Source organism: Lacihabitans sp. CCS-44, assembly GCF_024343735.1.
Taxonomy (GTDB): Bacteria; Bacteroidota; Bacteroidia; order Cytophagales; family Spirosomataceae; genus Leadbetterella.
This window is the reverse complement of the sequence record NZ_RJUE01000006.1, coordinates 57,672-101,389: the sequence shown is the minus strand read 5'-3', so window position 1 is coordinate 101,389 and position 43,718 is coordinate 57,672. Positions and strand designations below refer to the sequence as shown.

The 43,718-nt window shown below is 37.5% G+C and carries 43 protein-coding genes and 1 riboswitch (1 of these 44 only partly in view); of the genes, 21 read left to right on the top strand and 22 right to left on the bottom strand.

Features of this window, described 5'->3' with window-relative positions:
- Positions 1–44 precede the first annotated feature (44 nt).
- Both EGI26_RS05185 and EGI26_RS05180 read left to right on the top strand, forming a co-directional pair.
- Positions 45–1,247: a hypothetical protein gene (locus tag EGI26_RS05185; RefSeq protein ID WP_255076818.1), complete on the top strand. Its 1,203-nt coding sequence runs from the start codon at positions 45–47 to the stop codon at positions 1,245–1,247.
- 5 nt (positions 1,248–1,252) lie between these two features.
- Entirely contained in the window at positions 1,253–2,455 is a 1,203-nt protein-coding gene (locus EGI26_RS05180; RefSeq protein ID WP_255076817.1) for a hypothetical protein, read from the top strand.
- Between the two features lie 2 nt (positions 2,456–2,457).
- Here EGI26_RS05180 and EGI26_RS05175 read toward each other — a convergent pair whose 3' ends face one another.
- Entirely contained in the window at positions 2,458–3,624 is a 1,167-nt protein-coding gene (locus tag EGI26_RS05175) for a hypothetical protein (protein ID WP_255076816.1), read from the bottom strand.
- Between the two features lie 158 nt (positions 3,625–3,782).
- Positions 3,783–3,901: riboswitch (SAM riboswitch) on the top strand.
- A gap of 109 nt (positions 3,902–4,010) precedes the next feature.
- Here EGI26_RS05175 and EGI26_RS05170 point away from each other — a divergent pair.
- Positions 4,011–5,303 (top strand): O-acetylhomoserine aminocarboxypropyltransferase/cysteine synthase family protein, encoded by a 1,293-nt coding sequence (locus EGI26_RS05170; RefSeq protein WP_255076815.1) that lies wholly within the window; start codon positions 4,011–4,013, stop codon positions 5,301–5,303.
- 66 nt (positions 5,304–5,369) lie between these two features.
- On the top strand, positions 5,370–6,389 hold the full coding sequence (gene metX / locus EGI26_RS05165; RefSeq protein ID WP_255076814.1) for a homoserine O-acetyltransferase: 1,020 nt from the start codon (positions 5,370–5,372) through the stop codon (positions 6,387–6,389).
- 132 nt (positions 6,390–6,521) lie between these two features.
- Here metX and EGI26_RS05160 read toward each other — a convergent pair whose 3' ends face one another.
- The 5 genes from EGI26_RS05160 to EGI26_RS05140 all read right to left on the bottom strand — a co-directional run bounded on the left by EGI26_RS05160 (position 6,522) and on the right by EGI26_RS05140 (position 10,682).
- Positions 6,522–7,403, bottom strand: a complete 882-nt coding sequence (locus EGI26_RS05160; RefSeq protein WP_255076813.1) for a cupin-like domain-containing protein — start codon at positions 7,401–7,403, stop codon at positions 6,522–6,524.
- A 68-nt stretch (positions 7,404–7,471) separates the two neighbouring features.
- Positions 7,472–8,074 (bottom strand): class I SAM-dependent methyltransferase, encoded by a 603-nt coding sequence (locus EGI26_RS05155; protein WP_255076812.1) that lies wholly within the window; start codon positions 8,072–8,074, stop codon positions 7,472–7,474.
- Between the two features lie 70 nt (positions 8,075–8,144).
- Entirely contained in the window at positions 8,145–8,432 is a 288-nt protein-coding gene (locus tag EGI26_RS05150; RefSeq protein ID WP_255076811.1) for a rhodanese-like domain-containing protein, read from the bottom strand.
- Between the two features lie 78 nt (positions 8,433–8,510).
- Positions 8,511–10,148, bottom strand: a complete 1,638-nt coding sequence (locus EGI26_RS05145) for an ABC-F family ATP-binding cassette domain-containing protein (protein ID WP_255076810.1) — start codon at positions 10,146–10,148, stop codon at positions 8,511–8,513.
- Between the two features lie 267 nt (positions 10,149–10,415).
- Positions 10,416–10,682: a TIGR03643 family protein gene (locus tag EGI26_RS05140; RefSeq protein ID WP_255076809.1), complete on the bottom strand. Its 267-nt coding sequence runs from the start codon at positions 10,680–10,682 to the stop codon at positions 10,416–10,418.
- Between the two features lie 108 nt (positions 10,683–10,790).
- Between EGI26_RS05140 and EGI26_RS05135 the strand changes: the two genes are divergently transcribed.
- Positions 10,791–11,003, top strand: coding sequence for a hypothetical protein (locus tag EGI26_RS05135; RefSeq protein ID WP_255076808.1), 213 nt, complete (start codon positions 10,791–10,793; stop codon positions 11,001–11,003).
- Complete coding sequence (locus tag EGI26_RS05130; protein WP_255076807.1) at positions 10,993–11,286, top strand: type II toxin-antitoxin system RelE/ParE family toxin; 294 nt, start codon at positions 10,993–10,995, stop codon at positions 11,284–11,286. The genes EGI26_RS05135 and EGI26_RS05130 overlap by 11 nt, the downstream gene beginning before the upstream one ends.
- A 1-nt stretch (position 11,287) precedes the next feature.
- Here EGI26_RS05130 and EGI26_RS05125 read toward each other — a convergent pair whose 3' ends face one another.
- The 3 genes from EGI26_RS05125 to EGI26_RS05115 form a co-directional block, all read right to left on the bottom strand.
- The gene (locus tag EGI26_RS05125; protein WP_255076806.1) at positions 11,288–11,641 is read right to left on the bottom strand and encodes a hypothetical protein; all 354 of its coding nucleotides are present in this window, start codon (positions 11,639–11,641) and stop codon (positions 11,288–11,290) included.
- On the bottom strand, positions 11,631–12,137 hold the full coding sequence (locus EGI26_RS05120) for an MOSC domain-containing protein (protein ID WP_255076805.1): 507 nt from the start codon (positions 12,135–12,137) through the stop codon (positions 11,631–11,633). The genes EGI26_RS05125 and EGI26_RS05120 overlap by 11 nt, the downstream gene beginning before the upstream one ends.
- A 187-nt stretch (positions 12,138–12,324) precedes the next feature.
- Positions 12,325–12,693 carry a group III truncated hemoglobin gene (locus EGI26_RS05115; RefSeq protein ID WP_255076804.1) on the bottom strand — a complete coding sequence of 123 codons (369 nt, stop codon included), beginning with the start codon at positions 12,691–12,693 and terminating at the stop codon, positions 12,325–12,327.
- Between the two features lie 70 nt (positions 12,694–12,763).
- Between EGI26_RS05115 and EGI26_RS05110 the strand changes: the two genes are divergently transcribed.
- A complete protein-coding gene (locus EGI26_RS05110) occupies positions 12,764–14,041 on the top strand; it encodes a GWxTD domain-containing protein (RefSeq protein ID WP_255076803.1) in 1,278 nt (425 codons plus the stop codon).
- The gene (gene rlmB, locus EGI26_RS05105) at positions 14,014–14,823 is read left to right on the top strand and encodes a 23S rRNA (guanosine(2251)-2'-O)-methyltransferase RlmB (RefSeq protein ID WP_255049057.1); all 810 of its coding nucleotides are present in this window, start codon (positions 14,014–14,016) and stop codon (positions 14,821–14,823) included. The genes EGI26_RS05110 and rlmB overlap by 28 nt, the downstream gene beginning before the upstream one ends.
- 84 nt (positions 14,824–14,907) lie before the next feature.
- On the opposite strand, the gene rfbC is transcribed toward rlmB, so the two are convergent.
- Positions 14,908–15,447, bottom strand: coding sequence for a dTDP-4-dehydrorhamnose 3,5-epimerase (rfbC, locus tag EGI26_RS05100; protein ID WP_255076802.1), 540 nt, complete (start codon positions 15,445–15,447; stop codon positions 14,908–14,910).
- Between the two features lie 242 nt (positions 15,448–15,689).
- On the opposite strand from rfbC, the gene pyrF reads away from it, so the two are divergent.
- Both pyrF and EGI26_RS05090 read left to right on the top strand, forming a co-directional pair.
- The gene (pyrF, locus tag EGI26_RS05095) at positions 15,690–16,514 is read left to right on the top strand and encodes an orotidine-5'-phosphate decarboxylase (protein ID WP_255076801.1); all 825 of its coding nucleotides are present in this window, start codon (positions 15,690–15,692) and stop codon (positions 16,512–16,514) included.
- Positions 16,511–17,791, top strand: a complete 1,281-nt coding sequence (locus EGI26_RS05090; RefSeq protein WP_255076800.1) for a DUF2851 family protein — start codon at positions 16,511–16,513, stop codon at positions 17,789–17,791. The genes pyrF and EGI26_RS05090 overlap by 4 nt, the downstream gene beginning before the upstream one ends.
- Here the strand turns inward: EGI26_RS05090 and EGI26_RS05085 are convergent.
- Positions 17,788–19,230 carry a CCA tRNA nucleotidyltransferase gene (locus EGI26_RS05085; RefSeq protein WP_255076799.1) on the bottom strand — a complete coding sequence of 481 codons (1,443 nt, stop codon included), beginning with the start codon at positions 19,228–19,230 and terminating at the stop codon, positions 17,788–17,790. The two genes, EGI26_RS05090 and EGI26_RS05085, sit on opposite strands and share 4 nt — an antisense overlap.
- A 173-nt stretch (positions 19,231–19,403) precedes the next feature.
- Positions 19,404–19,934, bottom strand: coding sequence for a VanZ family protein (locus tag EGI26_RS05080; RefSeq protein WP_255076798.1), 531 nt, complete (start codon positions 19,932–19,934; stop codon positions 19,404–19,406).
- A gap of 250 nt (positions 19,935–20,184) precedes the next feature.
- Here EGI26_RS05080 and EGI26_RS05075 point away from each other — a divergent pair, with 250 nt between their 5' ends.
- Positions 20,185–20,310, top strand: a complete 126-nt coding sequence (locus tag EGI26_RS05075; RefSeq protein WP_255076797.1) for a hypothetical protein — start codon at positions 20,185–20,187, stop codon at positions 20,308–20,310.
- Between the two features lie 152 nt (positions 20,311–20,462).
- Here EGI26_RS05075 and EGI26_RS05070 read toward each other — a convergent pair whose 3' ends face one another.
- Positions 20,463–20,810, bottom strand: a complete 348-nt coding sequence (locus EGI26_RS05070) for a hypothetical protein (protein WP_255076796.1) — start codon at positions 20,808–20,810, stop codon at positions 20,463–20,465.
- Complete coding sequence (locus EGI26_RS05065) at positions 20,797–21,981, bottom strand: hypothetical protein (RefSeq protein WP_255076795.1); 1,185 nt, start codon at positions 21,979–21,981, stop codon at positions 20,797–20,799. The genes EGI26_RS05070 and EGI26_RS05065 overlap by 14 nt, the downstream gene beginning before the upstream one ends.
- Before the next feature lie 426 nt (positions 21,982–22,407).
- Here EGI26_RS05065 and coaBC point away from each other — a divergent pair, with 426 nt between their 5' ends.
- The 9 genes from coaBC (at position 22,408) to EGI26_RS05020 (ending at position 35,338) form a co-directional block, all read left to right on the top strand.
- Positions 22,408–23,619 carry a bifunctional phosphopantothenoylcysteine decarboxylase/phosphopantothenate--cysteine ligase CoaBC gene (gene coaBC, locus EGI26_RS05060; protein ID WP_255076794.1) on the top strand — a complete coding sequence of 404 codons (1,212 nt, stop codon included), beginning with the start codon at positions 22,408–22,410 and terminating at the stop codon, positions 23,617–23,619.
- The gene (locus EGI26_RS05055) at positions 23,616–24,524 is read left to right on the top strand and encodes a DUF4835 family protein (RefSeq protein WP_255076793.1); all 909 of its coding nucleotides are present in this window, start codon (positions 23,616–23,618) and stop codon (positions 24,522–24,524) included. Before coaBC ends, EGI26_RS05055 begins: the two co-directional genes overlap by 4 nt.
- 371 nt (positions 24,525–24,895) lie before the next feature.
- Positions 24,896–25,648, top strand: a complete 753-nt coding sequence (locus EGI26_RS05050; protein WP_255076792.1) for an SDR family NAD(P)-dependent oxidoreductase — start codon at positions 24,896–24,898, stop codon at positions 25,646–25,648.
- A gap of 19 nt (positions 25,649–25,667) precedes the next feature.
- On the top strand, positions 25,668–28,487 hold the full coding sequence (locus EGI26_RS05045; protein ID WP_255076791.1) for an FAD-binding and (Fe-S)-binding domain-containing protein: 2,820 nt from the start codon (positions 25,668–25,670) through the stop codon (positions 28,485–28,487).
- Positions 28,488–28,986: 499 nt separating this feature from the next.
- A complete protein-coding gene (gene pheT, locus EGI26_RS05040) occupies positions 28,987–31,407 on the top strand; it encodes a phenylalanine--tRNA ligase subunit beta (RefSeq protein WP_255076790.1) in 2,421 nt (806 codons plus the stop codon).
- Between the two features lie 2 nt (positions 31,408–31,409).
- Entirely contained in the window at positions 31,410–31,799 is a 390-nt protein-coding gene (locus EGI26_RS05035) for a hypothetical protein (protein ID WP_255076789.1), read from the top strand.
- Between the two features lie 15 nt (positions 31,800–31,814).
- Positions 31,815–32,102, top strand: coding sequence for a cell division protein ZapA (locus EGI26_RS05030; RefSeq protein WP_255048321.1), 288 nt, complete (start codon positions 31,815–31,817; stop codon positions 32,100–32,102).
- Positions 32,103–32,185: 83 nt separating this feature from the next.
- Positions 32,186–33,751, top strand: coding sequence for a ribonuclease Y (gene rny, locus EGI26_RS05025; RefSeq protein ID WP_255076788.1), 1,566 nt, complete (start codon positions 32,186–32,188; stop codon positions 33,749–33,751).
- A 303-nt stretch (positions 33,752–34,054) separates the two neighbouring features.
- Complete coding sequence (locus EGI26_RS05020; RefSeq protein ID WP_255076787.1) at positions 34,055–35,338, top strand: citrate synthase; 1,284 nt, start codon at positions 34,055–34,057, stop codon at positions 35,336–35,338.
- A gap of 32 nt (positions 35,339–35,370) precedes the next feature.
- Here EGI26_RS05020 and EGI26_RS05015 read toward each other — a convergent pair whose 3' ends face one another.
- The 5 genes from EGI26_RS05015 to EGI26_RS04995 all read right to left on the bottom strand — a co-directional run bounded on the left by EGI26_RS05015 (position 35,371) and on the right by EGI26_RS04995 (position 38,572).
- Entirely contained in the window at positions 35,371–35,706 is a 336-nt protein-coding gene (locus tag EGI26_RS05015; protein ID WP_255076786.1) for a LytTR family DNA-binding domain-containing protein, read from the bottom strand.
- Positions 35,707–35,769: 63 nt separating this feature from the next.
- The gene (locus EGI26_RS05010) at positions 35,770–36,306 is read right to left on the bottom strand and encodes a hypothetical protein (RefSeq protein WP_255076785.1); all 537 of its coding nucleotides are present in this window, start codon (positions 36,304–36,306) and stop codon (positions 35,770–35,772) included.
- Positions 36,303–36,746 (bottom strand): DUF3299 domain-containing protein, encoded by a 444-nt coding sequence (locus EGI26_RS05005; protein ID WP_255076784.1) that lies wholly within the window; start codon positions 36,744–36,746, stop codon positions 36,303–36,305. Before EGI26_RS05005 ends, EGI26_RS05010 begins: the two co-directional genes overlap by 4 nt.
- A gap of 1 nt (position 36,747) precedes the next feature.
- On the bottom strand, positions 36,748–37,944 hold the full coding sequence (locus tag EGI26_RS05000; RefSeq protein WP_255076783.1) for an ABC transporter permease: 1,197 nt from the start codon (positions 37,942–37,944) through the stop codon (positions 36,748–36,750).
- 1 nt (position 37,945) lies between these two features.
- Positions 37,946–38,572, bottom strand: coding sequence for an ABC transporter ATP-binding protein (locus EGI26_RS04995; protein WP_255076782.1), 627 nt, complete (start codon positions 38,570–38,572; stop codon positions 37,946–37,948).
- Positions 38,573–38,721: 149 nt separating this feature from the next.
- Between EGI26_RS04995 and EGI26_RS04990 the strand changes: the two genes are divergently transcribed.
- The gene (locus EGI26_RS04990) at positions 38,722–39,357 is read left to right on the top strand and encodes a peroxiredoxin (RefSeq protein WP_255076781.1); all 636 of its coding nucleotides are present in this window, start codon (positions 38,722–38,724) and stop codon (positions 39,355–39,357) included.
- A 54-nt stretch (positions 39,358–39,411) separates the two neighbouring features.
- Here the strand turns inward: EGI26_RS04990 and EGI26_RS04985 are convergent, their stop codons facing one another.
- The 3 genes from EGI26_RS04985 to EGI26_RS04975 all read right to left on the bottom strand — a co-directional run.
- On the bottom strand, positions 39,412–40,701 hold the full coding sequence (locus EGI26_RS04985; RefSeq protein WP_255076780.1) for a type IX secretion system plug protein domain-containing protein: 1,290 nt from the start codon (positions 40,699–40,701) through the stop codon (positions 39,412–39,414).
- A complete protein-coding gene (locus EGI26_RS04980) occupies positions 40,698–42,599 on the bottom strand; it encodes an ABC-F family ATP-binding cassette domain-containing protein (protein WP_255076779.1) in 1,902 nt (633 codons plus the stop codon). Before EGI26_RS04980 ends, EGI26_RS04985 begins: the two co-directional genes overlap by 4 nt.
- A gap of 326 nt (positions 42,600–42,925) precedes the next feature.
- On the bottom strand, positions 42,926–43,718 hold the 3' portion of the coding sequence (locus EGI26_RS04975; RefSeq protein ID WP_255076778.1) for a hypothetical protein. The gene runs 140 nt beyond the window's last position; the window shows 793 of its 933 coding nt (coding positions 141–933); its start codon lies beyond the right edge, outside the window — the gene reads right to left on this strand; its stop codon occupies positions 42,926–42,928.

The following is a 43,718-nucleotide window of genomic DNA, read 5'->3' as shown; positions in this document are numbered from 1 at the left end:
AAACAAATTATTGAAAAGGCCACCATAATCCAAGACTAAATCCTATGAAAAACCTCATTATTGTCTGCACATTATTTATAACAAACCAAGTTTTCGCCCAACTAGATTTTAGAAAGGAATATTATCCAGTCATTAATCGGGCCGAAATGGCCATCACCAAGGATGATTATCAAACTGCTTTTACAGAATATCAAACTGCATTTTCGGCAGTAAAAACACCATTGGCTAGAGATATTTTTAATGCCGTGGCCTGCAAATTTCTTCTGAATGACTTTGAAGGAGCTAAACCTTTGCTTTTGAAATTGGCGAGGAAGGGAATTTCTACCATCACATTGGAGAAAAAGGAAGTGTTTTTGATGGATAATATAAGAAGTCAATGGAATAGTTTTAAGTTTCTTTATGAGCAAATTCAAAGCATGCAGCAAGAGAAAATTATTGTTGGACTGTCCGATAAATTAACTTTGTATAATAGTGTATATGATACTTTAAACGTAAATTCCGTGACTTTTTTCCTGGGTGAAGATGGGAAAGGCCAGCAAATATTGTCAAAGGATTTGAATTCTTCGAGAACAAACAAAGCTTTGACTAAAAAAGAATTAGATGCAAATTATCTATTAATGGCTGGGGTAAGCAATGAATTATTTATTAAAGCTCAGAAAACCTTAGTGGAATATGTAATTTCTGAGGGGTTTGTTGCTGAAGAAGGTATGTTTGTAGAGGACTCCGATTTTTTGAGGAATTCATTCGCTTGGAATATTGAAAAGTATAGATTTCGAATGGATTTTCGTTATGGAGGGGGTTATTCAACGGAAGTAAAACCTTTTTCGGCTATTTCGGATGAAAAGAAAAAAGAATTTGACTATAAAATTCTAGAGTCAGTAAGTCAAGGTAAAATACATCGTGACCTTGCTTTAAAGTATCTTTTTGGATATCGAGCCAATAATAAATTGCTTTTTACTAAAATCAATATCGAGAATATTGAAAACTGCTCACTCGACTTAAAAGAAAAAACGTACTCCTTGTTTTATTACAAAAAGACTGGGCAAACTTTGGACGACGAAAGTCAACGCACACTAGAGGAATTACAGTATGGAGATAGTAATCTGATATTTGAGAAAGCAAAATATAAAATACTGAAAAACAGTTACTTTTCAATGAGTTCGGATGCTCAAATGGAAGAAACAACTGTGCCCAATTGTGATATTGCCAAACAAATTATTGAAAAGGCCACCATAATCCAAGACTAAATCCTATGAAAAACCTCATTATTGTCTGCACATTATTTATAACAAACCAAGTTTTCGCCCAACTAGATTTTAGAAAGGAATATTATCCAGTCATTAATCGGGCCGAAATGGCCATCACCAAGGATGATTATCAAACTGCTTTTACAGAATATCAAACTGCATTTTCGGCAGTAAAAACACCATTGGCTAGAGATATTTTTAATGCCGTGGCCTGTAAATTTCTTGTGAATGACTTTGAAGGTGCTAAGCCTTTGCTTTTGAAATTGGCGAGGAAGGGAATTACTGTAAGCTCTTTAGAGGAAAAAGAGGTTTTTATGCTTGACAACATTAAAAGCCAGTGGAGTAATTACAAATTCTCCTATGAGCAAATTCAAAGTATGCAGCAGGAACAAGTTTCGGCAGCTTTGTTGGGAAAAATGCAATTTTTTGATGATGCTTATGATTCTCTCAAAGCCAATACATTGGCTTTTTATGTTGATCAAAGAGGTAAACAAGGAATTCTAATTACGAGAGATTTACGAAATAATAAACTCGAAAATGAATTAACACAAGAAGAAACCACGTTGAAGGATACGATTAGTGGTATTGTTAGTAATGAGTTATTTACTAAAGCCCAAAGAGCTTTGGTAGATTTCGTTATCGAAAATGGTTTTGTGAGTGAGGAAACTATGTTTGTAGAGAGCTCAGGTTTTTTGAGAAACTACTATGCTCGTTACATTGATAAATACAAGTTTCGAATGAACTTTCCATCGGACAGAGATTATTTTAATGATTACAAGCCTTTTTCGGCTATTTCGGATGAAAAGAAAAAAGAATTTGATTATAAAATTCTGGAGTCAGTAAGTCAAGGTAAAATACATCGTGACTTGGCTTTGAAACTTCTTTTTGGCTATAAATCAGACAATAAATTACTATTTACTAAAATCAATATTGAGAATATTGAAAACTGCTCGCTCGACTTAAAAGAAAAAACGTACTCCTTGTTTTATTACAAAAGGACAGGGCAGAATTTGGATGCTGAAAGTCAACGGACAGTTGAAGAATTACAGTATGGGGATAGTAATCTGATATTTGAAAAAGCAAAATATAAAATATTGAAAAACAGTTACTTTTCAATGAGTTCGGATGCCCAAATGGAAGAAACCACCGTTCCAAGTTGTGATATTGCCAAACAAATTATCGAAAAAGCCAATATTATTAAGGAATAAATTTACACTTCTACCCCAGCCGCAAACGGGCTTCGGGTTTGCCATTCAGACTCAATGTTGTTGTACATTTTCCTCAAAAACAGCTGAAAACTCCAACTGTAAATGTGCTTTTTGAAATAAACGTAATTATAATTTGGTGTTGGTTTTGCACCCAAACTCGCCTTAGCTACGTGTGCAGTTCTGCCCAATTCCAAAGATTCTTGTTTGTCAATAATCGCTTTTTCTAAGCCAAATTGTAGAATATTGAAGTATAAATTATACTTTTTGTTAAAATCATAATTTAAGCCGATATAATGAATCTCCATCTGCTGTTTTTCATTATAAATATGTGTGGTAAACGCCAACAGTTCGTCATTTCTAAAGAAACCATAAATTTTAAGTTTCTCGCCCAAAACATTCTTGAGGTTTATAAAATAAGTGTCAGAAATATCGGTCAATTTAAATTCTTGTGTGCTATATACTTGATTATAAAGCTCAAACATTTTGTTTTGAAACATCAATAGCTCATTTGAACTTAGCTCTCTTTTCTGCAATTCCGCTCCCGATTCTTGGATTTTCAAGAAACGTTTTCTGTATTTTTTGTCCAAATCTTCCACATAATCGCCAATAGTAAGCCAATTGGAATTGATGGTCATCTCCATCGACACATCTTGTTTGATTGGAGTAAATTTCCCCTCCCTTACCAAAGGAGAATTGCACTCTTTGATAAGTATGCCCGCAAAACCTATTTCTTTTTCTAGATCTTCGATGTAACTTATGAATTCTTCAAAAACCGTTTCTTTGGTCAAGCCATCGCTGAAATAATAACCCTCCTGGTTTGGCCTGTAAATGTTGCCACAAACCAAGAAATCCAACCCACAACTAACACTTTTTATTGAATTAATGACACATTCTAATTTTTGAAAATTCTTGAGTGAGTATCCAATGTTATTGATCGGAACTTTTACTTTTTGTAAATATATATTGCCCGAAAAATTACCATTTTTAAAAACCTGTATATAATGGCCCTGAATGTTGGTGTTTTGTTCGAGAAAATGAAGGTTTTCGCTTAAAAGGTGGTGATGGATAGGTAAAAGTGAATCCCAACTTTCTTGTATTTTAGAAAGTGTTTGGTGATGTGTAAAAGTAAATGCGGTGTTTTTTGACTTTCTTTTGAATATGTCGAGCATCCAGAAATCGTTTGGTTACGGATAAATACGAAAACAGTCTTGAAAAAGTTCCAAAGGCTTATTCTCTTTAACACGCAAAAAACTTTTTTGTTATTTAAAAAACTTTCATAGTTTTGCATCATCAATTCATTCTTCACTGTTGCAGTAGCTGGGTGATTGATTTATAAAGACGAGTGGAGAGAATAGGCTCTTTGAAACTCGGGCAACCTGCGATACTATCGAAAAGGTGCCAATACCTACCTAAGCGGCTCAAAGTGGCCTTTAGGACTTATAAACCAATCAAGCGATTTTTCAAATTCCTGTTGGTTTTACGCTATCTCCGAAAATCGGAGCTGGAATTGCTTACGAGCAATGCTTTGTTTAATTTTTTTAAACTTTTTACAAACATGTCTGATTTAAGATTTGAAACGCTGCAGCTACATGCAGGACAAGAGATTGACCCTACCACTCAATCGAGAGCAGTGCCTATTTACCAAACTACGGCTTACCAATTTAAAAACTCCGAACACGGGGCCAACCTTTTTGCATTGAAGGAATTCGGTAATATTTACAGCCGAATCATGAATCCCACCAATGATGTTTTTGAAAAACGTTTGGCGGCTTTGGAAGGTGGAGTAGCGGCTTTGGCTATCAGTTCGGGGCACGCAGCACAGTTTATTGCCATCAATAATGTCACTAAGGTGGGCGATAATTTCGTTTCTAGCTCATTTTTGTACGGTGGCACTTTCAATCAATTCAAGAATTCTTTCAAAAATATTGGTGTAGAGGCTCGTTTTGCAAAAGGCAATGATTTGGCGAGTTTTGAAGCTTTAATAGATGAAAAAACCAAATTGCTTTATCTTGAAACCATTGGAAATCCAGGCTTAAATGTGCCAGATTTTGAAGGTTTTGTGGCTTTGGCTAAAAAGTATGACTTGCCGATTTTTGTGGATAATACTTTTGGAGCGGGTGGTGCTATTTGTCAGCCACTCAAGTATGGAGCACATGTCATAGTAGAATCTGCCACCAAATGGATAGGAGGCCACGGTACTACCATGGGCGGTGTAATTGTGGATGGCGGTACTTTTAACTGGGGAAATGGCAAATATCCACAGTTTACTTCACCATCACCAAGTTATGGTGGTTTGGTCATGAATGATGTTTTTGGTATCGACGGACCTTTCGGAAATATCCAGTTTATTATTCGTTGTAGGGTAGAAGGTCTGAGAGACTGGGGGCCTTCGCAGTCTCCATTCAATTCATTTTTATTGCTTCAAGGTTTGGAAACCCTTACTTTAAGAGTAGAAAGAACTTGTGAAAACGCCTTGGCTTTGGCAAAATGGCTGGATGCACACGAGGAGGTTGAATCTGTAACTTATCCTGGATTGGAAAGCCATCCTTCGCACGAATTGGCCAAAAAATATCTTAGCAGAGGATTTGGTGGCGTGTTGTCATTCAAACTAAAAGGCGGAAGAGACAGAGCAGAGAAGTTTGTGAATAGCTTGAAACTTATTTCACATTTGGCTAATGTGGGTGACTCCAAAACTTTAATCATTCATCCAGCATCTACTACGCACTCACAGTTGTCTGAGGCGGAGCAGTTGACCGCTGGAGTTGATCCGAATTTATTAAGAATTTCGTTAGGAATTGAGCACATTGAAGATATCAAAGGTGATATTGTTGCGGCTCTAAGTTGTTGAATTTAAGTAGAATCCCCAGTATTTGGGGATTCATTTTATAATATTTGTATTGAATTTTTGCTAAAAATGGTCAAAAATCATTTGTTTAAGTTTGAAGCTCCTTTTCATTTAGAAAGTGGAGAATGGTTGCCAGAAGTTGAGCTTGCCTACACCACTTATGGAGAGTTAAACGAGGATAAGTCAAATGTGGTGTGGGTTTGTCATGCGTTTACGGGCAATGCCAATCCGTCGGATTGGTGGAGCGGACTGATAGGGGAGAAGCGACTTTTTAATCCGAAAGACTATTTTGTAATTTGTGTCAACGTGCTCGGATCACATTATGGTTCTACCAATGCTTTGAGTGTCAATCCACTTTCTGGACAACAGTTCTTTCATGATTTTCCGTTTATCAGCATTCGAGATGTAGTCAATTCTTTGATATTACTACGTAAGCACCTCGAAATTAATTCAATAGCATATCTTCTCGGCGGTTCATTGGGTGGGCAACAAGCCTTGGAATGGTCGGTAATAGAGCCTGAAGTTATTCAAAAACAAATACTATTTTCTACCAATGCTCTTCATTCTCCTTGGGGAATTGCCTTCAACGAGAGCCAAAGGATGGCGATTTCTAACGACCCAACTTGGGAATCTAGCACACCTGATGCGGGTATGGAAGGGATGAAGGTCGCCCGAGCGATTGCCTTGCTTTCTTACAGAAATTATGAAACTTACAACCGTACACAATCACGAGATGCCGGTCAGGTAGATTTTTTTAGAGCCAATACTTACCAAAATTATCAAGGAGAGAAGCTTTTGAAGCGATTCAACGCCTATTCTTATTGGACACTTTCGAAAATGTTCGACTCGCACGACGTGGGTAGAAATAGAGGTGGAGTTCAAAAAGCCTTAGAAACCGTTTTGGCCAAAACTTTGGTGATTGGTATTACTTCTGATATTTTATTCCCACCTGTTGAGCAAGAGAAAATCGCTCAGTATATTCCAAGAGCTAAGTATGTGGAAATTGATTCCACGTATGGACACGATGGTTTTTTGATAGAATTTGAAGCCATGACCAATGCGATTGTGGATTGGGAGAAAGATATTTGAATATTATGGAACACGGATTTTAATGATTAGACCGCACCGGCGGCCCGGACGGATTTATTTTCTGTTCCTAATTTAAAATAAAAAAATCCGTGACTTATCTGTGTTAATCCGTGTTCAATATTTCCTAGGAGATTACAACCCCCTCTCCGCTCTCTTTTCAGCATTTCTGGTTTTCCAAGCAAACCATTTTTCTCCTAAAAATTTATTTAAGAATTCGTCGATGTGCGTCATGATACCCACTTGCCAAAAGCCTAATAATCTGTCGCTCAAATGTGGACTCAATGAACGAATAGCAAATCCCAAGCCTGCTGTATTGTACTCAATGTGGTGCCACCATCCGGCAGGCATAAAAATGGTATCTCCAGGCCCAATGGTGCAATCTATGCCTTTTACATCCTTAAGGGCTGGATATTTTATAAAATCCGGATGGTTAACATCAATAGAAGTATGCGTTGAAAAAGGATATTGATATAATTTTTGAGAATATTTCGGGTCAAAAAGGACAACTCTTTTATAGCCAGCGAGTTCTGTAAGGAAAACGCAGCTATTGTCCATGTCTCTGTGTATACGAGTTATAGCTCCTTGACCACCAAAAAATGCTAAAGGCAAAAAAGTCAATACCTTATCGGCAATATTAGGGAATTTGAAATGTTCGTGAAGCTCTTTTTTGTGCTTAAAAACATTGAAAAGAAAGAGCCTTTTGGTGGTTGGTCTCTCTTGTATGAGTTCCAAATAATTACCAAATTTCATGGTTTTGGGAGCTTTTTTGTAAGACCTATCATCTTTTCTTTGCTCCGATTCGTCATCAAAAACGCCCACATCGATGTGACCGAGTTCTTTCGAAAAATAATCGAAGGTCCAATCATAAACTTTGGCGTTTTTTCCATAAAGATGTTTGATGATTACTGGACGCTGAGGAATCATGTAGTATTTCTGAAAGTCCTCTCTGGAGATGTTTTCAACCACATCAATGTGGTTATTTAAATCTAACGAAATTGATTTTTTAGCTACCATTTTTATTAGAATTTTGGATGAATTTATAACAAAAAACCAACGCCAATGTGTTCCACAAATTGTGAATATTATTGAAATTTCTTTCTAAAAACACCTCTTATAAGTTCTGCCTCTCCATCATGAAAATGACCCTCTGATAAAAATACAGTTTTTTCTTCTAACTCTTCTATCTCACATTTTTCAAAATCTTTTATCAAGATTTCTTTCTCAAAAAGCATTTCATAAGACTTTGGCCCACCCGAAGATTTTCCCAATTGTTTTTTATTGAATCCTTCTAAGATTATTACTCCACCAGGTTTTACTAGGGCTAGTAACTTTTGGTGTATGGTTTTTCTGATATTTTCTGGGAAATGGGCAAAAATTAGTGCGATTACATCGAAACTCTCCTCAGGTGCTTGATATTCTAAAATATCACAAACATCATATTGAAAACTTACCCCATTTTTTGCGGCTAAACTCTCAGCTTTTGCTTTACCAGATTCACTAAAATCACAGGCAAAGGTCTTCCAGTGGCTTAAGGCAGCGAAAATGGCATTTCTTCCTTCTCCTTCACAGGGCAAAAGGATTTTTCCGGGCGAAAGTTTTAGGAGTTGTTCCTTTAAATATTCGTTTGGTCTTTCGCCATAAACATATTCTTTTTCAGAGTAACGTTCGTTCCAAAATTCTTTCATAGGCATAAAATAAAAACAAAATGCCCTAAAACTAGAGCATTTTGTGCTTAAAAAGCTATTTATCTAAATTTTAACACACCGTTTGAGCTTGGTAATAATTTACGTCTAACCACGAGCCACCATTGTGACAGTCAACGCCTTGTGCTTTCAAATAAGCTGTTGCTTGGCCACTTCTGTTGCCTGATGCACAACATAGAATCAGCGGCATTTTTAGTGCTTTTATTTCTGCTAATTTTGAAGGAATCTCATTTAGTGGAATATTTATTGAGCCAGCCACTTTACCACCCATAAACTCACCCGGAGTTCTTACATCAACAATCGTACCTTCGTTGTTTTTGATTAATTCTTCTAAGTTCATATCTTTATTTGTTTTAATTTCTGATACAAAGTTCAGCTTAAACAAATAATGAAAAGGTGATGTATGTTACACTCCTGATTAATTCTTCCTTTCTATTTCTCTGAGGTTCTCTAGTTTTTTGTTTTTCAAGAAGCCATTTATGTCTTCAAAATGCTCTCTGACACGCTTATTGCCAAATTCAAACACTTTTTCAGCCAAACTGTCCAAGAAATCTCTGTCGTGCGAAATCAGAATAATTGTGCCTTCAAAGGCTTTCAAAGCGTCTTTTAGAATATCTTTTGTGCGTAAATCTAAATGGTTGGTTGGCTCATCTAATATCAAAAGGTTGACAGGTTGGAGCAAAAGTTTAATCATAGCCAATCTGGTTTTTTCGCCTCCAGAAAGCATTTTTACTTTTTTGTTCAAATCGTCTCCTCTAAACAAAAACGCTCCCAAAAGGTCTTTGATCTTGGTACGGATATCTCCCACAGCAATTTGTTCAACCGTATCGAAAATCGACAATTCTTCATCCAAAAGCGAAGCTTGATTTTGTGCAAAATATCCAATGAAGCCATTGTGACCTACTTTAAGGTCTCCTTCAAAGTCTATTTCGCCCATGATGGCTTTCACCATGGTAGATTTTCCTTCTCCGTTTTTTCCTACAAAAGCCACTTTTTGGCCTCTTTCGATGGTGATATTGGCCTCTTTAAAAACCAAATGGTCACCATAACTTTTGCTTACTTGATCGGCAATAACTGGGTAGTTGCCAGACCGAGGTGCGGCAGGAAACTTTATACTGATGGCCGAGTTGTCCACTTCGTCCACTTCCACAATCTCCACTTTTTCCAACATTTTCACCCGCGACTGCACTTGAAGTGTCTTCGAATACGTACCTTTAAATCTATCGATGAACTCTTGCGTTTCAGCAATCATTTTAGCTTGGTCGTTAAACTGCTTCTGTTGCTGTTCCATGCGTTCCTTGCGGAGTTGCAGGTAGTGTGTATAATTTACTTTGTAGTCGTAAATACGGCCCATAGTAACTTCGATGGTGCGGTTGGTGATGTTGTCCACAAAAGCTCTATCATGCGAAATCACGATTACGGCTTTGGAACTATTGATCAGGAAATCCTCTAACCACTGCACCGATTCGATGTCCAAATGGTTGGTAGGCTCATCTAAAAGTATCAAATCCGGATTTTTAAGCAAGATTTTGGCCAATTCTATTCTCATTCTCCAGCCACCGCTAAACTCGCTTGTTGGTCGAGTGAAGTCTTCTCTTTCGAAGCCCAATCCTTTCAGGATTTTTTCTATTTCTGCATCGTAGTTTATTTCTTCTATCGAATAATATTTTTCACTGAGGTCAGATACTTGGGTGATGATGTCCATGTAAGCATCTGATTCATAATCTGTTCTGGTTTCCAGTTGATGATTTAGCTCGTCTATTTCGGCTTTCATTTTCAGAACCGTATCAAAAGCCTTGGCTGTTTCTTCAAAAACGGTGGAGTTGTCTTCTGTAAGCAAATGTTGCGGCAAATAGGCAATTACGGCATCACTTGGAGCTGAAATTTTGCCTCTGGTAGGTTTGTCTACACCTGCAATTATCTTCAAAAGTGTAGATTTTCCCGCTCCGTTTTTTCCCATAAGGGCTATTCTATCTTTTTCATTGATGTTAAATGTAATATCAGAAAAGAGAGTTGTGCCACTAAATTCTACCGCTACGCTATCTACAGAAATCATGCTTTTTGATTTGTTAAAAATAAAGCCGCAAAGGTAGCTAAAATTACGAATCTGGCGTGGATTTCAACCTCATAAAACTTTTTTGATTGATTTCGGTTTTCCAAATGAATTAGAAAGATAAACCTCCTGCAACCGAAATATGCGTCATAACGTATTGAATGTTTTCGAAGAGTTGATTTTGATTTCTGAGATTGTATATTAACCTAAACTTTGAATAGAATCGATTGTGGGGGACTTGTTCCCCCATTTTTTTGTAAAAAGCTAAAATTAGCGTTTTGAGATTTTATTGTGCGTTATGCTTCTTTGAAGTGTGCATTTGAATCTAGACATTTCGGTTTCTCGCAGTTTCAGGTGTTTAGTAGTGCGACCTTTCATACGTTTTCGCCACATTTCGAAGCTTTTACGCTTCATGTTGGTTCGCATAAATGCGATTACGTCTTTTTCTTTTAGTCCAAATTGGGTTTCTATGGCTTCGAAAGGCGTTCGGTCCTCCCATGCCATTTGAATGATTCTGTCTTGTATTTCTGGTTCCATAATTTTGAAACCTATAAAACTTCAATTTGTTTGTTGAGAAGTTTTTTTTAGGTTTACTTTCTTGAAATATTCTTAAAATTTGATATTTTTGTTGAAAATGAGATTAATATGAAAACAATAACCGTCACGATACCTGATACTGAACTTGAATCACTGATGGATTATTTGCATCAATTTCCATCTACAGATATGTTAGTGGAAAACGTTGACTTTGAGTTAGATGATGCCAAAATGAAGATTTTAGATCAAGGAAGTGCACTCGATTTGAAGTTTTGCATATCCAGAGAACAGCTCAATAAGAAACTTAAAAATGCTATTTGAAATATATTTTACTCCCACAGCTGAAAATCATATTCTTGAAGCACACAAATACTATTCTGAAAATGTTTCTGATCGCATTGCTGAAAAGTTTTATTTGGACTTGCAAAATGCTCTTGATATCATAGAGATTAATCCTTTCTTTCAAATAAGGACAAAAAATTATAGAGCTTATCCATTAAGAAAATTCCCATTTTTAATATTTTATGAAGTTTTAGAAGAAAAACGAGCGGTTAAAGTTTTGTCTGTTTTCAATACTTCTAAAAATCCTTCCAATTGGCCATAATTCACTCATTTTCATCATCTTCCACATGCAAAATGTGAAGCAGTCGATGAATGATGGGAGCAAAAAAAACGGCTGTAATACTCAAAAATGCCACTCCGCTATACAAAGCATAAAAAGAAGAAAACCATTTGGCCGCATCGTTGGTCATGTCTGACACTGGTCCCATGCCAGTAAGTATCATGGAGGCCATGTAGAAGCTGTCCAGCCACGAAATATGATCGAAATAATGATAGCCAAGCGTTCCGATTCCCATAGAAAATGAGATCAGCATAATGGCAAAAAAGCCGTATTTGCCCATTCTTTTAGCAAAATGACTCAAAGTAGCTACTTTTTGTTTTCTGTTTTCAAGCTTCATTTTCCAAGACTTTTATGTTATCGCCAATCTTTATTTTTCCTGTTTCTATAACTCGGCAAGTGATGCCGCCATGGCCACGCATGGCATTGAAACCGCCTAAACCAAGATTTTCTTCCATTCTGCTGCATGGGTAACAGAAGCCCGTCATTTCCAAAATGGCAGTGCCGACGCTGAATTTTCGTCCTTTTAGGGCATTGAGATTCATGCCTTTTACCACAATATTTCTTCGGGTAAGGTTGGGGTCAATGTTTTCTTTTCCCAAAAATGAAGCTGCGGCAGCCAAGTGTTCGTATTGAATAAGTGTAACTTGTCGTTTGTTGGTTGGGCTGTTTTTGGTAGCTCGGTCGCCTTCTAGGCCAGTTTCTGTTACATTTACTTCAGTTATTTCGATAATAGGTTTTCTTGAAGCTGGTCTGAGACCAATCCACATTACTTCACCCACTTGGCTAAAGTTTTCAAAAAGACTCAAGAACGGTTTTTCTTCGGCTGTTATCATGATGAGGTTATTTTATTTTTGGTGCGTTTAATGGGACACGGATGACACGGATATTGGAAATAACACGGATTTGCACGGATTTTAATCAAATCTGTGTAAATCTGTGCTGCTTGCATCCGTGTCATCTGCGTGCCATTTATAAGTTTAAAATTTTGTAAACAATATAATCCGATCTCCTAATTTCAACTCAACCATTATTCAACTTAGCATTTAAAATCTGACCAATTTCTAGGGCTTTTGATTTTACGAAGTCGGCGTTTTTACCGGCAAAAAGGGCATCGGTGCAGGTGATCCAGTAGGCCAACCAACGCTCAAAAAGCTCGGTGGTGAGTGGATGCGTGGCGTGACGTTCCATGTGTACCCACATCATACCGCCCGTGTAGGAGCCAGTTTGGAACAGCCAGTTTTCCCAGAAATTATACACCCGAACAATATGCTGCTCCCAATGCTCGGCTGATGGGCCAAAAACAGGTGCCAGTTTTTCGTCTTTCAGTACGTTGTCGTAAAAAGTGTCCACCAGTTTCACCACATCCTCACGGTTTTCTATATCTTTCATAAAATTTAGTATATTGCATCAACATTTGATGCCCAGCTTGCGTTAATGTCTTATAAACCTTAGTTTTTAGATGAGATTTTCCTTATATATTCTCTTTATTCTTCTTACTTCGATTGCTTGCAAAGTTCAACAAAAAAAGCCTGTTTCCAAAGAATCGGCGGTTTTAGATAGAGCCAAGGACAGGGAATCTAAGCCAGTGGTTTCGTCTATCAACGGCAAGTACAATTTTATAGATTCCACAAATGCCCGTGTGTTTATGGTGGTAGAACTCGCCAACGTGGCTGAGGATATTACTTTTGAAAAACTCAATAAGGTTTTCAGGATTCAATGGTCTATTTTGCCAGAATATGGCACCAAGGAAAAACTCAAATCAGGTAAATTGGAGTTTTCCGATGAGGTTTTTAAGAAAGTTGATAAAAACTATCAGTTGACGTTTGATATACCTAAACTCAAAAACGTGGAGTCAGCCGTGATGGTACTGGACTTTATTGATATTGAAGCTGCAACAAAATACACTTTTGATTTACCGATTGATTTTTTTGCAAAGAAAGTCGATACCCGATATTTGGTTTATGACAAAAAAGACGATGTTTTTCCGAAGTTTATACCTTATATCTATGAAGGAGCTGAGTTTGTCGTGAAGGCCATAAATCCCAGCCAAGAGAAACTATTTCTCAAAAGATATTCTAACCTCAGTTTGCCCGCTTTGTCACCGATGTCGGCCAGCAAAAGAGACCCCATGAGCGAATTTGCTTCTGAAGAAGTGATAGAAATAGTGCCCGGCGAGCCAGTTTCGCTGAAGCAAAAAGGTGTATATGTTCTTACACAAAACTCTGATAGTCATCAAGATGGTTATGGGTTTTTGGTGGTAGGCGAGCGTTTTCCGAGAGATACAGAGCCTCAAAGTCTGAAAGAATCGTTGGTGTATATGAGTACACCGAAGGAAATAGAAGAACTTAAGAACAATGAAAACGCCAAAGAGGCTTTGGATTTGTATTTTTTAAATGTGGCCAAAGGAAATCAAGCCTTGGCAAAGCAGTTGGTCAAAACTTATTACAAGCGTGTGGCTGATGCCAATAAGCTGTTTTCGACCTATAAAGAAGGCTGGAAAACCGACAAAGGCATGGTGTTCGTGATTATGGGGCCGCCATCTAGGGTGCAGCGAAACCGCCAAAGAGAGGTGTGGTTGTATGCCCAAAACTCAAACAATTCAGAAATTATTTTTACATTTTATAGAAAAACGAACGCCTTTACCGATCAAAACTTTGAGTTGGTGAGGTACCCAGAGTATAGTTCGTTTTGGTACCCTTTTGTTGAAGCATGGAGAACAGGAAACGTAGTGGAGTAAGTCGAGATGGGGAAGCCCCTCGCAAATTTTTTAAACCCGTAAACAGGCCCAATAAAGAGGATTTTGTTTTTGGAATGCAGTCAGTCCTTGAAACCCTCAAGTCTGACAAAGAAATAGATAAGTTGTTGCTTCAGAAAGAGTTAAAGCACTTTGAAGAAATAGAAATTCTGGCCAAACAGCGTGGTGTGCCTATTCAAAGGGTTCCTTTGGAAAAGCTCAACCGAGTAACGATGAAGAATCACCAAGGAGCCATAGCTTTTGTTTCTTCGGTGAATTTCGCAGTGCTTTCTAATGTAGTTACGGCGGCCTTTGAGTCTGGCGAAGTGCCTTTGATTTTGCTATTGGACAGAATAACAGACGTAAGGAACTTCGGAGCTATCTGTCGTTCGGCAGAATGTAGTGGTGTGCATGGCGTAGTTGTACCTACTAGAGGTGCTGCCCAAATCAATGGTGATGCGATGAAGACTTCTTCGGGAGCTTTAAATTTTGTACCAGTTTGCCGCGAAAACGACCTTTGGAATGCCATTAAATATCTTAAAAACTCAGGTTTTCAGGTGGTGGCTTGTACAGAAAAATCCAAGGATTATGTTTATCAGGCTGATTATACGATTCCTACGGTAATAGTTATGGGCTCAGAAGAAGACGGTATCTCTGAGAATTTATTGCAAGAAGCAGATGCCAGAGTAAAAATACCTTTGAAAGGCCGAGTGGAATCGCTGAACGTTTCGGTGGCTACAGGAATTATACTTTTTGAGGCCGTTCGTCAGAGAGAATTCGTTTAAAATACAGATATTTAAATTACCGACATGAGAATTTTTCTTATGTCGGTTTTTTTATGTTCAGCATCGAAAATTTTGTGATATTTCTTATACCAAAGCCATCAATTCTTTCAAAGTAGGAAGTTCAAAGTCTTTTTCAGAAACCAATGGGTTTTCGATACCCCAGTTGATATTTAAGTCGGGATCGTTAAAAATAATGCCCGCCTCTGAGGCTTTATCGTAGAAATTGGTGCATTTATAGGCAAAAATGGCATCTTCTACTGTGGCAAATCCATGAGCAAATCCTTCTGGAACATACACCATGTTTTGCTTTTCGGCAGAAAGTTGAAATGCTTCATATTGACCGAAAGTGGGTGAATTTGGCCTAAGGTCTACGGCCACATCAATTACACTTCCTGAAATAACTCTAACGAGTTTACCCTGAGCAAATGGTGGTTTTTGAAGATGCAATCCTCTCAGAACTCCTTTTGTAGAATACGACTGATTGTCTTGAACGAAAGTAACATCAGCCACATTTGCTCTGAAAAGTTTGTCACTGAATGTCTCAAAAAAGTATCCTCTTTCATCATGAAAAACTCGTGGCGTGATTTCAAACAAGCCTTTTATTTTACTTTCTTTAAACTCCATTTTTTAGGTTTTGTATAATTTGGATGTAAATTTAAATATTATTTGTTTAAAATATCATTTTTCATTCATTTCAAAAATATTTATCATCAACTTTTAAATCAAACTATGTTTGTAAAATATTGAACACTTGTGTCTTAAATACATAAAGCTACCCATCGCTAAATTTTTCGGGAGATTGAATTTTAGGATTTTTTGAATAAAAGAAGAAAAAGCGTTTATTTTAATAAAAAATTGAGATTTAGATGACCAAAGCGGAGCTATTCGAACAAATCAAAAAAAAGAGATCATATTTGTGTGTTGGGTTGGATACGGATATAAAAAAAATCCCCAAGCATCTTCTGGATTTAGAAGATCCGATTTTTGAATTTAACAAAGCTATAATCGATGCAACCGCAGAATATTGTGTTTCATATAAACCCAATATTGCATTCTATGAAGCTATGGGGCCAAAAGGTTGGGAAAGTTTGCGAAAAACGCTCGACTACATACCTCAAGATTGTTTCTCCATAGCGGATGCCAAGCGTGGTGATATAGGAAACACCTCAAGCCTTTATGCTCGTGCTTTTTTTGATAAAGATTCGTCAGGAATGTCTTTTGACTCTGTGACAGTAGCTCCTTACATGGGGGCAGACTCTGTACAACCTTTTCTAGAATTTAAGGACAAATGGGTAATTTTGCTTGCTTTAACCTCCAATATTGGCAGTCAAGATTTTCAATTTTCGGAGCTAAATTCTGGCCAAAAACTATTCGAAAAGGTGCTGGAAAAGTCGCAAGAGTGGGGAAATGACCAAAATATGATGTACGTAGTTGGAGCTACTCAAACCGAGAGTTTATTAGAAATCAGAAAGATTGTGCCTGATCATTTTTTACTTATTCCTGGTGTGGGAGCTCAAGGTGGAAGTCTCGAAGAAGTGAGCAAGTATGGCATGAATAGCCAATGTGGACTTTTGGTGAATTCATCCAGGGCTATAATTTACGCTTCTGATGGATTGGATTTTGCAGAAAAAGCAAGAGATGAAGCGAAGAAAGTTCAACAAGAAATGGAAAAATACCTCAGCATGATATGAAAAACGAAGACTTTATCCACTACACTTGGCAATACCAACAATTCGATAAAAATAACTTAAAAACCACCACCGGACATCCAATCACAGTGTTGAAAACTGGATTTCGGAACAGTAACTCCGGCCCCGATTTTGAGAATGCCCGTGTGAACATTGGAGGAATAGAATGGGTGGGGAAGGTAGAAATCCATATAAAATCCTCAGATTGGAACAGACACCAACATCAACATGATAAGGCCTATGACAATGTAGTGCTTCATGTGGTTTGGGAGTATGATATGGAGGTTTTTAGGGCTGATAATACGCCAATTCCAACTTTGGTTATCAAAGACTTGGTTTATGCAAATACACTTCAGAAATATGAAAATCTGATAAAAAATGCTGCAGAAATACCTTGTAAACATCACTTGACGGAAGTTTCTGATTTATCCAAAATCGGTATGTTGGAAAAAGCCTTGGCTCATCGTTTACAACAAAAATCTTCTGGATTGAAAACGCTCTTGACGGCTGTTAATGGTGATTTTGAAGAATTAACTTACAGGGTTTTTGCAAGAAATATGGGCTTCAAGCTCAATTCTGAGGCATTTTTGAGACTTGCGGAGAGTTTACCTTTAAAAATTCTTCAAAAACATAACGGTAATTTATCTCAAATAGAAGCTTTATTGTTGGGTCAAGCTGGTTTTTTGGAAAATCCACAAGATGAATATTCTGAAAAGCTGGCGATTGAGTATAACTATCTTGCTCAGAAATATAGTCTTACAGCTCAAAAAATGCAACGCTTGGAATGGCGTTTTTTGAGGACTCGGCTGGGCAATTTTCCAACTGTCAGAATATCTCAATTTGCGGCTATTCTTAATCAAAATCTGGGTTTGTTTTCCTTGTTTTTGGAAGATGCCAACAAAGAAAGTATTGAAAAAGCACTTCAGGTTTTGCCTTCTGCGTATTGGCAGAAACATTATGACATTGCCAAAGCCTCTGAAACAAAACTGAACGGAATAGGAAAAACGTCTATTGAAAACCTCTTGATTAATACTTCGGTACAGCTTTTGGCATTTTATGCGGATGTTACGGACAATCACAGCTATTTTGAGAAGGCCATCGGGATTCTCGAAAACATTAAGCCCGAAAAGAATTTCATTACTAAAATTTGGAAAGATTTAGGTTTTAAGCGTGCCTCTGCATTTGATTCTCAAGCTCTTATTGAACAATACAATTTCTTTTGTGCTGCCAAAAAATGTACACAATGTCCAATAGGAGTGGAGATACTAAAGAAAGTCTAAACCTCTTCCAGTTTTTTGAGAGCTACAAATCCGAGTTTTGTGCCCAATTCTATCAAATGACTGTAAGAAGCTTCCATCGTGTTTTCTATTTTGCAATCCAAAATGGCCTCCCTGATGTCATTTTTCAAAATGCCGACTTCTTTTGACGGTTGTAAACCAAAAATCGACATAATGATTTCTCCCGTCATTACGGGTTGGAAACTCCTCAGCTTGTCTTTTTCCTCAATTTCTATTAACAACTCCTCCACTTTATCGAAGTTTTTGAGATATTTTTTTACCCTAGTTTGATCTTTTGAGGTGATGTCGGCTCTACACAGCAACATCAGATTTTCAATATCTTCTCCAGCCTCTACCAGCAAACGTCTTACTGCAGAGTCTGTTATTCCTTCCTTGGCTAATGCTATTGGCCGTAAATGTAAACGTACCAAGTTGGCCACCTTTCTCATTTTCTCATCTAAAGGCAACTTCATTTTCCTAAAAATCCCTTTGACCCATCTAGCTCCGAGTTCTTCGTGACCATGAAAGGACCAACCGTTTTTGGGATGATATTTTTTAGTGGCTGGTTTGGCTATATCATGCAAAATAGCCGCCCAACGGTTCCATAAATCATCAGATTTGGTAGAAAGGTTGTCGAGAACCTGTAAAGTGTGGTAAAAATTATCCTTGTGACCTTTGCCGTCCATGGTTTCTACACCCATGAGGTTGACCAATTCAGGAAATATCAAAGTCAAAAGCCCAGTTTGCTGCAAAAGTTTAAATCCGTAGGATGGGGTTTTAGAAAGAATGATTTTATTTAATTCATCGGTTATTCTTTCCTGTGAAATGATTTCTATACGGTTGGCCATGGCTTTTATGGCCAAAAATGTCCCTGTTTCAATGTCAAAACCCAGTTGGGATGCAAATCGAATAGCTCGCATCATACGTAAGGGATCATCCGAGAACGTAGTTTCTGGATTGAGTGGGGTTTTGATTATTTTTCTTTCAATGTCACCTACACCATCAAAAGGGTCTACTAATTCGCCAAAATTGTCAGGACTGAGCGAAATCCCCATGGCGTTTATCGTGAAATCACGGCGGTGTTGATCTTCAGAAAGTGTTCCATCCTCCACCAAAGGTTTTCTAGAATCTGATCGGTAAGATTCTTTTCTGGCACCCACAAATTCTATATCAAATTCTCCAAAATTGAATTGAGCTGTACCGAAATTTTTGAAATAATTTACGTGCAAATCTTCCTTAATCAAAGAGGCGGTTGTTTTGGCGAGGTCAATTCCGCTACCTACACACACAAAATCAATGTCTTTATTTGGCCTTTCTAAAATCAGATCTCTCACAAATCCTCCCACCACGTAACTGTCTATACCCAAACTCTTTGAAGCTTTGGCTACCAGCCCAAAAATTGGATTATGACTTATATCCTCTTTGAAATTGTATTTTTTCATCGATACAAATTTAGGCTTTTATGGTGGTTTGGTAAAAGAAATTCTGCTTATGATACGGATATTTCATTTTAGACGGCCACTATAACTGGATCGCAGCAATTATTAACATTACTCGATTTCATAAAAATGATAAAATAGACAGAGTATAAACACCAACCTTTAATCGCAACATTTCACCTTCTAAACATCAAAAGCTTATTTATTTTGAGATAAAGGAAAAGCGAAATGAAGGCTATCGTAGCCAAAAGTGCTACGATGTTCACGATTTTTTGTGCTTTTTGGCTATTTCCACTTAGTTTTTCAAGGATTTTGAAAAGAAACAGACCAATGGTGCCGCCAAGTGTATTGTTGATAATATCCGTAATATCAAAAGCTCCTAGTGCGGTAATGTATTGGATACTTTCTAATACCAAACTGCTGAAAGAGAAAAATAAAATGCTTTTTATGGCTGACCATTTTTTATACAAAATGGCTACATAAACGCCCATAGGTACAAAAACGAGGGCATTCAATATGATTTCAACCAAATCTGCCTTGCCATTGAGCATTAAAGGCTGGTTGTATGGGATGAGATTCATGCTTCTCTGCTGCCCCATGTACGTAAACCGCACGCTGAGTTTCAGAACGATTATCCAAAACAAAACGGTCAAATAAATAAAAAATAGACTGAAGGTTAATGGATTGGACTTGCTGTTTGCTGCCATGTATTCACTGATTTTTTTTAAGTTCACAGCGAAATTAACAGAAACTTCACCAAAACCTAAAATCCTGATTTGACTTGCCTGAAATTTGTTTTGAAAGTGTGGGGATTTGTTTTGAGTGTTAGATTTATTGAGATTGACTAGATGGCAAAAAAGGCTTTAATGAATTATCTAGAGAGGCGGGGATTTCTCCACGGATTTTGTCCAAAGATCTTCAGGAATTGGAAATGAACGGCCTGGTAAGCCGTGAAGTATGCAATACCAAACCCGTACGGTGCAGTACGAACTCACCGAATACAGCCATTCTCTAAATGACGTACTCATAGCCATTGAAACATGCGGCTCGCAACACCGCCGCAAAATTATGATGGGGGAGTGAAGTTTTATTAGATATAGGAAATTAGGCCAATAAAGTCTAACGCTTTGTTTGAAGACTAAACGGTGCGGGATTCATTTTCTGTTGCAGAAACCTGCCTTATACTAATCTGATGGATATACCCCTTGGATAGAGGAGGTGCTTAGTTTTTGAGGTTAATCGGAACCAATGAGTTCTGCCAAATAGGTAACAACTACTTGAAATAGCACTTCATTGCTCAATTTCTTGCCTTTCTCAATATATCCACTTAAAACTGAAGTGTGATTATCTTTAGCTGAAGGTGTCGTTGGCTCGTCTTTGAATTTTTTAAGACTGGTTAGCAGTTCTTGCCTTTCATCTTCATTAGTTGTATTCTCAAAAATTACTTTAACAAGTTCTCTTTCAGTAGCAGTAAAGTCATTTTCCTTGTTTAATGAATAAAATTCATTGGGAGAGGAAAAGTTATAAGTGTCCCCAAAATGATGATTTCCTTTAACAGAACCGTAGAAATTAAAGTTTGACATGATATATTTTATTGCCTATGTGATGGTTACTGCCTGAAATGTTGGAATAAATATGAAAATTAAAATGGACATTAATTCCCTCATTTTGGTCTATTTCTATTTCGAAACCCAATTGGTTAATTGTCTCCTTGAAACCTATGGAATCCAAAAACTGAATTATTTTTCCTTTCGATAGAGCTGATTTTTTACTGATAGTTGGTTTTTCCAAATTCAGGGCTAAATCAGCATTGAGACTGGGATTGTTTCCGACTGAAATAGCGTTGTTAAATAAACAGTCGTTTGTTGGCGAATGTACTCCAATAAAAGTACCAACGGGTCTGTTCCAATCGTCCTTGTGCCACAAATTTGCAATTCCACAAGTTTTGGCCACCACTTGATTAAAGTTAAGAGTCTGATTAAATCCAGTGGTAAGGGACGAGTTGATTGAATGAGGGGCCGTTAGATTGTTAACTCCTATGTAAGTTCCAATGGGTTTGTTCCATTCGTTGGGATGCCACATATTTGCAATTCCACTAGTCATGACCGCACCTTGATCAAAGTTGAGGTTCTGATTAATTCCTGTAGTCAAGGTCGAGGGAATTAAATATGGATTTGTTAGATTATTCACTCCTATGTAATTTCCAATGGGTCTGATGCATTCATTGGGATGCCCCAAATGTGCTATTCCACTAGTTTTAACAACAACTTTATCATATTGAAGAGACTGATTAAATCCGGTGGTCAAGGCCGAGTTAATTAAGTAAGGATTTGTTAGATTATTCACGGCTGTAAAAGCTCGAATGGGTCTGTCCCAATCGTTGTGATGACATAAATTTGCAACTCCACCAGTTTTGACTACAACATGATCAATGTTAAGAGTCTGATTAAATCTGGTGGTCAAGGTCGAATTAATTAATTCAGGAGTTGTTAGATTATTCACTCCTAAATAAGTACCAATATGTTTGTCCAATTCGTTGTGCTGCCAAAAATCTGTTGCGGGGTTAATTCGATCCTCTAATCCATTCAACCTAACAGATTGGTTAAAAACTCTACTAAAATCAAGATGGTCAAAACTTGCTGTCACAAAACTTTGGGCTTCAGTGGCAGGGTAACTTAAATAATCATCAATTGTGCTACTAGCATCAATTTCGAAGGGATTGGCAGGGACGCGATTAAGTGTTTGTCTTTTCATATTCAATGGTCTTGAATTGTAAATTTAAAGGTATCAGTAAATTAATTTGATACTTACCGAATTTTCAAATTTTGTCTGTTTGAGTGACCTTGCGGTCAACGGGCATGCTTGAAAAACCCATTTTTGGTGTTTCTGTAATATATCCGTGCGTCTTTTTGTGTTCTAAAAAAAATATACTATTACCTCTACAAATATAGCTTTTTTTTTGTAGGATTTCAAACCATTCTAAAGTTTAGAATCTAAAATAAACTTTCTGAAAATTTAAACTTCTTTTTCTTTTAATTTCTTCAAATGTTACCAACTAGCCATTTTCACCCTCACCCCACATTTTTAAAACCCCATCACCAATAATTTCCTCTAATTCACTATTTTTGTCAAAACAAAATAATTTCAATTGAATAGCTAATGTCATTGAAAAAAATATAGATGATTCTCAAGAATAAAAACATATTAATAGGCGTGTCGGGGAGCATAGCGGCTTACAAAATCGCTTCTTTGGTGCGGCTTTTGGTAAAAGAGGAGGCCAACGTAAAAGTCATCATGACGGATGCCGCAAAGACTTTCATCACGCCGCTTACACTCGCCACTTTGTCCAAAAATCCCGTTTTATCGGCCTTCACCGCAGATGAAACTGGCCAATGGAACAACCACGTAGAGCTGGGTTTGTGGGCAGACGTGATGCTCATAGCTCCTGCCAGTGCCAATACTTTGGCCAAATGTGCCAATGGCATCTGCGACAATCTGCTCGTGGCCACCTACCTTTCGGCACGTAGTGCGGTGTATTTCGCCCCAGCCATGGACTTGGACATGTACGCTCATTTTTCCACCAAAAACAACCTCAAACTCCTGACCGACAACGGCAACCACCTCATAGAGCCCAACGAAGGCGAGTTGGCCTCAGGCCTTGAAGGCAAAGGCCGAATGGCTGAGCCAGAAGAAATCGTGGAAGTTTTGGAGGCTCATTTTGCTCAAAATCCTGCTTTGACAGGCAAAAAAGTACTGATTTCGGCAGGGCCAACGCAAGAAGACATTGACCCAGTGAGATACATCAGCAACCATTCTTCGGGCAAAATGGGTTTTGAAATAGCCAAGGCTTTTGCACTCGCTGGTGCGGACGTCACCTTGGTGGCAGGCCCAAATAGCCTGAAAACTCCTGCAAAAGTGAATAACATAGGTGTTCGCTCTGCTGCAGAAATGTTTGCAGCCATGGCCGAATATCATGCCGATGCCGACATTGTGATATTTTCTGCCGCCGTAGCCGACTACAAACCGAAGACCATTGCCGACAAAAAACTAAAGAAAAACGATGCCGAAATGTTTGTCGAACTGGAAAGAACGCAGGATATTGCGGGTTTTCTGGGAGGCAAAAAGACCCGCCAACAAATACACGTGGGCTTTGCTCTCGAAACCAACGACGAGCTCCAAAACGCCAAAGGCAAACTCGAACGCAAAAACTTTGACATGATAGTTTTGAACTCTTTACAAGATAAAGGGGCGGGCTTTCGTTATGATACCAACAAAATCACGATTTTGGACAAACTCGGCAACGAGCGTATTTTTGACTTAAAATCAAAAGAAATGGTGGCCGAAGATATCAAAAACGCGGTTTTGGAATACATAAACCATTCTACCAAATGATAAAAAAGATATTTATACTGTTGTTTTTAGGCGTTTTTTCAGAACTTTCCGCACAAGAACTGTCCTGTAAAGTAGTCGTGAATTCGTCCCAACTCAAAGCAACGACCTCAGGCGACAAGCAAATATTTACCGAAATAGAACAGGCCATTTCTGGGTTTATGAATAACCAAAGATGGACCAACGATGTTTTTTCGGAGAAAGAAAAGATAAAGTGTTCGCTCATTATCAACTTAATAAACACTAGCGGACAATATAGATATTCGGGCAATGCTCAGTTTCAGGTAATTAGGCCGGTTTATGGCACTACATACGAGACGGTTATTTTTCAATATATAGATCAAAATTTCACGGTGTCGTTTGCTCCAGAAGACCGAACCATGATTTTCAATGAGCAGAATTATTCGAATCTTCTGACCTCTACACTTGCATTTTATTCTTTAACTGCACTGACCATAGACTACGATTCTTTTTCAAAATTGGGCGGAAATCCTTATTTGGAGCGGTTATTTAATGTGGTTACACTGGCAGGAAGCTCTCAAGGAAAAGGGCCATGGTCCTACGATTCGGACGTGAGAAGCAGATATTGGGTGATGGAAAACTTGAGAAATCAGCAATTCAATGCCTATAGAGACGGTTTTTATGAATACCATCGCTTGGCCTTAGACGACTTTGCCAATAATCCAGCAAACAGCAGAAAAATTGCCTTGGAGTTTTTGAATACGCTCAAAATTATTTCAAACCTCAAAGCGAATTCTATCATTATCAATACTTTTTTTGATGCAAAATCTCTGGAGTTGATCAACATATTCTCGGAAGGCTCAAAACAAGAAAAACAAGAGGCCTTCAACATCATGTCCGCCCTAGACCCCGACAAAACCGAGGCCTATCGTAAATTGATGAAGTAAGGTTTTAGTAGTTTCCTAATTTGTGTTACTTAGAATCCAAAGAATCTCTTGTTTACTTCTATTTCAAGAAAAATAATACTTATTGTTCCTAATATTTTCTGTGCAGTCCGTTGAGAAATTTCGGAACTTCAATTTTTATTACATTGGAAAATATTTATCCGAAATTTATCAGAGGATCATTGCACAGAAAGTGTTTTTTTGTTTCTTTTTTTTCGAAAAAAAAGAATGCCCGCCTGGCAAGGCACACAAAGTATATTTTTAGTACTTAACTTTACTCCGTAACTTTAGTTAATAATTTGTAACCAATGATTGAAAGTATTCTATTGAAATATCTTCTCATCTTAGCAATGGACTAAAGTAAAATACAAAACATGAACAAAATAGCATTAATAACCGGAGCATCTTCAGGAATAGGAGCAGCCACCGCCGAAGCTTTTGCAGCTAGTGGCATCGATCTCATCTTATGTGGAAGAAGAATCGAAAAACTGAATGAACTGAGCCACAAACTAGCTTCAAAAGCAAAAACCCATCTATTGACCTTCGATGTGAGCGATTTTGAATCCGTAAAAAACGCCATAGAATCCCTACCATCAGAGTGGAAAAATATAGACATATTGGTTAATAATGCAGGCAATGCCCATGGTATGTCAGGAGTTCAAGACGGCGAGGTAGCTGACTGGCAATTGATGATAGGCACCAATGTAAGTGGCTTGTTGTATGTGTCTAAGATGGTTTTACCAGGCATGGTAGAAAGAAAAACAGGTCATGTAGTAAATTTGAGTTCGGTAGCTGGCAAACAAACTTACGAAAACGGTACAGTATATTGTGCCACCAAAAAAAGCGTTGAGGCCATCAGCGAGGGCATGCGTTTGGATTTGACCAAGCACGGCATAAAAGTGACCAATATAGCTCCCGGTGCGGTGGAAACTGAGTTTTCGGTGGTGAGATTTAAAGGAGACCTAGAACGAGCAGCCAAAGTGTATGAGGGATTTTCACCCCTAACTGCGGTGGATATTGCTGATGCCATCAACTATTGTGTTATGGCTCCCGACCATGTCACCATTGCCGACATGACCATCTACGCCAAAGCCCAAGCAGCACCAACCACAGTTTACAGAAAATAGCCCTATATCTATAATTTATATGTCCTTAAGTACTGACCTCCGTCTTATTCTTTCTCCAGAAAAAGTTAAGGATAAATACATCGATTTGGTTTCCTATGCTTCCGATGCTGGATTTTACTACCTGGTTCCCAGAGCCATAGTACAACCGAGCACCGAGACCGAGATTGTGAATTTACTTTCTTATGCCCAGAAAAGCCAAATCCCAATAGTTTTTAGAGGAGGAGGCACCAGCTTGTCAGGACAATGTATTACAGATGGTATTTTGGTAGATTTGGGTAAATTTTGGAACAAAGTAAAAGTAGAAGACCAAGCCGAAACTGTCAGGGTGCAACCGGGCATAACTGGAGCCATGGTGAACGCCCATTTAAAGAGATTCAGCAGGAAAATTGGCCCAGATCCCTCCAGTATAAATGCCGCCATGATGGGCGGAATACTTTCAAACAATGCCAGCGGAATGTGCTGTGGTGTTGCACAGAATTCATATCATACCATAAAATACATCAGGTTTATCCTTCCCAATGGAAAAGTATATTCCACAGAAAACCCTGACGACTACACAAAATTTAAACAAGAAAACGAGAATTTATACCAAGAAATAATTGACTTAAGAGAGCAAATTTTAAGAAATGAAGCCTTAAAGTCAAAAATCAGAGCAAAATACAAAACCAAAAATACGGTTGGGTATTCTTTGAACGCCTTTCTAGATTATGAAAATCCGTTGGATATTTTTGCCCATTTGTTGATTGGCGGCGAAGGCACATTGGCCTTTATAGCTGAAGCGGTAATGAACACCGTGGTAGATTTTCCGCACAAATCGACGGGTTTATTATATTTCAAAGATATTTTTAGTGCTTGCCAAGCTATTGAGCCATTAATAGCCTGTGGTGCTATGATGGTCGAGTTGATGGATAGAGCTTCTTTGAGGTCAGTGCAAGATATGGATGGCATGCCCGAAATCGTCAAAACACTTCCGAGTGAGGCGGCGGCTTTGCTGGTAGAATTTCAGGAAAATTCGGAAGAAAATTTAGACCAAACGGTGGCCAGATTCACGCAACAATTGTCAGGATTTTATCTGATAGAGGAGCCACAGTTTACAAAAGAGGTCAAACAGCAAGCGTTTTATTGGAAAGTAAGAAAAGGGCTTTTTCCGGCAGTTGGAGCAGTTAGAGCAAGCGGCACCACCGTTATTTTGGAAGATGTGGCGTTTCCAGTAGCTCATTTGGGGCAGGCCATTATTGATATTCAAGGCTTGTTTCAAAAATTTAATTACCTCAACGGAATCATATTTGGACATGCCAAAGACGGCAACATCCACTTCGTAGTTACACAAGCATTTGATTCGCCAGAAGAAACAAATAGATATGACCTATTTATCCGTGACGTGGTGGATTTGGTAGTTAATAAATACAACGGCAGCCTCAAAGCGGAGCATGGAACAGGTCGTAATATGGCACCTTTTGTCGCAACAGAATGGGGAGAGGAGGCTTATGAAATCATGAAAAGGTTGAAAAAGGCCGTTGATCCTCAAAACTTGCTCAATCCAGGCGTGATTATCAACGAAAAGGCCGATGCACATATTCATCACCTCAAGAAAATGCCGAAAGTGGAGGATGAAGTGGATAGGTGTATAGAATGTGGATTTTGTGAACCCAACTGCCCGAGTAAAAATTACACATCGTCACCCCGCAGACGTATTGTCACACGTCGAGTTTTGGAAAATCTAAAGGCAGAAAACAAAATAGAAGAATATAATCTGCTGGCCAATCAGTTTCAGTTTGATGGTCTAGAAACCTGTGCAGTAGACGGTCTTTGTGCAGTAAACTGCCCTGTGGATATCAATACGGGAGATTTGGTGAAGAAGCTAAGAGTAAGTAATCATTCGAAATTTGAAGAATGGATTGCTTTGGCTGCGGCCAAAAATTTTGGTTTTGTGGTTGATTTTCTAAGGTTTGGAATAAAACTAAGTCATGGATTGAATCGTTTTTTTGGAAAAAACACCATGATCTCCATTACTTCGACGCTACATAAAATAAATTCGTCTGTACCAGTCTGGTCTAATCAGATTGCAGAAGCACCAGAGGTTAGGCTTAAAAATCAAGATTCTTCCCTCAATGGAACTTCGGTGGTGTATTTTCCTTCTTGTATTACCCGCATGATGGGTACTTACCAGAACAAGCAGAAAAGCCTGATGGAAACTTTCTATAGCATTTGTAAAAAATCCGACATCAATTTGGTGATATTGAATGATATACAAAACGCCTGCTGTGGTCAGATTTTCTCCTCCAAGGGATTTTCGAGTGCTTTTGAATATACAGCCAACGATATTTTAGAAAAAATGTGGCGAAGTTCGAATGAAGGTCAATTGCCGATTGTAATAGATGTCAGCTCGTGTCAATATACACTTAAAAGCATTTTGCCAGTTTTGACGCATGAAAACAAAGCCAAGTTTCATAAATTGAAAATCTTGGATAGCATAGATTTCATTCATGAATATGTGATGCCCTACCAAAATGCTGTAAACCGTAAAAATGAAATTGTTCTTCATCCAGTTTGTTCTTTACAAAAACTCAAAACGCAAGATAAGTTTGTGGAAATTGCCAAAGCTTATGCCGAAAAAGTAATAGTGCCGTTAAACGCAGGCTGTTGTGGCATGGCAGGTGATAGAGGTTTTTTGGTGCCAGAACTTACAGCTTCGGCTACTTTTGAAGAAGCCAACGAAGTAAAACAATGCTCTGCCGAAGGGTATTATTCTTCTACAAAAACCTGTGAGATGGCCATGAGTGAGGCGATTGGCGTCAACTACGAATCTATCTTGTATCTGATAGACGAAGCCATTTGATAATCAAAAAGATAATATATAAAATCAGACATCTTTTAAAATGAAAAAGGCAGATACATTCTGCCTTTTTACATGATTATTCCTATAACTAACCATAAATCAATATTTTGATCCGTGATATTATCTTTATTGTATGATATTTATCCTATAATTGTCATATATCTTATTTACTCTGTTTTGCTAATGATTTTTTTTGAAAAAAAACTACGATTGATAAATTCAATCGTAGTTTCCTGCTTTTTTGTTCGTTTAATTTTATATTCGAGGAAATCACGTTGATATTCTTTTTACCAAAGCTGTGCCAAAACATGCTAAATATTCTAATACTTATCTAGCGGATACATTCGCTTTTGGTAAAATTCTATTCCCTCAGAACATCATGAATCTACACGCTTCCTGTTTATAATGGTTCGATTAAGATTCATTTCGTTTTTTAAGCTCATCTTTTCAAAACCCTTTATTTATATTTAATTATCTTTGTGAAATTTTTTTAGAACAAATGAAGATTTCGTATAACCAATTAAAGACACTCATAGATTTTGAGCACAATCCACAAAAACTAGGTGAAATCCTTACAGACACAGGTCTAGAGGTGGAGGCCATTGAAAAAGTAGATGCAGTAAAAGGAGGTTTGGAAGGTTTGGTAGTAGGGCTTGTGGTTTCTTGCGAAAAACACCCAGATGCTGATAAACTGAGCCTTACCAAAGTTGATATTGGAGGCGAAGCCCTGCTTGAGATTGTTTGTGGTGCTCCAAACGTGGCAGCTGAGCAAAAAGTGATTGTGGCCTTGGTAGGAGCTACGCTATACCCTACTTCTGGAGAGTCTTTCACCATCAAAAAATCAAAAATCAGGGGTGCGGTTTCGGAAGGAATGTTGTGTGCTGAAGATGAAATAGGTCTAGGACAATCGCACGCAGGTATTTTGGTGTTGGATACAGATTTGCCTTTAGGTACGCCCATTTCAAAGTATTTTAATCTTGAGCCAGACTATGTGATAGAAATAGGCTTGACTCCCAACAGAGCCGATGCGGCATCTCACCTTGGAGTGGCAAGAGATATAAAAGCTGTAAGCGATTCGCCAATATTGTTGCCAGATGTTTCGGGCTTTTCATTAGGAAACTCAGCCAGTAGTATTGGCTTATTCGTGGAAGACACCAACGCTTGTCCTAGATTTTGCGGATTAGAAATCAAAGATATTGAGGTTAAAGAATCTCCGGAATGGTTAAAGAGATTTTTAAGTACCATTGGAGTGAATTCTATTAACAACATTGTAGATATTACAAATTATGTTTGTCATTACTTAGGTCAGCCTATGCATATTTTTGATGCAGATGCAATCTCGGGTAAGCAAGTTACAGTTAAATGTCCTGATGCAGGTACAGACCTTGTGACATTAGACGGTACAACTAGGAAACTGAGTGGAACAGATTTGGCAATCTGCAATGTAGATGGTCCTATGGCTATCGCAGGCGTATTTGGAGGATTGAATTCAGGTGTCAAAGCTACAACAAAAAATATTTTCCTAGAAGTAGCCTATTTTAATCCTGTTTCTGTAAGAAAAACAGCCTCGAAACATGGACTGAAAACAGATGCTTCGTTTAGGTATGAAAGAGGAACAGACCCCAATATGCCTCCATTTGCCATAAAATTTGCGGCTAATTTAATTCTTGAATTGGCGGGTGGAAAGGTTTGTGACAAAATGTTCGATATTTATCCAGCACCTATTTCTAACTTTGAGATTGACCTAAAAATCAAAAACATAGATAGACTTTTAGGTAAAAAACTAGGGGAGGAGCTGATTTTGAGTATTTTAGAAAAGTTGGATATCCAGTTGATTTCCAAATCTGATGGACAAATGAAAGTTTCGGTACCGCCATACAGGGTAGATGTAACCCGCGAAGCAGACGTGGTGGAGGAGATATTGAGGATTTATGGATTTGAGAATATTGAGCTTTCGGACAACCTAAGTTCAGACTTCATAGCTGAGTTTCCAGAAAAAGACCCCGAAACGCTAAAAACTAAGCTTTCAGATGCTTTAGCAGCTAATGGGTTTAACGAAATTCAGAGCCTTTCGATTGTTAAGCCCGCCGACAACAATTGGCTTAACCAATCTGATACGGTAGTGAAGTTGCTGAATCCATTGAGCGAGGAACTTTCAGAAATGCGTCAATCGATATTGTTTTCAGGACTCAATGCTCTTGTATATAACATAAATAGAAGAAACAAGGATTTGAAATTCTTTGAGTTTGGAAGAACATACACCAAAAACACGATAGAAGGTCAAACCAAAATAAAGGAAAATAGAGTGTTAGGTGTTTGGCTATCGGGTAATATAAATTCGGAGTCGTGGATGCAAAAAAGCTCGGCAGTTAGTTACCACCATTTGTTTGAGGTAGTGAGTCTAGTTTTGGGTCTGATGAAGATTAAAAAAATAGATACCAATGAGACTTCTAACCAAGCTTTTGCTTACGGTTTAGAGTATATAGTCAGAAATAAGATATTAGTTAAATTTGGTTTGGTAAATCCAAATTTAGCAGTGAAAGCAGATTTAAAACAAGCAGCTTATTATGCGGAGTTTGACTGGGATTTGCTATGTAAACTTTACACTTCTGAGAGTAAATTTGTTGAAATACCCAAATATCCAGAGGTAAGGAGAGACCTTTCTTTGGTTTTGAGTAAAACCATAAAGTTTGATCAAATAAAAAAGGTGGCGTTTAGTGTAGAGAAAAAACTTTTGAAAAGCGTAAACGTATTTGACGTTTATCAAGGCGAAAAACTCCCCGATAATCAGAAATCGTACTCGGTAAGTTTTATATTACAAGACGAAGAAAAAACATTGAATGATCAGCAAATCGACAAAACGATGCAAAAACTAATGGGAGCTTTCGAGAATGAAGTAGGAGCAGTAATTAGAAAATAAGGATGGCTTTAGACCAAGACTTTGAAAAAGACAATGCTTTTTTACTTTCCAAATTTGAGGAAGTAAATGGCCTAATTGAGCAATTGAAAGCTCAAAATAAAAGTCAAAAAAATCAGATCCTTGGTCTAAATCATCAGAACGAAAAACTTGAGGGTGAAATCAAAGTATTAAAGAAAAATAATAGCCACCTACGAGAAGAAATCAAAGAATTGGGAGAAAAATTGGACGATGAGACCAGATTAATCCCTCAAAACTTTAAAATAAGAAATAAAATTGTTAAGATTGTATCCGATATTGAAGATAAAGAGTCAATAGACCAGCAAAGCCTTAAAGAACTGTTGGGCATATTGATAGAAGAAATAGATTTTTGCATAAATCAATTGGCTAAATAATACTTTCGTTTATAAATGGAATCGTTTGACGCACCCGTTGTTTTCGATTTAAATGGAGAACAAATTCGTTTTATGGTTCCTGAGTCCAACGAAAGGTATTTTAGGGAAGCCAAAGAAATATTAAATGACCGTTTAGCCGCACTTAGAACTGAATATTCGGCTTTCGCCAGCTCTCAAACGTTGGTCTCTGTATTAGCTGTAGAAGCATTGGTAGATGCCCTAATGGTTAACGAACGCTATCAGAAGCTAAAGGTTGAGGTAAACTCAAGGTTAGAGAGTATTCAAACTAAGTTTGATAATTGATCCGCATAATTCTATTCCTGCTTTTTTTAATATCATAAATGAAACGGAAGTTTCGATATTATTAAAATTTAAAATTTTAAAACATGCCAGTATATCTTTTTATAATTGTAGGACTCGTAGTAGGCCTAGCAATTGGTTATTTCGTTGGGCAGAACCTAATGAAGAAAAACCTCGCAAATCAAGAAGAAGAAGCCAATAAATCGGCTCAAGAAATCATTAGAAATGCAAAAAATAACGCTGAAAACATCAAAAAAGATAAGATGTTGGAAGCCAAAGAACATTTTTTAAAGTTAAAATCGGAATTTGACGAAGATGTAAATGCCAGAAAAAATACATTGAATCAGAATGAACAGAAGATTAAACAGCAACAGCAGCAGGCCACTCAACAGGTAGAACAAAACAACCGGCTACAAACAGAGTTGACCAACAAAACAGGAAAACTTGAGGAGCAAATAGAATTAGCTTCTAAGAAGAGAGATGAGGCTGAAAAACTACATCAGCAGCAAGTTTCTCAGCTGGAGAAAATCGCTAACCTTACAGCCGAGCAAGCCAAGCAGCAACTGGTAGATGCACTTAAAGAAGAGGCAGAAACAAGGGCGTCCAGTTTTATTAAGCAATCTATCGAAGAGGCAAAATTGTCTGCTACCAAAGAAGCGAAAAAAATAGTCATTGAGACTATTCAAAGAACAGCCGCTGAGCAAGCCATAGAAAACTGTGTTTCTGTTTTCAATATTGAAAGTGACGAAATTAAAGGTAAAATTATAGGTAGAGAAGGTAGAAATATCCGAGCTTTGGAGGCAGCCACAGGTGTAGAAATCATTGTGGATGATACCCCTGAAGCCATTGTAATATCTAGTTTTGACCCTGTAAGAAGAGAAGTTGCAAGGCTTTCGATGCACCGTTTGGTGCAGGACGGACGTATTCACCCTGCTCGTATTGAAGAGATTGTGAATAAGACACGCAAGGATATAGACAATGAAGTGATAGAAATAGGTGAGAGGACAGTGATAGATTTGGGCATCCATGGTCTTCATCCGGAGCTTATAAAGATGGTTGGTCGCATGAGGTTTAGGTCATCTTATGGACAGAATCTATTGCAGCACTCAAGAGAAGTTGCCAAGCTTTGTGCTACCATGGCTGCTGAAATGGGTTTGAATGTAAAATTGGCTAAAAGAGCGGGCTTATTGCATGATATTGGCAAGGTAAACCAAGAAGAATCAGATCTTCCGCACGCCATTTTAGGTATGGAAATGGCCAAAAAATACAAAGAACATCCAGAGGTAATTAACGCTATAGGTGCCCACCACGACGAAATCGAGATGACTTGTATAATAGCCCCAATAATTCAAGTATGCGACGCCATATCGGGCTCAAGACCTGGAGCCAGACGTGAGATGATGGAGTCTTATGCAAGGAGATTGAGGGACTTGGAAGATTTGGCCTTGTCGTTTAAAGGTGTAGAAAAGTGCTATGCTATTCAAGCTGGTAGAGAGCTAAGAGTAATAGTAGACGCTGAACATATTACAGACGATGAAGCAAACATGATGTCTTTTAATATATCACAAAGAATAGAGAAGGAAATGCAATATCCAGGTCAGATAAAAGTGTGCGTAATCAGAGAAATGAGAAGTGTAGCATACGCCAAGTAAATTTTAGATAAGAGAATTCGAAAAAGAACAAATATTGAACTTTACCAAGATAACCGAAGATGATTCTTCGGTTATTTTTTTGCTAAATTATTAAATATTTTAAAAAAGCACTTTTTGTAATTATACAGAAAAGTACTTCTATTAGCCTTTTAATTAAAAAAAGTGTGCTTTTTTTGTCAAAATGTGGTTCATATTTGACGAAATAAATATTCAGAAGTTTTATTTTTTATTTTTTTTGACATTTGTACTATTTTTAGTAAATTAGCACGATAATATAGGGGTTAATACTAATTTAAAAAAAATATGGCGGAGTCGGTAAAAATTATAATAGATGGGCAAGAGTTTGAGTTTCCTGTAATTGAGGGTTCTGAGAACGAAAAAGCGATTGATATCTCTAATTTAAGGGCAAAAACAGGATATATTACCATAGATGAAGGTTTTAAAAATACTGGTTCTACCACAAGTGATATCACATTTCTTGACGGTGAGGAAGGAATTCTTAGATACAGAGGTTATTCAATAGAAGACTTGGCTGATAAGGCTGATTTTCTTGAAGTGGCTTACTTGCTAATATACGGTGAGCTACCAACAACTGCTCAGTATGACGAGTTTGTGAACAAAATCACCAAACACACTATGGTTAACGAAGACATGAGGAAAATCTTTGATGGTTTCCCTGTCAACGCTCACCCAATGGGTATCATGTCGGCTCTTGCAAGTGCCATGTCAGGCTTCTATCCAGATTCTTTTGACGATAAAAAACCAGATAGTACAGAGCTTCATATTATTCGTCTTTTGGCTAAGTTTCCAACTTTGGCCACCTGGTGCTACAAGAAATCACAAGGGCATCCTATAAATTATCCAAAGAATGAATTAGACTATTGCTCTAATTTCCTTCACATGATGTTTGCTTTGCCAGTAGAAAATTATAAAGTAGATCCTAAAGTTTCTTCTGCTCTGAATAAATTATTGATTTTGCACGCCGATCATGAGCAAAACTGTTCGACTTCTACTGTAAGATTGGTAGGTTCATCGAAGGCCAATATTTATTCAAGTATTTCGGCTGGTATTTCTGCCCTTTGGGGGCCGTTGCATGGTGGTGCCAATCAAGAGGTTATAGAGATGTTGGAAGAAATAAGAAATGATGGAGGGGATGTTCAGAAATATATTGATAAAGCGAAAGACAAAAATTCTGGTTTCAGATTGTTTGGATTTGGACATAGAGTTTACAAGAACTTTGACCCAAGAGCTAAAATAATCAAAAAAGCAGCTGATGATGTGTTGTCACTGTTGGGTGTTAATGATCCAGTTTTAGAAATCGCCAAAGGATTGGAAGAGGCAGCTCTGAAAGATGAGTATTTTGTTTCTAGAAAATTATATCCAAACGTAGATTTTTATTCAGGTATAATCTACAGAGCATTGGGCATACCTACCAATATGTTTACAGTAATGTTTGCGATTGGTCGTTTACCAGGATGGATTGCTCAGTGGCTAGAACTTCGTGATCAAAAGCAAGCGATTGGAAGACCACGTCAGATATATACTGGTCCTACGAACAAGGCGTTTGTTGAAAAATCAAAAAGATAATATACCTTTATTCTTATACTATGAAAAGTCTCTCAGCAATGGGAGACTTTTTTGTTGTTTCTAATTTCCATAAAATCGTTCTTTTTTCTTCGGCTCAGGTCAGCTCTAAAGTTATTGGTAAGCTCTATTTGCCTATTAGTATGGACCGAACATGAAATAACATGCCGAAGATTAATAAGGAAGGATTTGTGAGGACGATAAAATCCAAATGGAGCAAATAGCGTTTCCATTTGCTTTAAAGTCTTCGATAAAACTATCCTTTGTCCGTTGGTCATAAAAACCTCTGAATAGTTTGCTTCAGCCTTAAAAAAAATAATATTACTGGGTGTCACGTTGGTTTTGCCAACTAAATGTACTTTTGAATCCATAAAAGCGTGGTGTTTCACTTTAGACTCAAAAAAAGGCAGAAAGGTTGGAAACTAACTAGAAATTTATTTAACAATGTTGATTCTCAGGCCCAAGTTAATGTTGGGGGCCATAAAGAATGGCTTAGGAGCAATTTCTAGATAACCTCCAGCATCTATAAAAACCGCCATATCGTTTTCTGGGATACTAAATTCCAGTCCTGAGTTTATTGCTGGTCCCAAAGAAATTACTCTAAAGGCATCTCTCTCTCCTAGTTTTGGAGCTCTATTTCTAGAGTTTATCTGTCCCCCAAATCCATAATAAGCATGCAGTTTATCATTTTTTCCAAGACTTCTATGAAATTGGTAAATACCTTGAACCATTACTCCTGCTTCATTATATATTTGGTCTTTTCCATAATTCCTTTCTCTTCCATACAAAAAACCATAACTACCAATATTCACATCAAAAACTCTATCACCATAAGAAAAATACTTTCTGATATTCAGCCCTAGAGGTTCGCCAACTTTCAGTCCTACAGCCCAATTGTTTTCATATTGAGCGAGTACACTTCCAAAACTAACTAAAGTAATGATTAAGGTTAATGCTAATTTGTTTTTCATAGTTCTACTTCTGCTTTATCTATAATGTAATTTAGTTCGTTTATATCGTCTGTGTTGAGCGTAAATATACCTTTTATGGTGAGTCTGTCATCAGTGTCGAATCTTTTCGTGACTTTCTTAAACTTTACAGAAACCACCGACTCTGGCCCAGCTTGTCCGCAAAAAAAACATGAGGCAAAGGGATTGGCCGAAAGTACATAATAATTGGCATCTACATCTACCGGTATCATATAGCCAGTAAGAGCTACTTCTTTGCCCTTTAAGGCGTTTACTTTTGCACCAAACTGCGGCTCTAAGACGAACATATTTTCAGAAGCATTCCATTTTTTTTTAAAAGTAACATCTCTAAGATTCTCCCAAGTAATTTTTATGGGAGCTAAAGCCATTACCAAAACAGGAATAGCGAGAAGCAAAAATATGAATGTAAGATTTTTTTTCATTTTAATCGTTTGCCAATGTTTTTGAAATATTTATTTTATATATGCCTAAAGACGGTATCAATGCTGCAAAAATACCAACTAATAACGCTGCAATCAACAAATATATTTCTTCTTTTTGAAGCATAGTTAGATGAAGATTAAAGTTGAAGTTTTGGTCAAGCAGTCTGGAGGCTAGGAATAGCCCTATTCTGCTCAGAATTATACCCAATACAAAGCCAGAAATACTCAATATTAAACCTTCCAGCATAAGCATGAAGAATAGTACCAGTCTTTTGCCTCCCATCGATAGCATCAAAGCCATTTCATATTTGCGTTCTTTTAGTGCGTTATAAAGGGTTACAAATACACTTATGCCACTGATGAGCATAATGGCTATTGCAAGTGCCTTGAAAGCATCAATACCTATCCCCATAAGTTCAAATAGCCTGTTGATTTCAATAGCTGGTAATGCCGCCTGCATTTGCGTATTTTGATTGATTAACCTAGGTATGGTCATCAGACCCATCGGCGACCTAAACTTAACCAATGCACAGGTGATATTTTGTTTCTCTTCATGTGCTTCACCTTCATGCATTTCCACATCTTCGTGTTCATGAATCTCCCAAATGCTATTCAGATTACAAAGTATTAAATTGTCAATCACCGAATTATTGGACTTCAAAATACCCACCACTTTGTATTTTTTATCTCCATGTGCTTCTCCCTCTTTTTCTAATCCATGTGACGAAGCGAAAGAATCATTGAGTTTTAATTTGAGCTTTTTTGCTACCGTTGACCCTATTACAACTTCCATATTGGTTTTGAAACCAACACCTTCGGCATAATCGGCCTCAAAATGTTTAAGATATGGATGAATAGTACCAACAATTCTAAATCCTTGATAGTTGTCTCCCATAGATAGTGGAAATACCTGTTTTACCAGTGGATTCATCTGAAGTGATTGAAGCTCTGACATAGGAATATTGCCAGTAGGGGCGTCAATCTGATATACACCAGAGAGAATCAGCTGTAATGGGCTACCCTTAGCACCTACCACCATATCTATGCCTGATATATTCTTGGAGAATTTATCTTGAAGTTGGTTCCCGATGTTGATTAAAAGAGAAATTATGCTGATACCAAACATCATCAACAATATGCACAGGAAGCTATTTAGTTTTTTTGCCCAAATGTTTTTCCAGACTATTTTTAGAAGCATTTTAAAGTGTTATTTGGTTGGAAAATCTTGTTTTTAGTCTGTAGTCGTGAGTGACAATTATTAACGCCGCTCCAATTATTTGTGATTGTTTTTCGAGTAAGTCGGCTACTTTCTCACAGTTTTCATCGTCAAGAGCTGAGGTAGGTTCATCAGCAAATATTACTTTTGGACTATTCATCAATGCCCTAGCTATGCAAACTCTCTGTTGTTCACCACCACTAAGTTCTTGTACTTTTTTTGACAATAGATGATGGAATCCCAGATTTTGTGCTAATTCGGCAGCCTTCTGTTTATCAATTGGGTAATTACCTAAATAATTAGCCAAAACAAGATTTTCAGAAACGTTTAATGCATTTACGAAGTATGGTTTTTGGAAAACTATTCCAACGTTTTTGGCTCTAAAGTCTGTTCTTGTTTTTTCATTGAGTGTTGAAGTATTGATATTGTTGATATTTACATTGCCTTCGGCGGGGTTCAGTAGCAGGGAGAGCAAATTTAGAAGGGTAGTTTTACCCGTTCCTGAATTGCCAAGAATTAGTAATGTTTCCTTACTACTGCAACAGATATCGGGGAAACTAAACACTTGGCTGTTTTGATAGGAAAATTTCAAAGAATTTGTTTGAAGCATTAATCTTTATTATTTATTCAAAAATAATCGAGTTTGGCATTAATCAAAAACGCTTTTTACTTTAATTTGGAAAATAAATAAATATGCAATTTTAAAGCAATTTATTTTGTTGTAAAGAAGGATACAAAAACAATTAAATTATTAAAAATATGTCACTAAGACTAGGCGATATCGCACCAGATTTTTCTGCAGAAACTACCCAAGGGCACATCAATTTTCATGAATGGTTGGGAGATTCTTGGGGTATGTTATTTTCACATCCGGCTGACTTTACACCAGTTTGTACTACTGAATTGGGTAAGACGGCCTTACTGAAGGGTGATTTTGAGGAAAAAGGAGTTAAGGTAATAGCCATTTCGGTTGATAGTTTAGAGTCTCACAATAAGTGGGTGCCTGATATCGAAGAAGTTAACGGGGTTAAAATGAACTTTCCAATTATAGCTGATCCTGATAAAACTGTTGCAGAAATGTATGACATGATTCATCCCAATGCCTCGGAAAAAGCTACAGTGCGTTCCGTATTTATCATTGGACCAGATAAAAAAATTAAACTTATGCTCACTTATCCGGCATCTACGGGAAGGAACTTCCAAGAGTTGTTGAGAGTGATAGATTCGTTGCAACTTACAGCTCGATATTCTGTTGCTACACCAGCAGATTGGAAAGACGGCGACGATGCCATTGTAGTGCCTTCTATTTCTACGGCTGATGCTATAGAGAAGTTTCCGAAAGGAGTGAGGGAGGTAAAACCTTACTTGCGTTATACGCCTCAGCCTAACAAGTAATTTTTGATTAAGAATAAATCAAGAAAATGGCTGAATCTAAGATTTGGCCATTTTTTATTGTCTGTTTCTAAGCATCTGATAGGCAACTAACAACTCTGAACGTTTGCCGGGAGGTTTGTGGTAAATAAAAACCTCATAGGTGTTGTTTGTATCTGAGAAATTTCCTTCATATATATCTTCGTCTACTTTTTTAGTGACCACATTTTTCAGCGTAAATCCAAAATCATAAACACCTTGTTTGAGTGTAAGTGTTTTCTCATAAAGTTGAGTGTTAGGATTAAAATCCAATTCGGTATTTTCCCAATCTACCAACTTACCAGCTATCATTGGTTTATTGCCAGATTCTTCATAGGGAGTATTCAGTGTAAACAGTACATCTAAATAGTCGGAATTAAGATCAATTTCGCCGTTTTCTAGGTTCGTTATTAGGTACCCGCCATCGTTGTCATAGGCATTCAAATATCCTTTGTTTGATCTTTTGTTCTGAGTTACCACTGATATCTCATCAGGTGTTCCTAGTTTTATTTCTTGGATATTTTGGCCTTTCTTAAATGAACTTGACAAATCCACAAATCTAAATTCATTACCTGCCTTAAAAAGATTATCACTGTCAAAGTATTTTAGGGAAAACGAATTTCTACCCGAGTTTACGAGGTCATTATTTTTTATTGTGGTCAGTTTGTCTTCTCGTTGGTTTTGTCTGATGACTATCTTTAGTTCTTTTTGGGGGAACGAAATGTTATAATTTCCAAGGTCTAATTTCATGTTGAGTTGCTGGTGAGTTTTCCAATATTGAGGATCTTGAGCGGGTATAATTTCGCCATCTATGCCTATCATTTGGTCAAAAACTCTAAATTTTCTTTCAAAAGACGGTGTTCCTCCGGTCTGATTCTCAAATACTTGCAGAATAAAATTCCCGCTTATTTTTGTTTTTGGAAGTTTAAAACTATAATGATAATAGGGTGTTTTGGTATTTTGAGAAACATCATAATTGTTGATAAAAAACTCATTGAAGCCTTCGAGATATTCCATTTCGGCCAAATTTGACTTTTCCCAGTTGTAGTCACAATGAATTATTCTAGCACTAAACGAGGCATATTTCGCTCTTAAGTCATCAAATTCAAGGATCAGATTTGAATTGGCAATACTTCTATTTATCACAGCAGCATTGTTGTATCGCTCGTTAAAGTTGTCATTGGGACTGTAGCCGTAAAGTAAAATGGTTTTTATATAGTCATTTTTGTTGCCATACTGAGCTATAATTGAGGTTTTAGAGGCGAATATATTTCCTACTCCAACTGTCAAAATTATAGAAATGAAAATATAAACTATCTTTTTTTTCATGCTTCCAATTCTATCATTTTTTCTTCCCAAGTATCGTTCAAAGACGATAGTTCTTTTTTTAGATTGGCATATTCTGCATTGGCTTTTTTCAAAGCCTCAGGATTAGAGAAAACCTCGGGATCTGCCAGCTGATTTTCGGTCAAACTGATTTTTTCTTCTGTAGCGGTTATTTTTTCTTCTAAATCACTAATCTCTTTTTCTAATTTCTTGTTCTCTTTTTTTACAGGTTTTGGTTCAGTGGCTTTCTTAACTTTTACTTCAGGTTCTTTAACGGCTTTTCTTATGGGTTCGTCTAAAGTTTTACCATTGTCTTCCATCCAAGTTACAAATTCATCATACCCGCCTGGGAATTGCTTTATTTCTTGGTCTTCTATATACCACACTTTATTAGAAACTCGGCTGATAAAGTGTCTATCGTGCGAAACCACCACAAAAGTCCCTTCATACTGATCCAGAGCTTGCACCAAAATATTCACAGATTGCATGTCCAAGTGATTGGTAGGCTCATCCAGTAGCAAGAAGTTGGCCTCTGAAATCAATATCTTGGCTAAGGCTACCCTAGATTTCTCGCCGCCTGATAATACCTTTATTTTTTTGAAAACATCTTCTCCCCCAAACAGAAAACAACCCAACACGGATCTCAATTCCGTTTCAGATTTTGAAGAATCGGCATATTTTAGTTCTTCAAGTAATGTTTCTTCTAGATGTAGCGATTCCAATTGGTGCTGAGCATAAAATGAGAAGTTTACATTATGTCCAAGTTTTCTTTCACCTTTTACTTGCTCTGTACCTGCTATTATTCTCAGTAACGTCGATTTTCCTTTTCCGTTGGCTCCAATCAAAACTATTTTATCCCCACGTTCTATTGTAGCAGTTGTGTTTTTCAGAATCGGATTGTTGGGATATTCCTTCGAAATGTTGTCTAATTCCATCACATTTCGACCTGGTTGCGTGCCAAATTTGAACTTGAAGTGCACTTTCGCCGCATCGTCTATTACGTCGTCAATCACATCCATTCTGTTCAAGGCTTTCACTCTAGACTGTACCTGACGAGCTTTTGTAGCTTTGGCTTTAAAACGTTCTATAAACCTTTCAGTTTGGCGGATTTGAGCTTGTTGGTTCTCATAAGCTCCTTTCTGAATTTCGTTTCTGAGTGCTTTTTCTTCTACAAAAAACGAATAGTTGCCCGGGTAATAGTTGAGTTTTGTATTTGCCACTTCAACGGTGGTCGTACACACATTATCAAGAAATTGCCTATCGTGCGAAACGACCACAACGGCATTTTCATAGTTGGCTATATATTTCTCCACCCATTGAATCGAAGGTAAATCAAGGTGGTTGGTGGGTTCATCGAGTAGTAAAATAGCTGGCTTGGCTAAAAGGAGTTTTGCCAACATCACCCTCATTCTCCATCCACCAGAAAACTGCCTAAGTGGTTTGTGAAGTTCCCATGTTTTAAATCCTAAACCTTCGAGAATTTCCTCAGCCTTAGATTCGATTGAATATCCATCCAGAATATCAAATTCATGTTGTAATTCGCCCAATTTCTCTACCAACTCATCTTTATAGTCGGTTTCCATTTGGTGCAGCACTTCTTCTATTTGGTGATGTAGCTCTAGCTGGCGTTCAAAGCCTTGCATGGCCACATTCAAAATACTGTCGTCGGTTTGATAGGAGAGGAGGTCTTGGTTTAAGAAACCGATGGTACAATCCCCAGATTTAGAAATATTTCCAGCGTCGGGTTGGTATTCTCCTACTATTATTTTCAGAAGTGTTGATTTTCCTTTTCCATTTAAACCTATGAGACCTATTTTGTCTTTGGGTTTTATCTGTAAGTTGGCGTCTTCAAAAATGGCTCTACCGCCGAAATAAAAAGAAAGATTGTTTATCGTTAACATTAAGTAATTTCTCTGGTAATTATAAAATGCAAAATTACGCTTTTAATTACAGAATACATAGAGAACCTTATAGAGCGATTTTCCAATTCACTCAAACGTAAAGTAATTTTTTAATTCATTTGATAAAACCTAAAGTAATTGCGTATTGCGATTTTTCAAATCGCTGTGCTACAAGAAAAACATTTGCAATTAACGATTTGAAAAATGGTAATAATAGCTCAATCTCCAAATGATTTGATAAAGCCATAAATTTGCAAAGGTGTGCAACAGTAAAACAAAAAAAGCAAGACCGAAGTCTTGCTTTTTTTAATATCAAAAAAACAATATTAGTTCAAACCAGCTGGCCAAGTACCTGAAGATCTTTTTAAGGTAGTTATACCTGAATCTCCAAAGTTATTTTGCCATTTGAATTTCAATTCAGTACCAGAATGGCTGATATAAGATAAGCTATAAGCTAGTCCATATTGGTCAGTACCTTTCATTCCAATTTTACCACAGGCATCAGTAAATCTGATAGAACCAGTAGCTGGATTGTCATTCCAAGCACATGCATATTGACCAAAAGTACCATCTGATAACGAATACTCACCCGCAGTTGCGGTAGCAGTTATGGTAACCTTACCAGATACACCTGTTCCACAAGCGGCAGGATTGGCTCCATCAGCAACTGATCCAGCGATATCTGTAGTAGTATAATCATAAGTTCCAGCTAACGCAGAAGGACAAACAACAGCCACCCTGTAGAAGAATGGAGAAGTATAATATGCTTCAGTAAGCGTTGGGCTCATGTTGTTGTTTGAGAATGTTTTCCCATCCAAGGTAGTTAATACCAAACGGTACTCTATGAAGTCTCCACCCTTTAAATTGGTTTTAGAAAAACCCAATTTAGATAAGACGGTAGCCATAGGGAAGTTTACTGTACTTCTCGGCCATTTAGAGTCTGCAGTAGTTGCAAAAGTAGAACCATCAACATTACCTAACAAAACTTCTTTAGTTACCGTATTGCCTCTTCTATGGTTAACATAAACATCAACATTCTTAACATTGTTGGTTTTATCCACCGCGTGACATTCCAAAAGAATGTTAAAAGGAGAGTTTTCTAAATCAAAGAAGTTGATT

Bases quoted from the DNA above. Each gene is read 5' to 3' on its own strand.
- EGI26_RS05185 (WP_255076818.1), top strand. From the start codon at position 45: ATGAAAAACCTCATTATTGTCTGCACATTATTTATAACAAACCAAGTT.
- EGI26_RS05180 (WP_255076817.1), top strand. From the start codon at position 1,253: ATGAAAAACCTCATTATTGTCTGCACATTATTTATAACAAACCAAGTT.
- EGI26_RS05175 (WP_255076816.1), bottom strand. From the start codon at position 3,624: ATGCTCGACATATTCAAAAGAAAGTCAAAAAACACCGCATTTACTTTT.
- EGI26_RS05170 (WP_255076815.1), top strand. From the start codon at position 4,011: ATGTCTGATTTAAGATTTGAAACGCTGCAGCTACATGCAGGACAAGAG.
- metX (WP_255076814.1), top strand. From the start codon at position 5,370: ATGGTCAAAAATCATTTGTTTAAGTTTGAAGCTCCTTTTCATTTAGAA.
- EGI26_RS05160 (WP_255076813.1), bottom strand. From the start codon at position 7,403: ATGGTAGCTAAAAAATCAATTTCGTTAGATTTAAATAACCACATTGAT.
- EGI26_RS05155 (WP_255076812.1), bottom strand. From the start codon at position 8,074: ATGAAAGAATTTTGGAACGAACGTTACTCTGAAAAAGAATATGTTTAT.
- EGI26_RS05150 (WP_255076811.1), bottom strand. From the start codon at position 8,432: ATGAACTTAGAAGAATTAATCAAAAACAACGAAGGTACGATTGTTGAT.
- EGI26_RS05145 (WP_255076810.1), bottom strand. From the start codon at position 10,148: ATGATTTCTGTAGATAGCGTAGCGGTAGAATTTAGTGGCACAACTCTC.
- EGI26_RS05140 (WP_255076809.1), bottom strand. From the start codon at position 10,682: ATGGAACCAGAAATACAAGACAGAATCATTCAAATGGCATGGGAGGAC.
- EGI26_RS05135 (WP_255076808.1), top strand. From the start codon at position 10,791: ATGAAAACAATAACCGTCACGATACCTGATACTGAACTTGAATCACTG.
- EGI26_RS05130 (WP_255076807.1), top strand. From the start codon at position 10,993: ATGCTATTTGAAATATATTTTACTCCCACAGCTGAAAATCATATTCTT.
- EGI26_RS05125 (WP_255076806.1), bottom strand. From the start codon at position 11,641: ATGAAGCTTGAAAACAGAAAACAAAAAGTAGCTACTTTGAGTCATTTT.
- EGI26_RS05120 (WP_255076805.1), bottom strand. From the start codon at position 12,137: ATGATAACAGCCGAAGAAAAACCGTTCTTGAGTCTTTTTGAAAACTTT.
- EGI26_RS05115 (WP_255076804.1), bottom strand. From the start codon at position 12,693: ATGAAAGATATAGAAAACCGTGAGGATGTGGTGAAACTGGTGGACACT.
- EGI26_RS05110 (WP_255076803.1), top strand. From the start codon at position 12,764: ATGAGATTTTCCTTATATATTCTCTTTATTCTTCTTACTTCGATTGCT.
- rlmB (WP_255049057.1), top strand. From the start codon at position 14,014: ATGGAGAACAGGAAACGTAGTGGAGTAAGTCGAGATGGGGAAGCCCCT.
- rfbC (WP_255076802.1), bottom strand. From the start codon at position 15,447: ATGGAGTTTAAAGAAAGTAAAATAAAAGGCTTGTTTGAAATCACGCCA.
- pyrF (WP_255076801.1), top strand. From the start codon at position 15,690: ATGACCAAAGCGGAGCTATTCGAACAAATCAAAAAAAAGAGATCATAT.
- EGI26_RS05090 (WP_255076800.1), top strand. From the start codon at position 16,511: ATGAAAAACGAAGACTTTATCCACTACACTTGGCAATACCAACAATTC.
- EGI26_RS05085 (WP_255076799.1), bottom strand. From the start codon at position 19,230: ATGAAAAAATACAATTTCAAAGAGGATATAAGTCATAATCCAATTTTT.
- EGI26_RS05080 (WP_255076798.1), bottom strand. From the start codon at position 19,934: ATGGCAGCAAACAGCAAGTCCAATCCATTAACCTTCAGTCTATTTTTT.
- EGI26_RS05075 (WP_255076797.1), top strand. From the start codon at position 20,185: ATGCAATACCAAACCCGTACGGTGCAGTACGAACTCACCGAATACAGC.
- EGI26_RS05070 (WP_255076796.1), bottom strand. From the start codon at position 20,810: ATGTCAAACTTTAATTTCTACGGTTCTGTTAAAGGAAATCATCATTTT.
- EGI26_RS05065 (WP_255076795.1), bottom strand. From the start codon at position 21,981: ATGAAAAGACAAACACTTAATCGCGTCCCTGCCAATCCCTTCGAAATT.
- coaBC (WP_255076794.1), top strand. From the start codon at position 22,408: ATGATTCTCAAGAATAAAAACATATTAATAGGCGTGTCGGGGAGCATA.
- EGI26_RS05055 (WP_255076793.1), top strand. From the start codon at position 23,616: ATGATAAAAAAGATATTTATACTGTTGTTTTTAGGCGTTTTTTCAGAA.
- EGI26_RS05050 (WP_255076792.1), top strand. From the start codon at position 24,896: ATGAACAAAATAGCATTAATAACCGGAGCATCTTCAGGAATAGGAGCA.
- EGI26_RS05045 (WP_255076791.1), top strand. From the start codon at position 25,668: ATGTCCTTAAGTACTGACCTCCGTCTTATTCTTTCTCCAGAAAAAGTT.
- pheT (WP_255076790.1), top strand. From the start codon at position 28,987: ATGAAGATTTCGTATAACCAATTAAAGACACTCATAGATTTTGAGCAC.
- EGI26_RS05035 (WP_255076789.1), top strand. From the start codon at position 31,410: ATGGCTTTAGACCAAGACTTTGAAAAAGACAATGCTTTTTTACTTTCC.
- EGI26_RS05030 (WP_255048321.1), top strand. From the start codon at position 31,815: ATGGAATCGTTTGACGCACCCGTTGTTTTCGATTTAAATGGAGAACAA.
- rny (WP_255076788.1), top strand. From the start codon at position 32,186: ATGCCAGTATATCTTTTTATAATTGTAGGACTCGTAGTAGGCCTAGCA.
- EGI26_RS05020 (WP_255076787.1), top strand. From the start codon at position 34,055: ATGGCGGAGTCGGTAAAAATTATAATAGATGGGCAAGAGTTTGAGTTT.
- EGI26_RS05015 (WP_255076786.1), bottom strand. From the start codon at position 35,706: ATGGATTCAAAAGTACATTTAGTTGGCAAAACCAACGTGACACCCAGT.
- EGI26_RS05010 (WP_255076785.1), bottom strand. From the start codon at position 36,306: ATGAAAAACAAATTAGCATTAACCTTAATCATTACTTTAGTTAGTTTT.
- EGI26_RS05005 (WP_255076784.1), bottom strand. From the start codon at position 36,746: ATGAAAAAAAATCTTACATTCATATTTTTGCTTCTCGCTATTCCTGTT.
- EGI26_RS05000 (WP_255076783.1), bottom strand. From the start codon at position 37,944: ATGCTTCTAAAAATAGTCTGGAAAAACATTTGGGCAAAAAAACTAAAT.
- EGI26_RS04995 (WP_255076782.1), bottom strand. From the start codon at position 38,572: ATGCTTCAAACAAATTCTTTGAAATTTTCCTATCAAAACAGCCAAGTG.
- EGI26_RS04990 (WP_255076781.1), top strand. From the start codon at position 38,722: ATGTCACTAAGACTAGGCGATATCGCACCAGATTTTTCTGCAGAAACT.
- EGI26_RS04985 (WP_255076780.1), bottom strand. From the start codon at position 40,701: ATGAAAAAAAAGATAGTTTATATTTTCATTTCTATAATTTTGACAGTT.
- EGI26_RS04980 (WP_255076779.1), bottom strand. From the start codon at position 42,599: ATGTTAACGATAAACAATCTTTCTTTTTATTTCGGCGGTAGAGCCATT.